General features: G+C 37.3%; 47 protein-coding genes (2 of these 47 cut by a window edge). 33 read left to right on the top strand and 14 right to left on the bottom strand.

Annotation, left to right across the window (positions count from 1 at the left end):
• The 15 genes from AC4IF5_RS06020 to AC4IF5_RS05950 form a co-directional block, all read left to right on the top strand.
• A protein-coding gene (locus AC4IF5_RS06020) for a hypothetical protein (RefSeq protein WP_490732629.1) crosses the window boundary here: on the top strand, nucleotides 1-389 show its 3' portion. It extends 211 nt beyond the left edge of the window; 389 of the gene's 600 nt are visible here — the last part of the coding sequence; its start codon lies off the left edge, out of view; the stop codon is at nucleotides 387-389.
• A 181-nt stretch (nucleotides 390-570) separates the two neighbouring features.
• Nucleotides 571-2,643: a T9SS type B sorting domain-containing protein gene (locus AC4IF5_RS06015; protein ID WP_490732627.1), complete on the top strand. Its 2,073-nt coding sequence runs from the start codon at nucleotides 571-573 to the stop codon at nucleotides 2,641-2,643.
• A 107-nt stretch (nucleotides 2,644-2,750) separates the two neighbouring features.
• On the top strand, nucleotides 2,751-4,862 hold the full coding sequence (locus tag AC4IF5_RS06010; RefSeq protein WP_490732625.1) for a T9SS type B sorting domain-containing protein: 2,112 nt from the start codon (nucleotides 2,751-2,753) through the stop codon (nucleotides 4,860-4,862).
• Nucleotides 4,863-5,017: 155 nt separating this feature from the next.
• Complete coding sequence (gene dnaB / locus AC4IF5_RS06005; protein ID WP_490732623.1) at nucleotides 5,018-6,604, top strand: replicative DNA helicase; 1,587 nt, start codon at nucleotides 5,018-5,020, stop codon at nucleotides 6,602-6,604.
• A 55-nt stretch (nucleotides 6,605-6,659) separates the two neighbouring features.
• Nucleotides 6,660-7,136, top strand: a complete 477-nt coding sequence (gene rnhA, locus AC4IF5_RS06000) for a ribonuclease HI (RefSeq protein ID WP_490732622.1) — start codon at nucleotides 6,660-6,662, stop codon at nucleotides 7,134-7,136.
• 164 nt (nucleotides 7,137-7,300) lie between these two features.
• Complete coding sequence (locus AC4IF5_RS05995) at nucleotides 7,301-9,562, top strand: T9SS type B sorting domain-containing protein (protein ID WP_490732620.1); 2,262 nt, start codon at nucleotides 7,301-7,303, stop codon at nucleotides 9,560-9,562.
• Between the two features lie 156 nt (nucleotides 9,563-9,718).
• Nucleotides 9,719-11,977, top strand: coding sequence for a T9SS type B sorting domain-containing protein (locus AC4IF5_RS05990; RefSeq protein ID WP_490732618.1), 2,259 nt, complete (start codon nucleotides 9,719-9,721; stop codon nucleotides 11,975-11,977).
• 119 nt (nucleotides 11,978-12,096) lie between these two features.
• Complete coding sequence (locus AC4IF5_RS05985) at nucleotides 12,097-12,723, top strand: NAD(P)H-dependent oxidoreductase (protein ID WP_490732616.1); 627 nt, start codon at nucleotides 12,097-12,099, stop codon at nucleotides 12,721-12,723.
• A gap of 30 nt (nucleotides 12,724-12,753) precedes the next feature.
• Nucleotides 12,754-14,325, top strand: a complete 1,572-nt coding sequence (nadB, locus tag AC4IF5_RS05980; protein WP_490732614.1) for an L-aspartate oxidase — start codon at nucleotides 12,754-12,756, stop codon at nucleotides 14,323-14,325.
• An 11-nt stretch (nucleotides 14,326-14,336) separates the two neighbouring features.
• On the top strand, nucleotides 14,337-15,197 hold the full coding sequence (gene nadC, locus AC4IF5_RS05975; protein WP_490732612.1) for a carboxylating nicotinate-nucleotide diphosphorylase: 861 nt from the start codon (nucleotides 14,337-14,339) through the stop codon (nucleotides 15,195-15,197).
• A 208-nt stretch (nucleotides 15,198-15,405) separates the two neighbouring features.
• Complete coding sequence (locus tag AC4IF5_RS05970) at nucleotides 15,406-18,012, top strand: TonB-dependent receptor (RefSeq protein ID WP_490732611.1); 2,607 nt, start codon at nucleotides 15,406-15,408, stop codon at nucleotides 18,010-18,012.
• 86 nt (nucleotides 18,013-18,098) lie between these two features.
• Entirely contained in the window at nucleotides 18,099-18,530 is a 432-nt protein-coding gene (locus AC4IF5_RS05965; RefSeq protein ID WP_490732609.1) for a hypothetical protein, read from the top strand.
• A gap of 73 nt (nucleotides 18,531-18,603) precedes the next feature.
• Nucleotides 18,604-19,596, top strand: coding sequence for an aspartate-semialdehyde dehydrogenase (locus AC4IF5_RS05960; protein WP_490732607.1), 993 nt, complete (start codon nucleotides 18,604-18,606; stop codon nucleotides 19,594-19,596).
• A gap of 55 nt (nucleotides 19,597-19,651) precedes the next feature.
• Nucleotides 19,652-20,650, top strand: a complete 999-nt coding sequence (locus AC4IF5_RS05955) for a cation diffusion facilitator family transporter (protein ID WP_490732605.1) — start codon at nucleotides 19,652-19,654, stop codon at nucleotides 20,648-20,650.
• Nucleotides 20,651-20,799: 149 nt separating this feature from the next.
• A complete protein-coding gene (locus tag AC4IF5_RS05950; RefSeq protein ID WP_490732603.1) occupies nucleotides 20,800-21,144 on the top strand; it encodes a helix-turn-helix domain-containing protein in 345 nt (114 codons plus the stop codon).
• Between the two features lie 81 nt (nucleotides 21,145-21,225).
• Here AC4IF5_RS05950 and AC4IF5_RS05945 read toward each other — a convergent pair whose 3' ends face one another.
• The 4 genes from AC4IF5_RS05945 to xrtF all read right to left on the bottom strand — a co-directional run bounded on the left by AC4IF5_RS05945 (nucleotide 21,226) and on the right by xrtF (nucleotide 23,473).
• Nucleotides 21,226-22,032 carry a GLPGLI family protein gene (locus AC4IF5_RS05945; RefSeq protein ID WP_490732601.1) on the bottom strand — a complete coding sequence of 269 codons (807 nt, stop codon included), beginning with the start codon at nucleotides 22,030-22,032 and terminating at the stop codon, nucleotides 21,226-21,228.
• Nucleotides 22,033-22,103: 71 nt separating this feature from the next.
• Entirely contained in the window at nucleotides 22,104-22,307 is a 204-nt protein-coding gene (locus AC4IF5_RS05940) for a bacteriocin-like protein (protein ID WP_490732599.1), read from the bottom strand.
• 205 nt (nucleotides 22,308-22,512) lie between these two features.
• Nucleotides 22,513-22,956 carry an exosortase F system-associated membrane protein gene (locus AC4IF5_RS05935; RefSeq protein WP_490732597.1) on the bottom strand — a complete coding sequence of 148 codons (444 nt, stop codon included), beginning with the start codon at nucleotides 22,954-22,956 and terminating at the stop codon, nucleotides 22,513-22,515.
• The gene (xrtF, locus tag AC4IF5_RS05930) at nucleotides 22,943-23,473 is read right to left on the bottom strand and encodes an exosortase family protein XrtF (RefSeq protein WP_490732595.1); all 531 of its coding nucleotides are present in this window, start codon (nucleotides 23,471-23,473) and stop codon (nucleotides 22,943-22,945) included. The genes AC4IF5_RS05935 and xrtF overlap by 14 nt, the downstream gene beginning before the upstream one ends.
• Before the next feature lie 264 nt (nucleotides 23,474-23,737).
• Between xrtF and AC4IF5_RS05925 the strand changes: the two genes are divergently transcribed.
• The 11 genes from AC4IF5_RS05925 (at nucleotide 23,738) to AC4IF5_RS05875 (ending at nucleotide 37,609) form a co-directional block, all read left to right on the top strand.
• Entirely contained in the window at nucleotides 23,738-24,763 is a 1,026-nt protein-coding gene (locus AC4IF5_RS05925) for an aminoglycoside phosphotransferase family protein (RefSeq protein ID WP_490732594.1), read from the top strand.
• A 74-nt stretch (nucleotides 24,764-24,837) separates the two neighbouring features.
• The gene (locus AC4IF5_RS05920; protein WP_490732592.1) at nucleotides 24,838-25,254 is read left to right on the top strand and encodes a RapZ C-terminal domain-containing protein; all 417 of its coding nucleotides are present in this window, start codon (nucleotides 24,838-24,840) and stop codon (nucleotides 25,252-25,254) included.
• Between the two features lie 78 nt (nucleotides 25,255-25,332).
• Nucleotides 25,333-26,046 carry a nucleotidyltransferase family protein gene (locus AC4IF5_RS05915; protein ID WP_490732590.1) on the top strand — a complete coding sequence of 238 codons (714 nt, stop codon included), beginning with the start codon at nucleotides 25,333-25,335 and terminating at the stop codon, nucleotides 26,044-26,046.
• An 8-nt stretch (nucleotides 26,047-26,054) separates the two neighbouring features.
• On the top strand, nucleotides 26,055-26,807 hold the full coding sequence (locus tag AC4IF5_RS05910) for an LOG family protein (protein WP_490732588.1): 753 nt from the start codon (nucleotides 26,055-26,057) through the stop codon (nucleotides 26,805-26,807).
• A 58-nt stretch (nucleotides 26,808-26,865) separates the two neighbouring features.
• Nucleotides 26,866-27,336, top strand: a complete 471-nt coding sequence (locus AC4IF5_RS05905; RefSeq protein ID WP_490732586.1) for a DUF6702 family protein — start codon at nucleotides 26,866-26,868, stop codon at nucleotides 27,334-27,336.
• Between the two features lie 280 nt (nucleotides 27,337-27,616).
• Nucleotides 27,617-28,165 (top strand): inclusion body family protein, encoded by a 549-nt coding sequence (locus AC4IF5_RS05900; RefSeq protein WP_490732584.1) that lies wholly within the window; start codon nucleotides 27,617-27,619, stop codon nucleotides 28,163-28,165.
• Nucleotides 28,166-28,360: 195 nt separating this feature from the next.
• A complete protein-coding gene (locus tag AC4IF5_RS05895) occupies nucleotides 28,361-28,603 on the top strand; it encodes a DUF6702 family protein (protein ID WP_490732582.1) in 243 nt (80 codons plus the stop codon).
• Between the two features lie 123 nt (nucleotides 28,604-28,726).
• A complete protein-coding gene (locus AC4IF5_RS05890; RefSeq protein WP_490732580.1) occupies nucleotides 28,727-30,187 on the top strand; it encodes a T9SS type A sorting domain-containing protein in 1,461 nt (486 codons plus the stop codon).
• 59 nt (nucleotides 30,188-30,246) lie between these two features.
• Nucleotides 30,247-33,546 carry a hypothetical protein gene (locus AC4IF5_RS05885; RefSeq protein ID WP_490732578.1) on the top strand — a complete coding sequence of 1,100 codons (3,300 nt, stop codon included), beginning with the start codon at nucleotides 30,247-30,249 and terminating at the stop codon, nucleotides 33,544-33,546.
• A 12-nt stretch (nucleotides 33,547-33,558) separates the two neighbouring features.
• Nucleotides 33,559-37,152: a DUF6443 domain-containing protein gene (locus tag AC4IF5_RS05880; RefSeq protein ID WP_490732576.1), complete on the top strand. Its 3,594-nt coding sequence runs from the start codon at nucleotides 33,559-33,561 to the stop codon at nucleotides 37,150-37,152.
• 4 nt (nucleotides 37,153-37,156) lie between these two features.
• Nucleotides 37,157-37,609, top strand: coding sequence for a hypothetical protein (locus AC4IF5_RS05875; protein ID WP_490732574.1), 453 nt, complete (start codon nucleotides 37,157-37,159; stop codon nucleotides 37,607-37,609).
• Between the two features lie 126 nt (nucleotides 37,610-37,735).
• On the opposite strand, the gene AC4IF5_RS05870 is transcribed toward AC4IF5_RS05875, so the two are convergent.
• Nucleotides 37,736-39,148, bottom strand: coding sequence for a DUF5689 domain-containing protein (locus AC4IF5_RS05870; RefSeq protein ID WP_490732572.1), 1,413 nt, complete (start codon nucleotides 39,146-39,148; stop codon nucleotides 37,736-37,738).
• Nucleotides 39,149-39,173: 25 nt separating this feature from the next.
• The gene (locus AC4IF5_RS05865) at nucleotides 39,174-42,050 is read right to left on the bottom strand and encodes a carboxypeptidase regulatory-like domain-containing protein (protein WP_490732570.1); all 2,877 of its coding nucleotides are present in this window, start codon (nucleotides 42,048-42,050) and stop codon (nucleotides 39,174-39,176) included.
• A gap of 254 nt (nucleotides 42,051-42,304) precedes the next feature.
• On the opposite strand from AC4IF5_RS05865, the gene AC4IF5_RS05860 reads away from it, so the two are divergent.
• Both AC4IF5_RS05860 and AC4IF5_RS05855 read left to right on the top strand, forming a co-directional pair.
• The gene (locus AC4IF5_RS05860) at nucleotides 42,305-43,495 is read left to right on the top strand and encodes an endonuclease/exonuclease/phosphatase family protein (RefSeq protein ID WP_490732568.1); all 1,191 of its coding nucleotides are present in this window, start codon (nucleotides 42,305-42,307) and stop codon (nucleotides 43,493-43,495) included.
• 47 nt (nucleotides 43,496-43,542) lie between these two features.
• The gene (locus AC4IF5_RS05855; RefSeq protein ID WP_490732566.1) at nucleotides 43,543-43,962 is read left to right on the top strand and encodes a DUF6146 family protein; all 420 of its coding nucleotides are present in this window, start codon (nucleotides 43,543-43,545) and stop codon (nucleotides 43,960-43,962) included.
• A gap of 70 nt (nucleotides 43,963-44,032) precedes the next feature.
• On the opposite strand, the gene AC4IF5_RS05850 is transcribed toward AC4IF5_RS05855, so the two are convergent.
• Nucleotides 44,033-44,629, bottom strand: a complete 597-nt coding sequence (locus tag AC4IF5_RS05850) for a superoxide dismutase (protein WP_490732564.1) — start codon at nucleotides 44,627-44,629, stop codon at nucleotides 44,033-44,035.
• A gap of 286 nt (nucleotides 44,630-44,915) precedes the next feature.
• Here AC4IF5_RS05850 and AC4IF5_RS05845 point away from each other — a divergent pair, with 286 nt between their 5' ends.
• Entirely contained in the window at nucleotides 44,916-45,662 is a 747-nt protein-coding gene (locus AC4IF5_RS05845) for a 4-hydroxy-tetrahydrodipicolinate reductase (protein WP_490732562.1), read from the top strand.
• A 27-nt stretch (nucleotides 45,663-45,689) separates the two neighbouring features.
• Here the strand turns inward: AC4IF5_RS05845 and rho are convergent, their stop codons facing one another.
• Nucleotides 45,690-47,507, bottom strand: a complete 1,818-nt coding sequence (gene rho, locus AC4IF5_RS05840; RefSeq protein WP_490732560.1) for a transcription termination factor Rho — start codon at nucleotides 47,505-47,507, stop codon at nucleotides 45,690-45,692.
• A gap of 144 nt (nucleotides 47,508-47,651) precedes the next feature.
• Here rho and AC4IF5_RS05835 point away from each other — a divergent pair, with 144 nt between their 5' ends.
• The 4 genes from AC4IF5_RS05835 (at nucleotide 47,652) to AC4IF5_RS05820 (ending at nucleotide 51,765) form a co-directional block, all read left to right on the top strand.
• Nucleotides 47,652-48,041, top strand: coding sequence for a DUF4293 family protein (locus AC4IF5_RS05835; protein WP_490732558.1), 390 nt, complete (start codon nucleotides 47,652-47,654; stop codon nucleotides 48,039-48,041).
• 335 nt (nucleotides 48,042-48,376) lie between these two features.
• Nucleotides 48,377-49,297: a M28 family metallopeptidase gene (locus AC4IF5_RS05830; RefSeq protein ID WP_490732556.1), complete on the top strand. Its 921-nt coding sequence runs from the start codon at nucleotides 48,377-48,379 to the stop codon at nucleotides 49,295-49,297.
• A gap of 260 nt (nucleotides 49,298-49,557) precedes the next feature.
• Nucleotides 49,558-51,396 (top strand): ABC transporter ATP-binding protein, encoded by a 1,839-nt coding sequence (locus AC4IF5_RS05825; RefSeq protein WP_490732554.1) that lies wholly within the window; start codon nucleotides 49,558-49,560, stop codon nucleotides 51,394-51,396.
• Between the two features lie 21 nt (nucleotides 51,397-51,417).
• On the top strand, nucleotides 51,418-51,765 hold the full coding sequence (locus tag AC4IF5_RS05820; RefSeq protein WP_490732552.1) for a DUF1801 domain-containing protein: 348 nt from the start codon (nucleotides 51,418-51,420) through the stop codon (nucleotides 51,763-51,765).
• Between the two features lie 56 nt (nucleotides 51,766-51,821).
• Here the strand turns inward: AC4IF5_RS05820 and AC4IF5_RS05815 are convergent, their stop codons facing one another.
• The 6 genes from AC4IF5_RS05815 to AC4IF5_RS05790 all read right to left on the bottom strand — a co-directional run.
• Entirely contained in the window at nucleotides 51,822-53,621 is a 1,800-nt protein-coding gene (locus AC4IF5_RS05815) for a phage tail-like protein (RefSeq protein WP_490732550.1), read from the bottom strand.
• A gap of 276 nt (nucleotides 53,622-53,897) precedes the next feature.
• Nucleotides 53,898-54,218 carry a helix-turn-helix domain-containing protein gene (locus AC4IF5_RS05810; protein ID WP_490732548.1) on the bottom strand — a complete coding sequence of 107 codons (321 nt, stop codon included), beginning with the start codon at nucleotides 54,216-54,218 and terminating at the stop codon, nucleotides 53,898-53,900.
• Nucleotide 54,219: 1 nt separating this feature from the next.
• Nucleotides 54,220-54,633, bottom strand: coding sequence for a transposase (locus tag AC4IF5_RS05805; RefSeq protein ID WP_490732546.1), 414 nt, complete (start codon nucleotides 54,631-54,633; stop codon nucleotides 54,220-54,222).
• Nucleotides 54,634-54,733: 100 nt separating this feature from the next.
• Nucleotides 54,734-55,726, bottom strand: a complete 993-nt coding sequence (locus tag AC4IF5_RS05800) for a helix-turn-helix transcriptional regulator (protein ID WP_490732544.1) — start codon at nucleotides 55,724-55,726, stop codon at nucleotides 54,734-54,736.
• Between the two features lie 421 nt (nucleotides 55,727-56,147).
• Nucleotides 56,148-56,804, bottom strand: a complete 657-nt coding sequence (locus AC4IF5_RS05795) for a phosphatidylserine decarboxylase family protein (protein ID WP_490732542.1) — start codon at nucleotides 56,802-56,804, stop codon at nucleotides 56,148-56,150.
• A 4-nt stretch (nucleotides 56,805-56,808) separates the two neighbouring features.
• Nucleotides 56,809-57,671: the 3' portion of a phosphatidate cytidylyltransferase gene (locus AC4IF5_RS05790; protein ID WP_490732540.1), read on the bottom strand. 10 nt of this gene lie beyond the right edge of the window; only the last 863 of its 873 coding nucleotides appear in the window; its start codon lies off the right edge, out of view — the gene reads right to left on this strand; its stop codon occupies nucleotides 56,809-56,811.

Here is a 57,671-nt window from a genome sequence, read left to right as displayed (position 1 = left end):
TTAAAACCCATTTTTTGTTAACACATACACCAGAAAAACCAATGGCTGAATCGAACGAGCTTGCAAGAAAATTGGCAGCACAGGCACTCGCTTCAGAAAAGAACAACGGAGAAATCAATACCCTTCTGGGTCTTATTACCATACAGAAAATCAGAATAGTAGCTTCCACAGACCCTCAAAAAGATCTGAAAGCAGCTATCGGATATATGTCAAAGGCAGATACTCAGCTGAAGAACAGCCCAAGGCTGACCTTCCTGAAAGCTGAAATAGCTGAGCTCTCCAACAACAAAACCGAAGCTATAGAACGACACCAAAAGGCTGTAAAAGAATTTGATACAGACTCTTCAGCTGGTTCTCCAAACTGGGGTAAACAATTAATCAACCAATAAAGCAAGAGAGTATAAGAGCTTTTAATCAGGATAACCTGATCTATTGCTCTGTCAGTTTTAAGGTGTATCGATGAACACCTTTAGAGCGTTAAATATTGATCGTATAATTATAATATCATCTTGAAAATAGCGTTCTTTTAAGTAATAACAGTTTTTAATATTTGTTTTTAAATCTTCTCTTATGAAAAAAACACTACTCATTTTCTTAATAATATTTTCACATATTTTATATGCTCAATCAGACTGTTCGACGGCAATGGCTGTCTGTGGCAACACAGATATTTCATATACTCCCGACGGACACGGTGATACCCTGGAAACCATAGGCGGATGTCTTAGTAATGAAAGGTATTCGGTATGGTATACCTTCACCATTGCCACTCCAGGAACCCTTACCTTTGAAATCATCCCCAATGACCTGGCTAATGATTATGACTTTGCGGTATTTGGTCCTAACAAAACGTGTGCTACCCGAGGTACTCCACTCCGGGGCTCCTATGCCGTAGCAAGCGGCATCACAGGTCTCAATATGACCGCTACAGACTTATGCGACCCTGTAGGAGGAGACAGATGGGCAAAATACATGGACGTGTTACCTGGCGAAACCTATTATCTGATTGTAAACAACCATAGCCAGTCAACGAATGGATTTAAATTGGCATGGGGCGGTACAGCTACCCTATCGTCTCCATTCTCTGATCCTGCCGTACAACCTTATCCGTTCATCCCACCGGGAGTACCGGCTGCAAACCCTGCAGACCCAACGGAGGTTGTTATCTGCTCAAATCCTGCTACTTTTGATTTTTCATCATTAACAACAGGAATTCTGAACGGTAATCCCAATTTTACCGTATCTTATCATACCAGCCAAAATGATGCTTTAACTTCTAATAATCCAATTACACTACCTCAGACCGTAACAACAACAGAGGTTTATTATTACAGCATAAGTTATTCCGATCCGGACAACCCTAGCAACCCTATTAACAAGTGTAAACAAACCGGTAAGTTTAAATTTAAAGACGGAACGATCAATGCAACGGATGTTACACTGACCATGTGTAATAACAACAATGCCGGAACAGCGACTTATGACCTTACCACAGCAAATGTTTATGACGACCCTAACGCTATTAAACAATATTATTACACTTTATATGACCTGAATAACGGAATCAACGAAATTACCAATATCTACCAGTTCGTTTCAGCGGAAGGAAAGATCTATGTAAAGGTAACTTCCCAATTCGGATGTAGTGATACTGCAGAGATCACCCTTAAATTTTATCCACAGATCATTGCAAAAGATGCTGAGATCAAAGCATGTTTCATAGAATCAAACCCTTCTACCGGTCTGTTCAATCTTGAAAATGCCGCTGTTACAACACCAACCGCAACGACTACGAAAAGATACTTCCCGTCATTAACAGACGCTGTAGATGCAACGAACGAGATCTTAAATCCACAGACTTACATTGCTCCAAACGGTATGGTATATGTAAGAGTATCTGACACCAGAGGATGTTATACTGTAGTGAAAATAACTTTAACAGTAATACCACCGGTAAAATCCACTGTTTTAACGGATAAGATTATCTGTATGGAAGATACAACCACATTAGATGCAGGACCGGGATTCAACAGCTATGAATGGAGCACAGGAGCTACCACACAGTCTATCAGAGATGTTGGAGTGGGAACATACTGGGTAAAATTAACAACAGGAGAATGTGTTACCACTCAAAAGGTAACTGTATACCCATCTGAACAACCGGTTGTAACAGGCATAGACGTTTCCAATACCACACTTACCGTAAACGTTATCGGAGGAACACCTGATTACCAGTACTCTATCGATAACATCGTATGGCAGGCCTCTAATGTATTCAACAATATCGCGAGAGGTACCTACAAAGTATATGTAAAAGATGCTTACGACTGTGATCCTATCGAAATCACTGTAGTGGTTCCTAATCTGATCAACATGATCACTCCCAACGGAGATGGGGTAAACGATGTTGTAGATTATTCCGCTATCGCAGACAAACAAAACCTGGTATTGAGCATTTTTGACCGATATGGAACAAAGATCCACCAAGGGGATAAATCAAACGGATACAAATGGGACGGAACAATTGCCGGCAAAAAGATCCCAACCGGAACTTACTGGTACTCCGTAACATGGAATGAGAATGACAAAAAAAATACACCATTCAAATTCTCAGGATGGATCGTTGTAAAAAACAGAGAGTAATTTCTATATTTAAAAGCCGCCCCGGCGGCTTTTTTCCTTTATAACAACATGCTGGTAAAAATTTATTTCCACCCTCAACCTTGTTTTATAAAAAAATTGTTTTAATAATGAAAAAAATACTACTTCTTTTTATTTTATTGATAACACAAGCAGTATATTCACAATCAGACTGTGTCACAGCTATTCCCATCTGTGGAAATTCTGATATTTCCTATAACCCTTCCGGCCATGGAGAAATTGTAGAAATCCTTTCTCAAAACGGAGGATGCCTGAATAGCAATGAAAACTTGTCCGTATGGTATACTTTCACCATTGCAACTTCAGGGACACTTGCATTTACGATCAGCCCCAATGATCAGGATGATGATTATGATTTTGCAGTTTACGGACCAACCACTAACGGATGCACATCTTTACAGAATGCCGATCACGTTTTTGTACAGCCCATCAGATGTAATTACTCAGGAACTGCCGGAGATACGGGACTGGATATTAACCTGGACCCGGCAAGCGGAAACAGCGGCAAATGGAGCCCTTATATGAATGTAGTGGCAGGAGAAACTTATTATCTGATCATTGATAATTATAGCAATTCAGCCCAAGGCTTTTCTATGGTCTGGTCTGGTACCGCAAGTTTAAATTCCGCGTTCAACAACCAGACTCTGGCTCCTAATCCATTCCTTCCTCCCGGCATTCCGGCAGCCAACGATGATGATCCAAGCCAGGTTATGGTTTGCGCCCTGCCTACTCAGTTTGATTTCAGCACCCTGAGTGCCGGAATCATTAATGGCAACAGCCCTGATTTCACTGTAACTTACCATGACAATACCAACGATGCCCTTACTGCAGCAAATCCCCTTACAATAGCAACAGTAAACGGTACAACATCTTATTATTACAGAGTAGTATACAGAGACCCTAACAATCCCGACAACCCTATAAACGGATGTTTTATAACAGGAGAATTTAAATTTGTTAATGCAAGTATTACAGCCAGCTCAGCAACTTTATATTCATGTAATAATAACGGAGAAGGCAAAGCAAAATATGATCTAACAACAGCCAATGTATTTGGAGGAACGAATGCCGTCATCAAATACTATCCTACTACCGCAGATATGAATGCAGGCACCAATGAGATCACTGATCCGACGAACTATGTTTCGCCCGAAACAACAATCTATGTAAAGGTGACCTCTGCTTTCGGATGTATAGCCACAACTACCATCAGATTAATATTCCACCCGGTCGTTGCGCTGCAGGATGCTGTGCTTGAAAGCTGCTATATTGAGAATGATGTTAAGCATTCAATCTTTGATCTTTCAAAAGCTTCAATTGGCGTACCTGTTCCAACACCAACAGGAACAATTATAAAATATTATACAACAGTAGCTGATGCCAAAGCTCAATCCAATCCAATTGCGACACCTTTGAACTATCTTTCAGAAAGTACTACAGTATATGCAAGAGTAGATAACGCTAACCAATGCTATTCTATCGCTACAATTGAATTGAAAGTATTGCCACCCGTACAGTCTGCCGTACTAAAAGATAAAACAATCTGTGCAGAGGACAAAACAACGCTTGACGCAGGACCAGGATTTGACAGCTATGAATGGAGCACAGGCGAAACGACACAATCCATCAGCAATGTTGGCGTTGGCACTTATTGGGTAAAACTTCAGACCGGACAATGCTTCACTCTTCAGGAGGTACGCATACATCCCAGCTTACAGCCTGTTGTTTCAGGAATAGAAATAAGCAACAATAATATAACCGTTACCGTTACAGGCGGGGTTCCTCCATACAAATATTCAATAGATGGCACCAACTGGCAGGACTCCAATACCTTTACCGGACTTCCAAGAGGAGAAAATACAGTCTATGTAAAAGATACTTACAACTGTACCCCGATTCAGGTTACCATTACGGTTCCAAACCTTATCAATGCTATTACTCCAAACGGGGATAACGTAAATGATGTGATTGACTATTCAGCACTTGCTTATAAGAAGAACCTGATATTCATCGTGTATGACAGATATGGAAACAAACTTCATGAGTCCAATAAAATGAATAACTACATATGGGATGGAACAGCCTTTGGCAAAAAGATCCCAACCGGAACTTACTGGTACACGATTTCATGGAATGAAGACAATAAAAACAATACCGAAACCAAATACTCAGGATGGGTATTGGTAAAAAATAAAGAATAAGTTTTTTACTGTATCACTTAAAAAAATCACCTCAGACCGAGGTGATTTTTTTATCAACATATCCAACCTCCTGTTTACAGCATTTTCCTAAAAACTGCTTATAATTTGTTGAATACTATTTTTTGAATATTTTTTAAATAAACTATCTTTGCACCATGGCTCAGAAAGAAACATTATCATCCCTGACACACGGAAACTTTGCAAAAGAATTGTCTATTGCGGATGGAAAAATGCCTCCCAATGCAGTAGATTTCGAAAGACTGGTTATAGGAACTTTTTTGATTGACAAAAAAGGTCTGGATCATTCTATTGACCTTCTTACCCCGGAAGTATTTTATGATCCCAGACATCAGGTCATCTTTTCTACCATCTTAAAGCTGTATGAAGGCAACCACCCGGTAGACTTAATGACGATCATCCAGGATCTGAAAAAGGAAGATAAGCTCAGCCAGGCAGGTGGTGATCATTACATTATCGACCTAACCATGGGAGTAAGTTCATCTGCCCATATTGAATACCATGTACGTGTTATTCTTGAAAAATATATTTTGAGAAGCCTTATCAATGTTTCAGCGAATGTAATTGATTCTTCGTATAAGGAATCAACTGACGTTTTCGAACTATTGGATAAAGCGGAACAATCATTCTTTGAAATCACCAACGGAACAATTAAGAAAGGATTTGACACAGCCAATTCGCTAGTGAAACAGGCTATTGATACCATCAAATCTCTAAAGGATAAGCAGGGACTTTCAGGAGTCCCTTCAGGATTCAGAGATGTCGATAAGGAAACCGGGGGCTGGCAGAATTCCGACCTCATCATTATTGCAGCCCGTCCTGCAATGGGGAAAACAGCCTTCCTTCTTTCAATGGCGAGAAATATTGCAGTAGGCCATAAAATTCCTATGGCACTCTTCTCTCTCGAGATGGCTTCTGTACAGCTTATCACAAGGATGATCGCTTCTGAAACCAGAATTTCTTCTGAAAAACTAAGAAAAGGAACTCTGGATGATGAGGAATGGCAGAGACTTTTCTCCAACGTTTCCGAATTGGAAAATGCTCCTTTGTATATTGACGAAACACCTTCCCTTTCGATATTCGACTTCCGGGCAAAATGCCGGAGACTGGTAATGCAGCACGGAGTAAGGCTTATCATGGTCGACTACCTTCAGCTGATGACTGCAGGTGGTGGCGGTAAAGGAGTCGGAAACCGTGAACAGGAGATTTCCATGATCTCACGTTCATTAAAAGCTATTGCAAAAGAACTTAATGTTCCGGTAATTGCACTTTCCCAGCTTTCAAGAAGTGTGGAAACCCGTCCCGGGAAAAGACCTCAGCTTTCGGATCTTAGGGAATCAGGAGCGATCGAGCAGGATGCCGATATCGTATCTTTCATCTTCAGACCGGAATATTATAAAATTGCCGTTTGGGACAATGATGAAGAAGGGCAGGAAACATCTACAGAAAACCAGGCGGAGCTGATCATCGCAAAGCACAGGAATGGTGCTACAGCGGATGTCAGACTATCTTTCTTAAAACATTTTGCAAAATTCGGAGACATCGAAGCAGCCTTTGATGGTGGCTCAGGAGGAGGATATCCTTCCAACTTCGGTGAACCAAGCGGTTTTGATAAGATCAAGACGACTATCCAGCCAGGAGCAGCATTTGACCTTCCGGACAGTTCAAAACTTTCAGGTTCATCCATGAATGATTTTGATGACGATGACGATTTTCCATTTTAAGGTTTAAAAATTAAGACTCTATTTTACATCAGATAATTCAATTTTACAAACAGATTTGAGAATCGAAATTTACACCGACGGAGCTTGCAGCGGAAATCCAGGAAAAGGAGGATACGGAATTCTTATGCGTGTTCCTGAAAAAAATTATCAGAAAACATTTTCCAAGGGTTTTCGAAAAACCACCAACAACAGAATGGAACTTCTGGCTGTCATCACGGCATTGGAAAAGCTGAAATCAACCGAAAATGATATTCACGTGTACACGGACAGCAAATATGTCTCTGATGCCATCAACCAAAACTGGATTTCAGGATGGGTAAAAAGAGGCTGGAAAAATGTAAAAAACCCGGATCTTTGGAAAAAGTTCGTTGAGCTATATAACAAGCATACTCCTAAGATGCATTGGATAAAGGGCCATGCAGGACATTTCGAGAATGAGCTTTGTGATAAGCTGGCCGTAGCCGCAGCAGCCTCTTCCGACCTTGAGATCGATACTTATTTTGAGGGGCTTGAGAATAGCTCCCTCTTCTAATACCATTAACACAAATATAGATTTTCATGTAATACATTCATTATTTTATCACAAGAAATAATATTTTTTGAATAATAATTGAAATTTTTAACAAAATTAACATTAAATAAACATTTATTGATTGGGATTTAATATCTTTACCTATTAATCTAAGTCCCAAGTAAATGAATAAAAATCTATTATTTTATGTAACGGTTTTTTTAATCTGTATATCGTCGGGAAGATCTTTTTCCCAAACCTATCAGTTAACAGGCAACCCCGTCAATACCGCCGGATGGACTGTAGTCCCCACAGCAAGTGTGAATGGGGATTTTATTCAACTCACTCCGGATACCAACAACCAATCCGGTTCTATCAGGCTGAATGAACCTATCAACCTAAAATACTGTGACAAATGGAGAGTAGAATTCGACTTCAGAATGGATTCTAACCAAACCTCCAACGGAGATGGCATTGCGTTTTGGTACCTTGCCAATCCTCCCGTTGCCAGCGTATTAGGTTCCGGCCTTGGAGTTTCCCAGAATGCAGTTGGCTTTATCGTAGGGTTTGACACTTACAACAATACTACAACTGCAACGATGAGCAAAGTACATGTTGCTTACGGACAAGTTCCCAATACAACGGACACCAACAACGTAGAATTCTTTAATGTTGCAGGCAGCTCTTTCCACTCCCCGGATCTGAATACGACCCAGCCTTTTCAGGGTACTACCTACAAGCACGTTGAAGTAACCGCTGAAGTTGATCCCGCCGTTCCCACCAACTGGATCGTAAAAATAACAATTGATGGCAATTTAATCTGCAACCAGTCTTTCGCTCCTTCAGGCACTGCAGCGGCAATGACGGTAGGCTACTTCGGGTTTTCGGCATCTACAGGGGGCGCAAGGTCAAGACATTCTATTAAAAATGTAAAAATATACACTGATAAGGTTCCTATTTTACAGAACTCCGCTACCCAGTCTTTCTGTCCTAATCCTACTACCGGATACGGAAGTGTGAATCTGACAACTTTCAATTCTCAGTTCGTCAGCAATCCCGGGAATTATACCTTTACTTACTACCCCTTTGGCAGTTCGACACCAATAGCCAATCCCGCCAACTATCAGTTCAATGCCAATACAACCGTAACAGTCGTTATAAAAGATAATGCAGGGATATTGTGTGATAATCCTGACGGAAAAATCCTTCTGGTCCTTGCACCTTTTAAAGCGGAAGACCAAACCCTCACCGCATGTAACAACAATAAGGCAGGAACAGCCACATTCAATCTGAATTCCGCCAACGTAACAAATGTTCCGGGGGTAACAAAAAAATACTATAAAACCCTTGCAGATCTGAATACAGATACAAATGAAATTCTGTACCCTGACAATTACATATCCGCTCCGGGAATTGTTTACGTAAAAGTAACGACCCCCCAGGGATGTACCGGCACAGCAAAAATTACCCTGGCTTTTTACCCCGACACTCCCGTAAAAGAAGCTACTATCAGATCATGCTTCATCGAAAACAATATTTCCAGTGCAATATTTGATCTTACTACCGCTGATGTAACCTCCCTAACCAGCGGAGTCAGCAAAAAATATTACACAACGACAGCCAATGCATTAGAGGGAACCAATGAGATCATGAACCCTCTTCAATATCTGTCAACAAACACTGCTGTATACGCAAAAGTAACGGATGCCAACGGATGCTTTGCCATTGCCAAAATCAATCTTGTTGTTCTTCCTCCTGTTAAATCTGCCATACTGAAAGACAAAACCCTCTGCATCGGTGAGAAAACAGATCTGGATGCAGGTACCGGTTTTGACGGATACGAATGGAGTACCGGAGCGACAACTGCATCTATCACAGATGTTGGTGTAGGCCTTTATTGGGTAAAACTGAAAACAGGCGATTGTATCACAACCCAGACCGTAAAAATAAATCCGTCTCCTAATCCTGTTATCTCGAGCATCGATATTGACAATAATAAAATTACGGTAAATGTATCAGGAGGAACTCCTCCTTATCAGTATTCCCTAGACGGACAAAACTGGCAACCTTCCAATATATTTACAGGTCTGGCAAGAGGAGAGGTGAGAGTCTTTGTAAAAGATTTCTATAACTGTCCCCCTGTTGAAGTTCAGATCACCGTTCCCAATCTGATCAATGCCATCACTCCAAATGGAGACAACGTAAATGATTTCATTGATTATTCTGCTCTGGCATATAAGAAAAATCTGGTATTCATCGTCTATGACAGATATGGAAACAAACTTTATGAGGCAGATAAAATGAGAAATTTCACATGGGACGGCACCTCATCAGGTAAAAAGGTTCTTACAGGTACCTACTGGTATACCATCTCATGGAATGAAGACAATAAAAACAATACCGAAACTAAATATTCAGGGTGGGTATTGGTAAAGAACAGAGAATAAGCTTTTAGCATCGGGACTACCTCTTCATACCGGGGTAGTTCTGATTTTAAATATAGGAACATTAGAAAAATGGCCAGATTAACTTAGCCATCAATTATGATTAACACTTTAAATTTAAGATTATTATAAAACCAACAACATCACAATCCATCCATCATGAAAAAAGATATACTCATTTTTTTACTGGCCACATTACTATACCTTCCCGGAAAACTATCTTCCCAAACCTATCAACTTACCGGGAACCCTGTCAACACTACAGGTTGGGATCTTGTCTCTGACGCCGTAGTAAGCGGAGACTTTGTAAGGCTTACGACCGACCAGACCAGCAGATATGGAGCTGTTAAGCTATCTACACCCATTACCCTCAGCTATTGCGATAAATGGAAAGTGGAATTTGATTTTAGAATCGACGGAAACGGAACCACACAATTCGGAAGAGGGGACGGCTTCACATTCTGGTACCTGGCCAATCCTCCTACAGGATTTGTATCGGGAGGAGGATTAGGTATTCCGGCAAATGCCTCCGGACTGATGGTAGGCTTCGATATATTCAACAATACCACCGAAGGGCAGATGAGTAAAGTACATATCCTGTACGGAACAAACAATACTGCCGGCAACAATATTGAATTCAACAATACAGCAGGAAGTACATTCCATTCTCCTGACCTCAATCCTACCGAGCCATTTGTAGGGGATACCTATAGGCACGTGGAAGTAAACGGAGAAACAGATCTTACCAACCCAACCAACTGGATTATTAAAGTAAGAATAAACGGAACGCTTATTGTTGATCAGTCTTTTGCGCCTTCAGGCGGTGCGGTAGGTATGTCACAAGGATATTTTGGCTTTTCTGCTGCAACCGGAGGAGCAAGTGCAAGGCACTCCATTAAGAATGTGATGGTATTTGTGGACAAAGTTCCTATTTTAAGCAACACCGTTACTCCGTTTGTATGTACAAATCCCGCAACCGGAAATGGCGTAGTAGATCTTACTTCGTATAATGACCAGTTTGTCAATAATCCTGGAAATTATATATTCACCTATTATGTACTGGGAAGCCCTACCCCCATCGCTAATCCTTCAAGCTTCCAATATTCAGGGAATACTACGATCAAGGTAATTGTCAAAGACCCGACTTCCACTCTTTGTGATAATGGAGACGGCGTTATCCAGCTTAATCCAACTCCTTTTGCAGCGACTGATGCAAGCCTTACCGGATGTAATAATAACAATGCCGGAACAGCAACATTTGATCTTAATTCAGCCAACGTCACAACGCTTACTGGAGTCACTAAAGAATTCTACCCTACCCTGTATGATCTGAATAATGGCACCAATCAGATCACCAATCCTTCTGCTTACGCATCCGGAGCCGCTACAATATATGTAAAGGTAACGACTTCTCAAGGCTGTGTAAGTACCGCCAAAATCACATTAAACCTCTATCCTGTCGTAGTTGTTAATGATACCGAATTAAAATCCTGCTTTATTGAAGGCAATACGTCTATGGCTTCTTTTAATCTTTTGGGCGCTATAGTTTCTCAGGGTGGACTTACCAAAAAATATTATCCGTCATTAACCGACGCAATCAATGACACCAATGAGATCACTACACCGGCAGCATACATCGCTCCTACCGGTGTGGCCTATATAAAAGTGTTTAACTCAAACGGATGCTATTCTATCGCTAAAGTTACATTAACAGTAATTCCTCCGGTATTTTCCAGAGTGCTAAAAGATCAAACCATCTGTATGGAAAGCAAAACCACTTTAGATGCAGGAGCCGGTTTCCAAAGCTACGAATGGAGCACAGGAGCAACTACACAAAGCATCAAGGATGTAGGAGTAGGTACATATTGGGTAAAATTAAAAACCGGAGATTGTATTGCCCTGCAGGCCGTAACGGTATATCCTGCTGAAAATCCGGTTGTGACCAGTATTGACATATCAGGAAACACAGTCACCGTGTATGCCAATGGAGGCGCCCCTCCTTATCAGTATTCGATGGATAATATTAGTTGGCAGGATTCCAATACCTTTACCAATGTCGCAAGAGGTGAGGCTAAAATATTTGTAAAAGACAGCTATAACTGTGAGCCTATCGAAATCAACATCACCGTTCCTAACCTTATCAATGTAATCACTCCGAATGATGACGGCATCAACGATTTCGTTGATTATTCCGCACTATCCGGAAAACAGAACCTGGAGATAGGAATCTTCGACAGATACGGTTATAAAATATTCCAGGCCGACAAATCCAACGGTTATAAATGGGCAGGAACCACCAATGGAAGCAAGAAAGTTCCAACAGGAAATTACTGGTATTCTATTTCATGGAAAGAGAATAACAAAAACAGCACTCCAATCAATTTCTCAGGCTGGATTGTTGTAAAAAACAGAGATTAATCACACTTTCCCTTAATATTAAAGAATCACTCCGAAAGCCGGAGTGATTTTTTATTAGCCAACAGGAGATATTTTGTTTTAAGGACACTTTATTCACATTCAATTCTTAAATTTGTGCTATGAATTATTTGGAAGCTTTAAGCAGAAGATATTCTGTAAAAAAATTTAATAATCAAATTATTCCTCAGGAAACCCTTCACAGTATTCTTGAGTCAGGAAAGCTGTCTCCCAGTTCGATGGGCCTTCAGCCTTATAAGATCATCATTGTTGAGAGTGAAGAAATGAAACAGAAGCTGATTCCGGCTTTTTACAATCCTTCTCAGATATCTACCTGTTCCCACCTGATCGTAATTATTTCAAAGAAGATCATTGAAGAGAATTATATCCGGGGGTATTTTAATCATATTTCTGAAGTAAGGGAAACTCCTGTTGAGAAACTTGATCCGTTCAGAGACAGCATTAATCAGCATATCAGCCAAAAAACACAGGATGAAATCTTCAACTGGGCAGAAAAGCAGTCTTATATCGTATTGGCTAATCTGATGTATGCCGCTGCTATTGAAAACATAGACTCATGCCCTATGGAAGGCTTCCGCCAGGATCTGATAGAAGAGATCCTGAAGATCAATCCCGAAACAGAGAAAGTAACCGTTACCCTCGCTTTAGGCTACCGTTCTGAAGAAGACCCTTTCCAGCACATGAAAAAAGTAAGAAAACCAAACGAAAAATTGTTTAAATTTATTTAATATTTAAACGGTTGTACCTAAAGCAAGCCTATGATAAAAGCGGATGTATTAGTAATCGGTTCCGGCATTTCCGGACTTTCCTATGCCATTAAAGTGTCTGAACAGCTCCCTGATGCCAAAATCATCATCGTAACAAAATCAGATGAAGACGAAAGCAACACCAAATATGCACAGGGTGGGCTCGCAGTAGTCACAGACTTTCAAAAAGACAATTTTGAAAAACATATTGAAGATACCATGCGTGCGGGAGACGGCGCTAACAAGCGTGACGTAGTGGAAATGGTTGTGAAAGAAGCTCCTGCAAGATTTAATGAAATTGTAGAATGGGGAGCTCAGTTCGATATGAAAAACGGCAAATTCGCTTTGGGAAGAGAAGGAGGTCATACCGAGAACAGGATCGTCCATCATAAGGACATTACAGGATTTGAAATCGAAAGAGCCTTGCTGGCCACTGCGAACAGCAGCCCAAATATTGAAATCCTTGATCATCATTACGTTATTGATATCATTACGCAGCACCATGTTCCAGGCAAAGAGCTTAACGAAGGGGATATTCATTGCTATGGGGCCTATATTCTGGATGAAAAATCCAAAAAGATCAAGAAGATCACATCCAAAATAACACTGGTTGCTACCGGTGGTGCAGGACATGTTTACAAGAACACAACCAACCCTACCATTGCCACAGGAGACGGAATCGCTTTCGTAGCCCGTGCGAAAGGGAAGGTTTCCAATATGCAGTATTACCAGTTCCACCCTACAGCACTTTACAATAAGATCGATGGAATGCTGTTCCTTATTTCTGAGGCAGTACGCGGAGACGGCGCAAAATTAAGAACAAAAAGAGGCGAAAAGTTCATGCACAAATATGATGAACGTGAAGAGCTGGCCTCAAGAGATATTGTTGCCAGAGCCATTGACAATGAAATGAAAATTTCAGGCGACGAATATGTAGGCCTGGACTGTCATGAGATGAACCAGGAAAGATTTCTGGAACATTTCCCGAATATCTATAAAAAATGTAAAGACGAGGGAATTGATCCCTTTACTCAGCTGATCCCTGTTGTACCGGCTTGCCACTACCTGATGGGTGGCATTGAAGTAGACAGAGATGGCCAGTCTTCCATTAATAACCTTTTTGCCGTGGGAGAATGTACAAATTCAGGACTTCACGGTGCCAACAGACTTGCTTCAAATTCCCTGCTTGAAGGGTTGGTTTTCGGACATAATGCTGCCATGAAAACAGTAGCATTGCTAAAGGAGAACAGCTTCAATTTCGATGATCTGAAAGCCGTTCCGGAATGGAATGAAGAAGGAATGAAGATCATGGATGAGATGGTAATCATAAGCTATCTCAGAAAGCAGCTTCAGGAAATGATGAGTGACCTGGTAGGTATTGTAAGAAGCAACAGGCGTCTGAATATGGCATTACAGAAGCATCAGGAAATTGCAGCAGCCGTTGATGAGATCTACCACTATTCTATTCTTTCTCCACAATTATCAGAGCTAAGAAATCTGACAACCGTTGCCCTTCTTATCATTACCCAGTCTATGGAAATGACAGAAAACAAAGGGGCATTTTATAATAAAGATCTAGTCTAAAAGCATATACAATGAAAAGACCAAGCTACGCAACAGATAAAGTTTTAAAGCAATTCATCAAAAATGCTTTGGAAGAAGACATTCAGGATGGAGATCATTCTACCCTTTCCACCATTCCGGAGGATTTGAAGCAGAGCGCAAAGCTTTTAGTGAAGCAAGACTGCATTCTGGCAGGTGTTGAGCTGGCAGAAATTATTTTTAAGACGTTTGACAAAACCCTGAAAATAGAAACCTTCCTTAAGGATGGAGATCCGGCAAAAGTGGGAGACATCGCTCTTATCGTAACCGGAAGCGCCAGGTCTATTCTTTCCACAGAAAGACTTATCCTCAACTGTATGCAGAGGATGAGTGGTATTGCAACGCTTACCCATGACTGGGATTCAAGGTTAGTAGGTACCAAAACTAAACTTTTAGATACAAGAAAAACCACCCCTAATTTCAGAGTTTGTGAAAAATGGGCGGTTGCCATAGGTGGCGGGACCAATCACCGGTATGGCCTTTACGACATGATCATGCTCAAAGACAATCATATTGATTATAACGGAAGTATCACCAATGCCGTGAAGATGGCTAAAGATTACGTTAAAAAGAACAAGAAAAAGCTTAAAATAGAGGTTGAAACAAGAAACCTTGAAGAGGTTCAGGAGGCAATCAATGCGAAAGTAGACAGGATCATGCTTGATAATATGGATGTTAAGACAATGAAGCAGGCTGTAAAAATGATCAACGGTTCATGTGAGTCTGAAGCTTCAGGAGGAATTACCCGTGATATGCTTAAAGAAATCGCTTCCACAGGTGTAACATTCATCTCTGCAGGTGCCCTTACCCACTCGGCTGAAAATATAGATTTGAGTCTCAAAGCAGTGAAATAGTTTTGAATTTTTAACAAAAACACCCCCACTTTGTTAAAAATTTAACAACATGACTTTTTTCATATAGAAATTCAATTTTACCCTACAACACTACAAATCAGCACATTAAGACTATTAAGATTAATTAAAAATTAACATTGAGTTAATAATAGTTAAATTTTATTTTGCGAATTTTGCAGAAAATTAAATCTAATTATTACTAACGATTATGAAATTAATCAACAAATCAATACTAACTGCGGTTATTACTTTATCTACAGCTAGTGTTTATTATGCTCAACAAGTTCAGGACACAGTACAAACTAAGTCTAAAGACATTGAAGAGGTAATTTTAAGAGGTGTTACCGATATCGCTAAAGATAGAAAGACACCTGTTGCTGCATCTACAATCAAAGCGGCACAACTTGCAGAAAGATTAGGTAACCAGGAGTTACCTGAGATTTTGAACACTACTCCATCAGTTTACGCTACAAAATCAGGAGGAGGTTTTGGAGATGGAGGTCTTACCATCAGAGGTTTCGAATCAAGAAACATCGCAGTGATGGTAAACGGTATGCCTGTAAATGATATGGAAGGAGGTACCGTATACTTCTCCAACTGGACAGGATTATCTGACGTGACAAGTACCTTACAGGTTCAGAGAGGTTTAGGATCGTCTAAACTGGCAATTGCATCTGTAGGAGGAACAGTAAACTTTCTTACTCGTTCAGCAGATATGAAAAAAGGTGGTACAATTAGATTAGGTGTTGGTAACAACGATTATTTAAAAACATCTTTCGCTTACAATACAGGAAAGTCTAAAGACGGTGTCGCCGCATCATTCTTAATGAGCAGACAAGCCGGAGGTACTTATATCGAAAATACAGATTATGAATCTTATGCATATTTCTTTGCATTAGGTTATGAAATCAATAAAAAGCATAACTTACAGTTTACAATAACATCTGCGCCTCAATGGCACGACCAGAGAACTTTTGCTCCTACTATCCAGAATTACATCAACTATAATCCTGATTACGATGGAAAAACGCCATACAGAAGATATAATTCAGATTTCGGATATTATACAGATGCTACTGGTAGAAAAGTTGCTTTAGCCAATAGAGCCAACTATTATTCTAAGCCTGTAATGATGTTGAACTGGGATTGGACAATGAATGAAAAGTCTAAGCTAAGTACAGTTTTATATATGTCAAACGGTAGAGGTGGTGGAACTGGAGATCTTGGTAGGCTTGGATCTAAAACCATCAATGATGTAAGCTTTACTGATGATGCTGGACATATTAATTATGATGCTATATTTGCAGCTAATGCGGCAGTCGATTTAAATACTGCCGGCGCAGGTAGCACGATCGTTCGTAGATCAAGCATAAATTCTCATAACTGGTATGGTATCTTGGCTAACTTCCAGCACAAAATTAATGATAATTGGAATTTCTCAGTAGGTACTGATGACAGATACTACTACGGTTACCACTATCAAGTCCTTACAGACCTTTACGGAGCTGCAGGATACAAAGATAATGCTAACAAAAATATAGCGACACCAAGAATCGTAAATTCACTTTATGATTATAAAAAACTTACATGGAATCCTTTTGGAGGTAAAATAGCTCCAGCTGAAGATCAGGTAGGATACAGCAATGACGGAGAAGTTCTTTGGTACAGTGGATTCGCACAGGTAGAGTACTCAAAAGATAACTTATCAGCATTCTTACAGGGATCAGTTTCTAACCAGTCTTATCAAAGAATTGATAACTTTGTAGTGGACGGAAGTACTCTAAAGGGCCAAACTATTAATACAAAAACAGGATTTAAGGATATCTTTGGTTATAACATTAAAGGAGGGGCTAACTATAACATCAACGAACATCATAATGTTTTTGCAAACTTAGGTTATTACAGCAAACAGCCTTTCCTGAATACTGTTTACCCAAGTAACCAGCAACTTATAAACCCGTATCTGACAAACGAAAAAATTTCTTCAGCAGAAATTGGATATGGATTCAGATCTTCAAAATTCTCAGCCAATGTTAACCTATATAGAACTCAATGGAAAGACAGATGGTTAAGAAAAACTAACCAGACGTTCACATTACCTGACGCTTCAACAACTACAGGTTATGCTGAAATCAACGGTATTACAGAAGTTCACCAAGGTGTAGAATTTGATGGAGTATACAAACCAACAAGCTTCCTTGAATTTCAGGGGATGTTCTCTTGGGGAGATTACTATTACAAAGGAAATGCTACTGTAGCTGCATTTGATGATAACAATAATCCTCTTACTTTAGCGGGTGCTTCAGGTGATCAATTGTATCTGGATAAAGTAAAAGTTGGAGGATCTGGTAACAACAGTATACCACAGATGACTGCATCATTAGGACTTACTGTAAAACCAGTGAAAGATCTTAATATCTTCGGAACCTGGAGATATGTTGGTAAGCTATATTCTACAGTTGATGCAGGAGCATTTACCAATGTTACCGCTCAGGAAAGAGGAGTATTAAAATTACCTGATTTCAACTTATTTGATGTAGGTTTCTCTTACAAGATCAGATTAAAAGATCAATCTCAGTACTTTACTATCGGTGCTAACGTTTATAACTTGTTTAATACAATCTATATCTCTGACTCTGCGACTAGTATATTTGCTGATGACAAACCAAGATATTTGGCTGATGGAAAAACACTTAATACAGCTAATCAAACTTACGAGCAATTGGGTATGATGTATAAAGGTATTGCAACAGGTAACCGTGCTTACTTCGGTTTCGGAACTACTTGGGCTGCAACCCTATCATTCAACTTCTAATACTATCAGAACATTAGATTTTATAAATATGAATCCCGGCTTTGAGCCGGGATTTTTGCTATCTTTGTGTACAAAAAAATAGGATTATGGATTTTTACAACATTTTACTTAATGCCCATAAAGGATTCGGGTATCTTGAGATTCTTTTGGTGACATTATTTATCATTGCACTTTTGGCTACCATGTTCGGTTTCAGTGGAAAAGTGAACAAATTTTTAAAGAAAACCACACTGTTCACAATGATCTTTTTCCACGTTCAGTTCTTATTGGGAATCATTATGTTAGTCACTACTTTCTCTAAAGGCTTAAACATGGGAGAAGTAATGAAGAATGCGGCTTTAAGGTTCCAATATGTTGAACATCCATTCTCTATGCTTATTGCAGCGGTATTGATGACGATCGTCAACAAAAAAGTAAAATCCAACGATACGATCTCATTAGGGGTTGTTGCTATGGGCTTGATCGCAGTAGGCTTATTTGCATTTGCATTCCCCTGGACAAGAGTTTTCGGGGCTTAAAAATAGAAAAGAAATTATACATGATGCGTTATAATTTATAAATAATTTAATCTTAAAATTTTAATTTAAATCAATGAAAGTAGCTGTAGTAGGTTCAACAGGAATGGTTGGACAAGTTATGCTTAAAGTTTTGGAGGAGAGAAACTTCCCTGTAACAGAATTAATTCCGGTAGCATCCGAAAAATCTGTAGGCAAGAAGGTGAAGTATAAACAGAAGGAATTTACGATTGTAAGCATGAAGGACGCTATAGCTGCCAAACCGGATATCGCCATCTTCTCTGCAGGAGGTTCGACTTCTCTTGAATTCGCTCCCTTATTTGCAGAAGCAGGAACAACAGTGATCGACAATTCTTCAGCCTGGAGAATGGATCCTGATAAAAAATTAGTAGTTCCTGAGATCAACGCTGATGTTTTGACTAAAGAAGACAAAATTATTGCCAATCCGAACTGTTCTACCATTCAGCTAGTAATGGTTTTAGGACCTTTGAACAAAAAATATGATTTAAAAAGAGTGATCGTTTCCACCTACCAATCTGTAACAGGAACAGGTAAAGCGGCTGTTGACCAGCTAAACTCTGAGATCACCGGTGATGATTCCATCGCGAAGGTTTACCCTTACCAGATCTTCAAAAATGCTTTGCCTCACTGCGACGTATTTGCTGATGACGATTATACGAAAGAAGAAATTAAGCTGATGAAAGAACCTAAGAAAATCTTAGGGGATGACACTTTCAATTTAACAGCAACCGCCGTAAGAGTTCCGGTTCAGGGAGGTCACTCAGAGAGTGTAAATATTGAATTCGAAAATGAGTTTGACCTGGAAGAAGTCAGAAAGATTTTGTCCGAAACACCAGGAGTAATTGTAATGGATGATGTGAAAAACAACCACTACCCTATGCCGCTATACTCCGAAGGAAAAGATGAAGTTTTTGTAGGAAGAATAAGACGGGATCTCTCACAGCCGAAGACACTGAACCTCTGGATCGTAGCAGACAACCTGAGGAAAGGAGCCGCAACGAACGCTGTACAAATCGCAGAATATCTTATAGCAAACAACTTAGTATAAACTAACAAAATAAAAAGAGTCTCAGAATTGAGATTCTTTTTTTTATCAAACTCGTATGAATACCCAGAAAAATATCCATAAAGATAAAATAGGATTCCAAAAGATCATCGCTGCCTTTGGAGTCATTCTTTTCATCGGAAAGATCATTGCCTGGAAGCTCACCAATTCCGATGCCGTATTCTCTGATGCTATGGAAAGTATCGTGAATGTCATCAGCGCGTTCATGGGTCTTTATTCTCTTCATCTGGCAGCGAAGCCAAAAGATGAAGACCATCCTTATGGCCACGGAAAGGTAGAATTTGTTACCTCCGGAATTGAGGGAGCATTGATTGCCATTGCAGGGATAATGATCATCTATGAAGGAATTCACAGTCTTATTGTTGGAAAAACCCTTAGTAAGATCGACCTTGGAATATGGATCATTGCAGCGACAGCTATTGTTAATTATTTGCTGGGCTATATTTCCATAAAGAAAGGAGAAAAAGAAAATTCACTGGTACTTATTTCATCCGGAAAGCATCTGCAGTCAGATACCATTACCACCCTTGGCGTTGTTATCAGCTTAGTGATCGTTTACTTCACAAAAATCTACTGGCTGGACTCTGTCGTTGCACTGGGCTTTGGGCTTTATATCATCTTTGTAGGTTATAAGATCGTCCGTAAATCATTAAGCGGTATTATGGATGAACAGGATCCTGAAATATTAAACCAGATCATCAGGATTCTTGAGGAAAACAGAAGAACGGAATGGATCGATATACATAACATGAAAATCCAGCAGTTCGGGGCTTCACTTCATATTGATGCCCATATTACGCTTCCCTGGTATTACAGCCTTCGGGATGCTCATAATGAAATGGAGAAAGTAATCCTCCTCCTCGCTAAAAATATCAAAAGAAATATTGAGTTCAATTTTCATATGGACGACTGCAAACCCATCTCATGTCCAGTCTGCCAGATCAAAGACTGCCCTGTCCGGGAAAAAGATTTCATCAAACGGGTAAAATGGACTCCTGAAAATGTAACAAGTGTGGATAAGCATACAGCATCTTAAGTTTTCCCCAAATATCCGTTTATAATAATCTCTTATACTTTAAGGACTTCTCCTTCGTTGAAATGAATTCTTCAAGTATATCCGAAATTTTTAATACGCTCTTAGATTCTTCCAGACAAAATATTTACATTTGTATAAACATATATATTATGGGGGTTGGAACCAATATAAAAAGATTAAGAAATAAAACAAAACTTTCTCAGCAGGAGATTGCCGATATGCTTGGCTTAGACAGAAGCACCTATATCAATTGGGAAAATGAAATTTCAGATATTAAGTCCCAATATATTCCTAAACTTGCTGAAATTTTTAATGTTGATATAAGAGATTTATTTGAAGATGAATTAAAAAATATCAACATTACAAATAACACTTTTGAAAATAAGGATAATTCAACCTCTGGAAATATTATTGTTTTTAATATATCAGATAAAGAGGTTACCGAAAAATTAAGTTCGCAAATTGAAGAACTTATTAAAAGCTTAAGAAGATAATAATTTAAGTTTTATTTTAACGAAACCTTTAGACTTCCATTCATTTATTTCCGATATTTTATAGCTAAACAGAATAGTTTATTAAAAAAGTAATACCTTATCAAGTTCTATAAGATTATTCCCATTTTCTTTAAAATTAAATTGAAACTTTTTTAAAATTATTTTAGGGCTTAAGGTAGAAACATTTCCCTTATCATCTCCCACCATGTATTTCATACCACTACTTTTCATTTCATAAAAAGGATCGTTATAATAATTTTGCATCATATTTTGAAAATCCTCCCAACTTATTTTCTTTCCCGTTTGAGGAATAAAAAAATCACTATTTTTCACATTTTTTAACTGTATTAAACTAAAATCATAATCTAAATCAGAATCTGATATTTTAACAATCAGACCAGGTAACCCGTTGAAAATATAAGGTCCTTCCCGTAGATTTATAGACTCTGTAAACCAGGCAACCCAATGCCTGCCTCCATAATCTAATTCTGCTTTCTGACAATGCAGATCTCCAATCTTCTGCTTTTCATCTACAATTTTCCAATTCAGCTTATCTATAGTTATGAAAAATCGGCTTCTCATAGTCGGAGTAATAATTACCTTTTGAATTTCTCCTGTATCTAAATTTTTCTTGGCAAATAAATCTGTAATGAAAAATACATTTCTTCCTAATCCTAAGTTCGTTCTTTCTATTAGTGAGTCTGACTTCCTTTCCAATTCTGACCTGAAAATAGATTGCCTTCCATAGATATCCAGATAAAATCTATTGACGACCAAACTATCTTTGAGTGGATTTGGTCTAAATTTTAGCTCATATAAACAAGTTATATTTTGGCTATGCAACAAATTGATTATAAATATGAATGCACTGAAAATAATTTTTCCCATTTTACAAAATTTTGATAAATGTTGTGTTCTAACATAATTAACTTTTATAAAGTATCAGTTATGTTTTGCATTTACAAACATTTTAGACAGGCAGTAGTAATACTTCCATCCGATCCCGTTGTCACCCACATTCCACAGCTAAGTCCATACTGTTCACAAGTGCCATTTCCAGGCGTACAAGCATCTGAACACCCTATTCCTCCATAGTTGGGACGAAGTCTACTTCCTCTAATACTTTTAAGATTTTCTCTGGAAAGCTTTTTTAAATTTTTCATAATTTATGATTTTTCTGTTAAACTTATCACAAACATATGAATTAAACCTCAAAATATCTGTAGAAAAATCACAACAAATTTTGTCGCATTTTCCTGACATTTAACTTATGTAAACCATTTAAAATCAATTTATCAACTGTCAAAAGAAATGTCAAGAAAATAATTATGTAAGACAAGTTTATAACTGAATAAAATTCAGCGTTTTTTACTGAAAATAATCTTTTTGAGATATCTTCTTCCTGTAATAAAACATAGGAACAATCAGCAGGATAATCAAAGGCTGAATGACAAACCTTCTCATATAAAAGGAAAAAAGATATCCTGTTTCAAACTTATCATGGATACAGTACAGATAGATCGGAAAAGCAATAGCAAAAACGATAACCATCATTATAAGTCCCTGTATGGTCCATGACCTTCTTTTAAATAAACCGTATATGATCAGACATGAAAACAAAAGATTTAAAGCAAATCTAAACAGATATCCCGCAATCAGTTTCCCCCATTCAAATGACGGAAAATCAATATTCTGATTAGCTTCATGGAAGTAATTAAGAAAAGGATCATAAAAAAGAGTGTCTTCAAAGATTCTGACACTTACCAGACCACAGATGCCCGCGATCACCAGGAGCCAATTAAGAATTTTCATTTTTTAAAGCAAAGAATTTGATCCAGATCAGCCAAAGTAGCACAACACTTCCATAGATAACGGAAGGAAATACAAAATCGTGGAACATTTTACCATATTCCTTATGATTTGCCATTACAATATTTAAGCCTGCAATTCTGAGAAGATTCATGATGTAAAGCAAAACCAGTCCTGCCCCCACAAAAAGAAACGTCTTAGCTCCTTTATAAAACGCAAACACAAAAGATACGAATAAGATCATCACAGAAACAGCATTACAGCCTTCCACCATTCTGGTCACATATTGGTTCTTGACATAAAACCAAACCTGCCCATTCTCTATATCATCATAGAGTTCAGTTTTATAGCCTATAGCATTTTGCAGACTGTTTACCTGATTGGCGATCACTCTTGAAAAAGGATCCAACCCAAGATTTTTACTACTGTTGAGATAAAACTGGTAGGCAAAAAGCAACACCAGATAGATGATGATGAAACGAAGTAAGATTCCTAAAACCGGCTTAAAATCCTTAAACATATTGCAAAGATAAAAATTAGCAGGTAAACTAAGCTGATTTTGAGCGGAGAAAGCGTATATTTAAATCACAAATTCGGGAAAGGGTCTTCAGAAAGGATATTTTAAATTTTGCTTAAAGCGATATTTAATTCACTATAAAAACAAAAAAACCATCTCCGTCCAACGCTTAAATTCCCTTCTGTTCTGCTGCTGATCATACATTTTACAACTATAATTACTCACTATTTACAACTCATGTTAAATTAGTATATTTGTTTCCATATTATGACTTCTGAAAATGCAAAACGATTTTTTGAAAACCGCTTAGGTAAGAAATCGACCGAATTCATCACATTAGCTCAGAGTGGCTCTGCAAGAGTGAACTTTCTGGCCTCCGCCGGTACCGAAAAGTTTATCATCACTTACAACGAAAATATCCCGGAAAATGAAAGCTTTCTTTATTATTCTAAAGTATTTTCCGGTCTGGATCTTAATACGCCTGCTATTCTCGCTGTTTCAGATGACAGAAAGATGTATGTGCAGGAATTTTTGGGAAGCCATACCCTTTCGGAAGTGATCTCCAAAGAAAGCGTATCACCCTATGTAAGATCGTTGGTAAAGCAGACTCTGGAAAAGCTTTTCCGGTTACAGATACAAACTCAGGGAAAAATAGACTTTTCTAAAACGTTTGAATATGAAAGCTATGACGAGCTTCCGATAATCCATGACCTTTATTATTTCAAAAATTTCGTTGCTGATGTTCTGGAACTTGAGTATAACAAATCTACGCTCCTGAAAGAATTCAAACAGATCGCAGCCCTTATCGAGGGACTGGAGCCTAAAGGAATCATGATCCGGGATTTTCAGGCCAGGAATATCATGGTCAATGAAGAGAATAAGGTTTCATTTATCGATTATCAGTCTGCAATGAAAGGACCCTTAATCTATGATGTCATCTCCTTTTTATTTCAGGCTAAAGCTGATTTCCCGGAAGATTTCAAAAATGAAATGCTGGAATTTTATATCGGGCAATTTACAGATCCTGAAGTACAAGACCAATTGAAAAGCAGTATAAAACCTATCCAGATGATGAGATTTTTACAGGTTTTGGGGGCATATGGGTTCAGAGGACTTATTCAGAGAAAGCAGCACTTCATGGCAAGTCTGGAAAAAGGAATTCGGAATATTACACAATTTGCGGCTTCATGGGAACAAATGAAAAATTATCCGGAACTTGAAAAGGTCATCCAACAATTAGCGACTGATAAAACACAACAAAAAATTCAAGAAATATTAAATGTAAACCATTAAGACACTAAGGTTATAATCAAAAAACTTAACTTACCCCGAAAACACTTTAATGGTTTAAATTAAAAAAAATAAAAATGCTACACATCGACATACACAGTTTTTCGTATAAAAAAGGAGGAATACCTAAAGACCCGTCAGGAAACGGAGGCGGATTCGCTTTTGACTGCAGGGGAATTTTAAATCCGGGAAGAATCGAAGAATATAAGAGCCAGACGGGAAATGATATTGGCGTTCAGGAATATCTCGAAACCAAAACTGAAATGCCTAAATTTCTGGAGCTTGTAAAATCTCTTGTATCAATCAATATTGAAGATTATTTAGCGAGAGGATTTGAACATCTGCAGATCAATTTCGGTTGCACGGGAGGGCAGCATAGATCGGTATATTCTGCCATAAAAATCGCGGAATTCATTAAAGAAAAATACCCGGAGGGAACAGCAGTAAGCCTTCACCATGACGAACAACCTCAACTGAACAGCAGTAATCAGTAATATGCCATAGGTAATACTTCTATTACTTGTTATTCACTTTATATTACTCATTACTTATCACTCATTACGCATCATATTATGAAGGCTCTCATTTTCGCCGCAGGCAAAGGTACCCGACTGAAACCATTTACTGACCACCATCCGAAAGCATTGGCAAAAGTAAATGACATTCCTCTTTTGGAAAGAAATATCCATTATCTGAACAGTTTCGGAATAAAAGATTTTGTCATCAACATCCATCATTTTGGAGGTCAGATTGTTGATTTTTTAAATAAAAATGATAATTTCGGATGTAAGATTGATATTTCTGATGAATCCGATGAATTATTGGAAACCGGCGGCGGCTTGATTTTTGCAAGAAAATTTCTCGATCACGGAGAAGATTTTTTAATCATGAATGCAGATATTTTAACCAACATCAACATCAATGCATTGGTGGAATATCATAAAAAGATAAAAGATTTTGCTACTTTAGCTGTATCGGACCGTGAAAGTTCGAGGAAGCTCCTCTTCAATGACGATATGGTTTTGAGAGGCTGGCTGAATGTACAGACAGGAGAACAGCGGCTGGCTGAGTTCAACAAAGGCTTTAAGGCTCTTGCATTCAGTGGCGTTCATTGTATCAATCCTGCGATCTTCGGAAAAATAAAAAGGACAGGCAAATTTTCTATTATGGAAGAATATCTGGATCTGATGCAGACCGAGCATATCCACGGTTTTGTACACAATGATATTCTTATAGATGTCGGGAGACCTGAATCTGTAATAGAAGCCGAAAAATATTTTAAATAATTTTTGCAATGGAAATTGATGGAACCAGGGATGAAAGTTTAGTAAATCCGGAACTTGACATAAACGAAACAAAGCTGCATAACAGCTTCAGACAAAAAACATGGGATGAAACGATCACCAAAGACAGTTGGATGGTCTTTAAGGTGATGGCTGAATTTGTAGATGGCTATGAAAAGCTGGCTAAGATTGGCCCATGCGTCTCTATATTTGGATCAGCCCGTCTGAAACCGGAGAATAAGTACTATAAAATGGCAGTGGAAATTGCTGAAAAGATCACCAAATTAGGTTTCGGGATCATTACCGGAGGCGGTCCCGGAATTATGGAAGCAGGAAACAAAGGAGCTTTCAATACAAAAGGAAAATCTATTGGTCTTAATATCGACCTTCCTTTTGAACAGCACTTCAATCCTTATATCAACAAATCCTATTCAATGAATTTTGATTACTTTTTCGTGAGAAAGGTAATGTTTGTAAAATATTCCCAGGGATTTGTGGTAATGCCCGGAGGTTTCGGCACTCTGGATGAACTGACTGAAGCTATAACCCTGATCCAGACCAACAAGATCGGCAGATTTCCGATCGTACTGGTAGGAAGTGATTTCTGGGGTGGATTGCTGGATTGGTTCAAAGCAACTTTACTGAAAGAAGGAATGATCGCAGAAGATGATTTGGAACTTTATCGTGTGGTAGATACTGCTGACGAGGCGGTAGCGCATATTAAAGCTTTTTATGATAAATATTCTGTGAATGTAAATTTTTAATTGGCATATTATTTGTGACTTATAACTAGCAAGTATGATTGTAAATCTATTAATTAAGATGAAAAAACTTTTATATATATCAGGAATTTTAACATTTTTTGTGTTAATGAGTTTTATGTATGTAGACTTTTTCTCTTCAATGACCAAAGTGGATTATATTGATGGAAGCAAGACATTGAAGTTTACCACAAAAATGAATACAAGCCATATCTCTGATGCGATTAAGATCAATCCGAATACAGCCGGATTTGAAGCAGAAGTGAAAAAATATGTGAACAGTAATTTTGATGTATTTGTCAATGGTGCTCCCAAAACAATAACCTTCACAGGAAGTCAGGTAAGCGGAGAAACTGTATGGGTGTATTTTGAAACCGGAGGCGTTTCAGATATCAACACCTTAAAAATTAAAAATACAATCCTTTTAAGTGCTTTTCCTAAGCAGATCAACCTGGTCAGTGTCGCTTATAAAGGCAGCCAGAAAATGATGAATTTCCAGCGGGGAAAAGAAGTGAATGAGGTTTCTTTTTAAATAAGAATTAGATGTAACCATTATAAATGGGTACCCTGAAAGACTAACTTTTGGGGTATTTTTTTGTTTACAATCTGAAACAAATCACAAAAAAGGGATTAATTACGTAAAAACACCTAATTTAAAATTTCAGCATTTACACCCTAACCTATTAAACTCCAGGAACGTACATTTGTATTGTAATTACACCTAAAGATGTGAAACCTGTATCACACAAATAACGGGGCGGAATCTGAAAAGCCAAACGAGTAAGAATACACCAAACTAAAAACTTAATATCATGGACGCACAACTCAATGCATCTAGCCAGGAAATAGATGTTCTGGTAGTAATCGACACGGATTATGTAAGATCCCGCTACTCTAACCCAAGCAAGGACCCCAATAATCCCACAGGAATTGACCACAACAGTCAGCATATGATTGTATCCAACGCGAATGCGATTTCCGGACAAGGATCCGCTGATTTAAATTTCAGTGCAAGAGCCGGCGATATAGTATCTTTCAGAGGCACTTCAATTTATCAGAATTCTGATGATGCCGTGATTATCTACAATATTAAATATTGGTCCGGAGATCAGGTATTTAATAATTTTGTATATAATGCCGTAGAAAGAAAACAGGCAGTAGTTCCGAACTATAACTCCTCAAACGGGCTTCCCGCCAACACTGCAGACATCACATTTTCAAGCTTTGATTCAAAAGTAAAAGCCACAGGAACAGAAAACTTCTATGTGCAGTTTGCATTGTATATTTTAGATCCAAATGACAGTAACAAACAGATTCTGTATGGTTACTTTTACTGGGACCCAACGATTACGGTTAAATAAACGGAAATAATTAAACCACTGCATCTGGACATACCCTAAAAAGTGTCTAAACTTTTGGGTACAGTCTAATCAGCAGTGGTTTTTATTTTTAAATAGATTAGAATCGTGTAAACCAGAAAAGTGTTACAAGATCAAGCTCACTGATATCAAAATCAACCTTAATACGGAAAGATTTGAAGCAGAGGTAAAAAATGTGTGAACAATAATTTTGATATATTTGTCAATGGGGCTCCTAAAACGATAACGTTCACACGAAGTCAGGTCAGCGGAGAAACTGTATGGGTGTATTTTGAGACCAGAGGCGTTCCGGATATCAATATCCTGAAGATTAAAAACACGATCCTTTTAAGCACTTTTCCTAAGCAGGTCAATCTGGTATATCGCCTACAAAGGCAGCCAGAAAACAATGAACTTCCAAAGAGGAAAAGAAGTGAATGAGGCTTCTTTTTAAATTTTTTTTCGCCATTCGATGAAATAATGTAAATTTATAAAAATAATTATATTAATACATCGATGCGAAAACTTTACATTAGCACACTGTTCTTGTGCATATTTTTGAGCATGTCAGCTCAAGATGTGCTATGGCAGAAAGATATTCTCTCTTCCTCCCAGAATTTTCTAAGTCAAGTGACTCCAACTTTAGATCTTCAGTATCTGATTACAGGAAGTTCTATTCAGTCACAAAAACTTTCTACAGAAAGCAAACAAAACAACGGTTACGATTTCCATTTGGTTAAGCTCAACCAACAAGGAGAAGAGGTCTGGGAAAAATATTTTTCAGGAATGAACCATGATTATCTTTCAGCATCTCTATCTACTCAAGATGGAGGTTTTTTGTTAGCCGGAACTTCTTTTTCAGGAAAAGGACTGGATAAGAAAGAAGATTCCAGTGGAGGATCGGATATCTGGGTAATTAGAATCAATGAATTGGGAGAAGAACTTTGGCAGAAAACAATAGGAACTTCTTCTGATGAAGAAGCTAAATCCGTGATTCAAACCACTGATTTGGGATTCTTTGTGGCTGGAAATGTTCAGAACTCAGAAAAAGGCTATGGTTCTAAGGATGTTATAATCGTAAAATTAGACAAGAACGGAAAAGAAATCTCTCAAATGATCATAGGAGGAAAGGGGCTGGATGAGGTAGAAAAAATGATTCCTACAAAAGATGGTGGAGTTCTGTTGGGCATTTATTCTAGAAGCAATAAAGGAGGCTCCAAGAAAACTGAAAATTATGGAGAAGGAGATTACTGGATCATTAAGCTGAATAAAGATGGAAAAGTAGAATGGGAAAAGAATTACGGTGGAATTGGAGATGATCATCTAAGAACCATGGCGATGACTGCAACTGGATTTGTAATAGGAGGAGAAAGCCGTTCTGACAGATCCGGGAATAAAAATGTTGGCATAGATGAAGGAACAGATCTATGGTTGATAGCACTTAATGAAAAAGGAGATGAAATCTGGCAAAAATCTTATTCTTTTAAAAACAGAGATATTTTAATGAGTTTGAATGTAGTTTCCAATGCGAAAGATTCTGAATCTAAAGGATTTTTACTGGGAGGCTACACACGGGCTGAAGTAAGAATTACAGAAAATGACGAAACTTTCTGGATGCTGTACCTCAATCAAAATGGTGATGAAGTTTGGAGAAAGTACATCAATGGTAATTCCCGACACAAAGAAGAGCGTTTATCCGATTTAATTATGGGGAGAGATGGTTCCATCATTTTGGCAGGAACAAGTGCTGAAGAGTTTGGAAAAGAGAACTGGAAGATTGTAAAATTAGGAGACAAGCAAGTGGAAGACCTGATTGAACGATTACCAATGAAGATTTATCCTAACCCAGTATCTGATTACTGTTATGCTGAGATAGGCTTTGACTTTAAGGAAGCAGAAATAAGTATTTATGATATGGCAGGAAGACAAATCCAAACCTTAACCACTAAAAATAAGGTGACCAAAATTAATACTTCCAACATTGTTCAGGGAGCTTATATAATGATGGTGAGAGCTCAGACATAGGACAATCAAACTCAAACTGCTAACACTAAATTGATCAAAAAATAATGGACAAAATAATTATGAAAAAATATATTTTATTGAGTTTTATTTTTATCGCAAATTTTCTATTCTCTCAGGAAAATAATGATTTCACATCTTTTAATGGGTCCTTTAGTGTTGCAAAAGCTGAACTCAATGAGGCAGAAGGGAAAGCTAATGTTGAGATTCCTCTTTTTAATATAAAAAGTGGGAATATTAAAATTCCCATTAAGTTACAATATAATACTGGGGGAATAAAGGTGAATCAAAGAGCTGGGAATGTCGGTTTAGGATGGTCTCTTGCTGATATTAACATCACTCGTGATATTCAGGATGCACATGATATGGATGATGGAGGGGCGGTTCCTAAAATAAGAAGGACCGGATATTTTAAGAAAGTGAAAAAGAATATTAAATATTTTTTCTCAAATACAGACAAGGATTCTGCCAATTTAGATTACTTACCGGATCTCTATTTCTTGAATACTATAAATAAAAGACATGTATTCTATTTTGAAAATGAAAACACGCCACGATTATTATCCGATAAGCCAATAAAAATATCCAAATTAAAGGAAACTCGTTATGAAGTGAGTAATATTCCAACTACTGACTTTTTTAATTTTACCATTAATACAGATGATGGGATTCAATATCAGTTCAACGATTATGAAATGGCAAATTATTATAATTCGGAATCTCCAGTTAATTTCTATGGAGGTACAATTGATAGAGTGCCCTATGTTTCTTCCTGGAAGATTTCAACAATAAAAGATCTCTCCACCAATAGGGAAGTGAATTTTGAATATGCTCCATCTGGTGATTATAATATAATATCTACATCACATTCAAGAGAAATACGTTCAGAAACGTATAGCCGTTTTAAAGCAGCCCCTGGTACTTCTTTTATTAGTGATTTTATAGGTAAGTATGTAAATGTTATTAATCCTGACATCATCAACAATGGGGTAACGGGCTTACAGTTGAACGGTTTTCTTTCTTCAAACCCCTTTTTAGATGGAGGGCAAAAAAATAATACAAACTATCAATATAATAGGATTGAAAGTTCTGTAAATTATTTTAAAACAAAAGATTTAAAAAAAATAAAATTTGATGAAGGGTATCTGGTGTATGAATATGATTTTATAAGGCAGGATACGCAGAATCCGGAAAAAGCACTTAGTTCAATCAAATTATATGACTATAATAATAAACTCATTCAACAATATAACTTTAATTATGGATACTTTTTATATCAAAACACTTGGATGGGGATCTCTTCAAAAGATGGAAAAAGTCTTAAGTTATTGAGTATTGAAGAAGTAAATTCTGGAAAAAAATATCAATTTAAATATAAAGACGATGAGTATTTACCAAACATACGTTCAAAAGCATATGATTATGGAGGATATTATAAGGAAACCAATGAATTCATAAGTGGTGACAATTATGGACAAAGCTATGCAGATAATGTATATTATTACCCAGATCAGATGGAATGGTCTCTTTTACCATTTGAAATTCATCATGATGCTTTAGTCAATAATAATGTAACGATGCATCCAATACATTATGGAGACAATTATATAACCAGAGATCCGGATTTAAACTTTACCAAAATAGGAACTCTAACCGAAATTGAATTCCCTAACAAAGGAATCAAGAGTTTTGAATATGAATTGAATGATTTCTTAATACTGGGTGATTATCAAAAAGCACCTGGTTTGAGAATAAAGAAAATCAACAATATCGATGAAAATCAGGTAAAAAGCACAACATCATATTTTTATAAAAATGAAAATGGCTCATCGTCTGGTGTCATGATGACTCCTCCATTTATCGGTTATCCTAGGGCTCAGTTATTTACATCCTATGTTGATTTATCTGCGCAGCCTCCAATGCTAATAACCAATTATAATGGTCTTCCAAACTTTGCTTCAGATGATTTACAGAGACTATTCAAAATATATGATTCTCCTGGAAATATTAATATACAATATTCAAGAGTTGAAAAAATAACTGATAATAAAAAACAGGCGACAGAATATACAACGGTTAAAGATTATCCATTAAATAATACTTTACAGTCTCCTTTTGCAATGCTGCAGTATTCCAAAGATTCATTTGCCACTTTTTTTTCTAAATTTTCGATGGCGGAATTTTTAAATACCAATTCTGCGTATAGATTAAAGTATAACTCATATACCAATCCAGGTTTATATGGAGTGAGGAAGAACATGAAGTTATTTGATAAAAATAATGCCTTAGTTAAAGAATACATCTATGATAATAAGTTAATTACCAAAAGTCAATTTGGATCAAATAAACCTATTTTGGACTTTGTTATTGAGCCTGGATCTCAAACATATAGTAATACTACCATTAGTTCTCAAGGTTCTATAATTGTTAATTATATTCAAAAATTTTTACGCCCTGCCAAAACGACAGTAAAGGATTACTTATTATCAGGAACAAATACAGATCGAATTGAATATAAGTATCTTAATCCATCCAGTTATATATCTGGTGTAGGGAAACTTTTAGCAGTCGATATATATAGCAGTGGTTCTATAGAAAGCGTTTTGGTCAATGATATCTTTTATCCTGAAGATGCAATATTAAGCACTACTCCAACCTTCAATTTAGTTAGTACTGTTAATTTACTTAAATCTATCAATAAAATAAATGTTCCAGTTCTTACCTATGAATATATTGATATAGACCTAGTTAACCCTACTGAAGCTAATAGCAAAGTTCATAAAACGGTATTTGCCCAAGATGCATCTACCAGTAATTTGGTACTTCCTAAATATGAATATAGATGTATAACCAAACCGGGCTGGGCTTATGAAGCTACTAACTCACAAGAAGATGTAAGAATAATGACTTATGATTTATACGATAATAAAGGGAATTTATTACAATACACAGGACAAGATGGTATTCCTACAACTATACTTTATGGTTATTACCAAACCCGTCCTATTGCAAAAATTGAAGGAGCATCTTATGAGATAGTGATGAATGCTTTAGGGTTATCACCAAACTCTAATCCGACAACTTATCTTTCTAGCGAAATAGTAAATAAATCAAACCTTGATAAAGACTCTTCTACTGAGGAAACATTCATAGATTCACTTAATAATTTAAGGAATAATAGTTTGTTGAAGAATTATCAAATAACCACAACGACCTATGACCCACTTATCGGAATAACACATAATATTCCCCCAAGTGGAATAACCCAAAAATACATCTATGATAATGCTGGTAGACTAATAAAGATTAAAGACATGGATGGGAATCTAATAAAGGAGTTTGAATATAATTATAAACAGTAACAATTAATAACAATGAAAAAAATTATAAATATATCCCTTCTTCTATTTATAGGTAATCATTTTTTACTGTCGCAAAGCAACCATGGGACAACGTCTAAAAATTATATTTACCAAAAAACATGCTTAGATGAAGGCTGTGTAAAAAAAATAGAAAATATTCAATACCTAGACGGTTTAAATAGACCACAACAGATTATTAGTATAAAATCAACCCCCCAAGGGAATGATATGGTAATTCCGTTTGAGTATGATAATTATGGAGTTCAGTCAAAGAGTTATTTACCTATTCCCCAAACAAGTACAGGTAACGGAAGTTTTAATACCAGCCCAACGAGTAATGGTACCGGATTTTATGGTACAAGTAATTTCTATTCTGAATTCGTACACGATGGATCATTCCTTACAAAGATATCTGAACAATCTAATCCTGGAGATGAATGGACATTGAGTTCAGGAAAAACACAGAAGTCAAGTATTGAAATTAATAAAAGTTCAGATGCTGTAAAAAAATACATGATTAACGTTTCTTGGGATGATACCAAGAAAGTACTCTTGAACGCCATTTCAAAGATTAACCTATTCAATGAAGGTGAATTATATAAAACCGTAGTAACCGATGAAGATAATAACAGAACGATTACGTTTAATAATAAATTGGGGAAAACGGTTCTTATAAGAAAAGAAAATAATAATGGTGGGAATATAGTAAATCTTGATACATACTATGTTTATAATTTTTATAACCAATTGGTTTATATAATTCCGCCTTTAGCAGCAGTAAAAACTATTATAGACCAATCTACTCTTGATAACCTTTGTTACCAGTATAAGTATGATATTCAAGGTCGTCTTGTAGAAAAAAAGCTTCCAGGCAAAGGACTTGATGCATCAACAGGTGTCTGGCGATGGGATTCCTTCGTTTATGATAAAGCCAATAGATTGATATTAACTCAGGATGCCAACTTGCAGCAGCAGGGAAAGTGGATGATTACCAAATATGATGGGTTCGGTAGAGTTATCTACACCGGAACTATTCCGGGAGGAGATAGAACCAGTATGCAGAATCAAGCAGGTAACTTAACTGTTGTTGAATCAAGGGATGTAACTGGCTTTACCCAAAATGGAATGCAGGTATATTATACCAAGGGATTATTTCCTGGTATGGATACCCTTCTATCCGTAAATTATTATGATACCTATCCACAAGGAACTCCTGTAATTCCTTCATCTATTCTTACTCATCCGGTTTTACCCCAGGATGCTTTAAGTTCAGCAAAAAGTATAAGCACTAAAAGCCTTCCGACTGCTGCGTATGTTAAAAACATTGAAGATGATAGTTGGACAAAAAACTATATTTGGTATGACTTGAAAGGAAGAGCTATTGGTTCTCATTCCGTTAATTATTTAGGCGGCTATACCAAAATCGAATCGGAATTGGGCTTTACAGGAGAAGTAAAAGAGTCTTATACCTATCATAAAAGAACAGAGTATGATGAAGAAACCATCATCAAAGAAAGTTTTGTATATGATAATCAGAACAGGCTTACCATCCGCAAGCATAAGGTAAACTCCAATCCTGAAGAGATTCTGGCAGTAAATAATTACAATGAATTATCCCAGCTAAGAAGCAAACAAATAGGAGGAACAGGAAATAATCCAATTCAGACTGTAGACTATACTTACAACATTCGTGGTTGGTTGACAGGAATTAACAATCCCACCAATTTGAATGATGATTTATTCGGATATTCCATAAAATATAACAATCCTGAATCATCTAGTTTTGGAAAATTTAATGGTAATATTGCGCAGATAGACTGGAAAGCATCTGACGACGGGACTTTTAGAAGATATGATTACAAATATGATAGCTTAGATAGATTGTTGTCTGGAGTATATTCTGAACCTAGCTCTTTTGTTCCAGCTAATAACTTTTATAATGAAAGTTTAACCTATGATTTAAATGGGAATATTATGTCCCTTTTAAGAAAAGCTAAAGGGTTTTCACAAACTGAAATTAAAATAGATGATTTAGCATATACTTATACTGGAAACAGACTGGATTCTGTGACGGATTCTTCTACCAATTATAGTGGTTATCCCGATGTTTCGGGGAATTTAATTTCATATGATTCCAATGGAAACATGAAAGATCATATTGATAAAGGTATTTTACAAATTGATTATAATTTACTGAATTTGCCAAGATCCATAAAATTTGACAAGACTTATAACATTCGAAATCCGATCGGTGGACCACTGCAAACCAAAAATATAACCACTCAATATATTTATCGTGCAGATGGTACAAAACTTAAAAAAGTATATACCTACGGAATAGTAAAAAACAATTCGCAAGCTTATAAAGTGACAGAATATAATGATGGATTTCAGTATGATACTGAGGGAGCCTTATTAATGATTCCGCCCTTATTGACGTTTATACCTACTGCAGAAGGATATTATGATTTTGTACAGGGCAAATATGTATACCAGTACAAAGATCAGGTAGGAAATATAAGGTTAGCCTATTATAGAGATGCTAATAACAATACTAAAATTGATCGCACTGCTAACTTCTATCCTTTTGGAATGGAGTTTAGCAATAGTAACACTGAAAGTATTTCTCCAAATTATAACTATGGATTCCAGGGGCAGGAGAAACAGACGGATACAAATTGGAACTCATTCAAGTGGAGAAATTATGATCCATCTATAGGACGATTTTTTAATATAGATCCTTTGAGTGAAAAATATGCCTACCAATCTCATTACAATTTCTCAGAAAACAGAGTAGTTAACTCAAGAGAATTGGAAGGGCTGGAAGCACAGGATAATAATGATGAAAAATACGCCAGATATGCAAACAGACCAGTAGATGAGGCTGTAGATTACGAACTTAGAGAAGACGGAGAAAAAGAATGGCAGTCTAACCCGGTAGATCCTTCCTACAAGGAGCAAGACAGGTCTTTCCTAGCAGATCTTTCACAGGAAAATAATTTTGACTTAGGAGATGCTATAGATGATGCATTATTTGGATTAGGTTCTCAGGATTCTTGGAATAATTACAGGGATAACTCATCCAGATTTGGTACTGCAGTAGCGGCTTCACCTGAAGCTCAAGCTGCAAATGGATTTTATTATATGTTTGGAGGAATGCTAGCAGCCCCTTTTGCACTGGGAGGATTTGCTACGCTTACTGGAGCATCTTCAGTTTCATCCTATTTAAGTTTATCTGCTTTTAGAGGAGGTGTTGATATAGTGGCACAATATAGTGTAAATGGAAATGTGAATTTTGGGCAAACTGCAATAAATGGTTTTTTTGGAGGTGGTTCTACAGCCTTGAGAGGTTTAGCAGGTGTTGCAGTAAATGTATCTGCAAATACAGCAAATTCTTATTTCAGTGATACAAGTAAAGCAAGCGTATCAAATCTTGTTGCAAGAGGGACTACCTCTTCAATTTTGTTAGGTGTAGCTAGTCTTGGTGGTGCTCAAACACCTGTAGGAAAAATAGTTTATGAAGCATCTACCCAGCTTTTGTTTAATCTGGCAGATAAAAGTATAAACCAACAGGTTCCCGTTCCCACTACTATTGAAAATAAATAAGTTTATGGATGATAATAAAGACAGTATAAAATTACTTATTGCTAGCGCATTATTGTTGGTATTTTTAATTCTATATATTAAGTTTTCAGATACAGCAATACTAAATAAAGAAATGCTTAAAAATCTTAAATATACAACTGGAACTATTTCTACGGATAGATTTTATAGTAAATCAACAGGAGATGGTTATGATTATGAATTTTATACACAAAAAGGGATAAAAGAGACTCATGCTGATGGAAATTTCATTAAGGGAAGAAAATATCTTGTTGTTTATGATTCTGTTAATATTAAAAATGGATTTATGATATTGGAGGGTTATGATATAACTGATAGCTTGAAAAATAAAAACATTAATGAAAGAGAAGGGTGGTCAATAGATAAAATTCCATTTGGATTTGATAAAAAAAGCCTCAATGAAGAAGTGACGGGAAGTATTATTAAAATTACTAAATAATAGTAATATATTTCTCTATTGTTTATCCTTATCAAAACATTTAAAAAAGGCTGTCTTCAAAATTGAAGACAGCCTTTTTATTTATGACCAATCAGTAGTCTTTAATAAAAAAAATACCTAAATGTATTACTCAATCTTGATGTTATCAATCTGAAGGTCATATACTCCGTCTTTTCCTGTTTTAATAGCGAACATATCTTTTCCAGCTGTTGTATTAATATCTGTAAGACCTGTTAGAGTAAGCTCAACCAATCTCCATTGTCCGTTTGTATTGATGGATCCGTTGTATGAGTTAGTACTTTCTACCCCTAAAGTTGCACCTGTACTGAATGTTCCCAGGTTAAATACATAGAAACCTCCTCCGGTTTTATATACGTTGAAAGAAAGTGATTTTCCTGTTGCAGTACCTTTAATATACATAGTGATTCTCTTAGGCGTAGCCGGTATTCCTGATGCAGCAGCTGATGTAAATACATAGTCATTACCGGCAGGTGTACCTTTAATCTGAAGGGAATTTGTGTCGTTATACCCTAAATTAATACCTTGAGATGCATAAGAGATAAGCCCAAAGCTATTTAAACTTGATAGGAAAGATGCCCAGTCTTCAAAATCAGATCCTGCAAAAAGATTTACGGCATCAGCAGCCGGAGCTTCCGGTTCTCCCGGATTAAATCTTTCGTTCGGGAAGTTGATATCATCCAGATTCCTGATGTATGCCTGCTCTGTAAACGTTGGACTTGTAGGGTTACTTGGGGTAGTATAACGGCTTAAAAGAAGAACGATATCACCGCTTTTTTCATATTTAGGAGAGATAGGAGATTTACCAAATGTTGCAAAGTTGCTAAAACGAAGATCTAATCTTGCACCTTTTTTATCTGTAATATAACGGTCTCCTGTCGCTGATTCATCAGCAAAATTCTTTATCAGTTCACTTTCTTCAAACTGAACATTTTTAATTTTTACAAGCTGGTTGATGTGTGCTCCATCTTTAAGAGCATCAGCAATGCTGTTGAATTCCAATGGTTTTATTACAGCTACTATAGGCTTCTGTCCGTCACAAACTCTTGCCATATAGTTTGAAATCTTATTCGGGTTAATTCTTCCCACAGAGTAATTAGGATCATAAGAACCTACTTTGATGTTTCCATTGGAAGCCTGAACGATCAGACCTTTCAGGTTGATTCTAACCAAAGCTCCTGTTGGGAAATCAAGGTACTGGTTACCTCCGTCAATATCAATCTCAATACCCTGTGTTGGATTTTCAGGCTTATCCTGAAGGAACATCATTTTGTAAATGTTACTGGATTCATCACTCGAAGAAACGTAAGCTTCAACGATGAAATCTTCTTTAATGATATCAGCATCCGTAGGTTTAGGCTTTGCAATAGCTGCAAGTTCTGATAATTGGTGATTGGCTGCACTGAACTTGTTAGAACACTGGATTTCCGGCACATCATAATCATCGGACTTTACACAAGACGAAAACGTCAACATGGAAATGGCACTAAAGATCGCCGCCTTAAAATATATATTTTTCATTGCTTTCTATTTTAAATTTAATTTTTTAGAATCTGAATTGAAGGTTAACAAAATAAGATCTACCCTGGTTATACCAATATTTAGGAGCAAAAACCATGTTTCCGCTGTCATAATCGTTAGCATAGTCAGTATAGTTAACGTTTCTTGTCTGCTCAAATCCTCCTGTAATATAATTTCTGTTATTAAGGATATTGTTGACAGATGCAGACAGCAATACATAATATTTACCAATCAGCCAGGATTTACCTGCGTTCACATTGAAGAAGAATGCCGAAGGTAATTTTGTAGGAGTAAGAACTCTTGCCAGCTCTTCTTCAGTTACACTATCATAAGGAACTCCCGGTGTATTAGGGTTGGTATAAAATCTAGCCGTTCTGGTTACCGGAGATGGGTCTAGGAATGAATGCCCAAAGTAATTCCAGGTTGCCCCCAGCCACCAGTACTTAGGACTGCTGTATCGAAGACCTAAAGTATAGGCTTCCTGAGGAGTCCCTCCCTGTCTGTAATTTTTAAGGGTAGCCTCTCCCATGTTGGTATAAGATCTTGATACAATGTTTCCGTTTCCGTCCAGTTCCCTGAATGTTCCAACAGCATCAGATGCAAAATAAACCGTAGGATTATTGGTATAGGTATATTGTCCTACACTTAACAATCCGCTAGCCGTTAACGTAGGAGTAAGTTTCACCTGGGCTCCAAGCTCTACTCCCATATTTCTCTTGTTGGCACCAGCCAATACCTGAGTGATGAAAGCACCATCCTGGATAGGAGCCTGATCACCGCTTTCAGTAAGGGTCGTCAGCTTAATTCCCTGTGCGAAATATCTCTGTACACTTGTTTCATTTTGAGTATTAACAAGATAACCTGTCAATCTAAGCTTAACGATCGGAGTAGATACTACATAGCTCAAATCATTAGCATCAATAACAACATTCTTGATTCCCGGAGTGGTAACTCCACTTACTCTTGTATTAAAATAAATATCATTTAAGAAAGGAGACTGTGAAAAGTAAGCTCCGTTATAAACAAGGAAGTTTCTACCATTGATCTTATAGGTAACCTGACCTTTGATACCCGCATTCCAGAAGTTTTTATCCTCTCCTTTTCCATAAGAGGATTCATACAGATAATGTTGGAACTGCCCTTCTCTGCTGTTATTGGTAAATCCAAAGAATCCGGAAACAAATACATCAAATTTCCCTGTTGCGAATTTAAATGCAGGATTTACTTTCATTTCCTGTCTTTTGAAAATATAGCTATACCCAATTCTGTCACCTTCTCTTTTTGCAACATCAGTATCGCTTTCCCTTTTGTTAAATTTCCCCCATACGCTGCCTGCATCTGTATTTGAAGCAAATGGGTCCATGTTCAGTGCAAAATCAGCTCCTAACAGGTCATTAACCTCTCTGTATTGCTCAGATCTGTAGTTTTGGTAAGATACGTTTAAAATAAAACGGGAAGTATCAGTAAAGTTATAAGTATAATGAGCAGATGCGTTCCATACCTTGTCATCTTTTACATCATCAACCAGATAGTAGGCAGCTCTTCTTCCACCAAGTACAGAATTGTATTCTACGTTTCTGTTGGCATTATAAAGGTTGTCCCAGTTGATCTGTGTATGTGACTGATCATCATTCGTCCACCAGTCTCTGGTGATGTCTATATTAGCAGCCTGCTCCGGAGCAGGATTCGTATAATTTAACCAATAACTTGGCAGATTACGGTAATAGGTTGGTGACGGGTTATTGGCTCTGTACCAGTCCAGTCTTGAACTGTATTCTTTACCAAACTGGTAAGAAACGGATGTCCATAATTGAGAGTTTTTATTGATTTTCCAGAAATCCTGTAATTGAAGCATTGGCTGGAAGCCTCTTTTCACCCTTTCATTTCTTTTTTCTCCGCCTTGCCATCCCCAATAGGAGTTGTAATGTACTCCTCTGAAGTCATATACTTCCTGGGTACTCGGACTTGACGAGCTTCTTGCATATTTAGAACCGATAGCATTGAAGGTCATGGTATGGCTATCACTGAATTTCTTCTCAACCCCAATATATCCACTGTATGCATCATAAGAAGTACCGTCCTGTATTCCTTCCTGTGCCCATCTTCTTGCGATCATCCCTGTGAATGCCCATCCGTTCTTATTCATTCCGGAAGAGAATCTGTAAGATAATCTGTTGTTATAGTTTCTGTTAGTAAGAGAGTATGTCAATTGACTCCCTTTTCTATACTCACTGGCTTTCGTATTTTTATAAAATACACCGGTAATTCCTCCGAAAGCATATTCAGAAGGGGCATGGTTAGCAGCGATTTCCGGATAACGGGTAATTTCATTCAATCCCCCCCATGTACTGAAGTCTACGTCTCCGTTATCTGCCCCAGCCATAGAAATCCCGTTGATCATATTCTCTCCGGTCCTGCTGTCGATACCTCTTGGACGGAACCAGTATGGTCCTAAATCAAAACTAGCAATTCTACTGAATACATCCTGGGAAGACTGAAGCAATCCTACTGTTGCAGTCTGCTGAGCGCCTCCGCCATCGCTTTCTCCTGAATCCTCAACGATAGCCAAGCCCTGATCTGCACCATTTAATGCAGAATAAAGAGTAATTACTCCAAGATCTTTTCTTTTCTCATTACTAGTTACGTCAAATTCAAAAATTTTAGTTTCAAAATTTGATTTTGTAACCATAATCTGATAATGTCCCGGCATCAAATCTGCAAACTGGAAGTAACCGATTTTGTCCGCCTTTACATCATTTCCTGCTCCTTTTAAATCCACATTTGCCTGCTCAACAGGTTTTCCGTCCGCATCCTTAAGATACGCAAACACTGTAGTCTGCGCAAAATAATAGGACGCAGGCAGCAAAGTGAATAAAGAGATTAATGATAGTTTTTTAATCATGAGTATATTTATTTTTTTAAATACTTTTCTTGTTAATTCTCAACAGTTTAAAAGTTGGGGGCACAAATTTAGTCAAATTTTATAATCCACCACTTTTTTAACGTTATTTTTTCTTAACATTGCAAACTTTTAAGAATCATTATATAAAAAATGTTCAGATTAATGCATATAAATTTACAAATATTTAAAATGCAGTAAATTAAAATAAAAGTAAATTTGTAGATTAAATAATATTAATAATAACGCTAAAGAGAATGAAGAGATTTTCGATTCTGTTTGCCATCTTTTTTTCAATCATGGCATTCTCACAACAACAGGGAAAACTGAGAAAAGTAGCCACAGTAGGTTTTTTGAACGTAGAAAACCTTTGGGACACTATTCGCTCAGCAGATTATATTGACGGAACTAAAGATATCAAGAATCCCGCTTTTCACAGAAGCATTCCTATTGATTCTATCAAGTTTCTGGAAGCCGAAAAATATGACGGCCCATGGAGTGACGGTGCTTTAATCGGAAAAAAAGTAGTAAGAGAACAGAGCGGATCTGAAGAATTTACTCCCAAAAGCGCAAAGAACTACGGCACTAAAATCTATAAAGCTAAACTTGCCAACGAAGCGAAAGTAATTTCTGAGCTTGGGGCACAATATACCAAAACCGCTCCTGCTGTGGTAGGTCTGATCGAGGTTGAAAACAGACAGGTGATTGAAGATCTCATCAATGAACCAGCCTTAAAAAAATATGACTACGGAATCATTCACTACAATTCTTATGACTACAGAGGAATTGACGTTGCACTGATCTACCAGAAAAGAAGGTTTACCCCAACCAATTCATTGAAAAAAGAACTGAAAATTTACGGTGATAACGGAAGAAGAGAGTATACCAGAGATATCCTGGTGGTAACAGGGTTTTTAGATAATGAAAAGGTAGCATTTTTCATGAATCACTGGCCTTCAAGAAGAGGAGGAGAAGCAATTTCTTTACCTAAAAGAAATGCCGCAGCTGCCCTATTAAAGCAACAGATGGACAGTGTAAGAGCTGCAGATCCAACGACAAAGCTTTTTGCAATGGGAGACTTTAACGATGATCCTGTAAGCTCAAGCTTGAAAAACCATTTGAAAGCGCAGGCCAGCCCAAAAGACTTAAGCGAAGAAAAGCCTTATCTCAACCTGATGTATCCTTTATACAAAAAAGGAGTGGCTTCTTTAGCCTATCAGGATGCCCCGAATTTATTTGATCAGATCATTGTTTCTAAAAACTTAATTTCTGATCAGGTCACAAAAGAATATTCCGTGTATAAGACCGAAATCTATGCTCCGGCTTATCTGGTCAATAAAGAAGGAAATTACAAAGGATACCCTTTCAGATCCTGGAACGGAGATCAGTTTACAGGCGGCTATAGTGACCACTTCCCCGCATTTGTAGTTCTCCAGAAAGAACCATAAAGATTAAGGCACTCAAATGAGTGCCTTTTTTATGTAACTTTATGAGTATGAAAAACTTAATTTTATTATTATCTGTAATTCTTCTTCCCTTTAGCTGCTCTGCACAGACCCGCCCTAAGAGTGAAAAAGAAAAATCCGAAATGAAGCCCTCTAAAAATGAGGACGGAGAATGGGACCTTATTGTGATCGATACCCAGTTTGATTATTTTTTGAATGCCATTGCCAAACCTATCAGCCAATATTCCGAGGCTTATCTGAAAGCTAAAAATACATTTTTAGTCAATGAATGGAATAGCTATTACAATTCAGGAAAGTACAGGAATATCATAGAATCGCGAATTGACTATGACCCCAAAGAAAATTATGGGATAAAGTTTGAGTATAAATTGTACCAGGTCTTCGCTTATGTAAGCTGGAAATACAAATTAAGAATGAGTGGGCTGTCCGGAAGTGACGCCATAAGATAGATACAATCTCCATCTAATAAAAAAGGTCCAGAATACTCTGAACCTTTTTTATTTTTATAATAGCTGAAAATTATTTGTTGAATAATTCCTCTACTTTATCCCAGTTTACTACATCGAAGAATGCAGAAACATAGTCAGGCCTTCTGTTTTGGTAGTTTAAGTAATAAGCGTGCTCCCAAACGTCTAATCCTAAAACAGGAGTTCCTTTGACGTCTGCTACAGGCATTAACGGGTTATCCTGGTTTGGAGTAGAAGAAACAGATACGGATCCGTCAGCATTCTTTACCAACCAAGCCCATCCTGAACCGAATCTTGTTTTGGCAGCTTCAGAAAAATCAGTTTTGAATTTTTCAAAGCCTCCATAGTTTTCGATAGCAGCTTTTACATTTCCTACAGGCTCTTTGCTTCCTCCCGGAGTTAAAATTTCCCAGAATAAAGAGTGGTTGAAGTGACCTCCTCCGTTATTTCTTACTGCTGGCTTATCAGTTCCTGTCTGGCAGATCTCTTCGATCGTTTTCCCAGCCAATTCAGTTCCCTCGATCGCTTTATTTAAATTGTCAATATACGCCTGGTGGTGTTTCGTATAGTGGATTTCCATAGTTCTTGCATCGATAGTAGGTTCTAATGCATCGTATGCATATCCTAGTTTTGGTAATTCAAATGACATAATCTTTATTTTTAATGTTATACTTCAAAATTAGCCAATATTTAAGGGATTATCAAAGATTGGGGATTACTTTAATAAATCTTTAACATTGATATATTGATTTAGAATGAATTAAATTTTAAATAATTTTACTTCCGTGAAAATTAAATCTATCTTCTAAGCCTTATCTCATTCAACAACTATTCAAAACATACTTTATTTTCAATTTCGTAACTTACCCGAAATGAAGCAAATTTTATAGGAAAACGCTTCTCTCACTGAATGTTTAACTTTAAATATTTTTATTATGAAAATTGGACTTTTTGGATTTGGAAAAGCAGGAAAGGCGGTAGCGTCAGTTATTCTTCAACATAAGGATCACTCACTGCAGTGGATTTACAGAAAATCAAATAGATCAACCGCTAGTGCCGCTGATTTCCTGGGAGTTGAAAGCGATGATCCCGGTCATTTTTATTCAGAGAATAAATTAAGTGTAGAAGAATTACTGGAAGAACATCCTGTAGATGCTATTATTGATTTTTCATCTCAGGAAGGAATTTATACTTACGGAGAGTCTGCTGCTCAAAAGAAAGTAAAAATCATTTCAGCAATATCCCATTATTCTGATAAAGAAGTACGTTTTCTCAATAAACTGGCCAAGAAGGCTACAGTATTCTGGTCTCCAAATATTACTTTGGGCATCAATTATTTGCTGTATGCCGCTCAGTTCTTAAAAAAGATTGCCCCTTCGGTAGATATAGAGATTGTGGAAGAGCATTTTAAAGAAAAACAGGGAGTTTCAGGAACAGCGATCCGCATTGCGGATGTACTGGATGTAAAAGATGAAAAAATAAATACGATCAGAGCCGGCGGAATTGTGGGAAAACATGAAGTTATTTTTGGCTTCCCATTCCAGACAGTAAGGCTCATTCATGAGTCAATCTCAAGGGATGCTTTTGGTAACGGAGCATTGTTTGCCGCAGAGCATCTTATCAATAAAAAGCCGGGCTTCTATAAATTTGAGGATTTGTTACATCCTTATTTCAAAGTATAGAAGCCCGGGTATTAACAATTTAATTTATTATTTATTCATAGACATCAGGAACTCCTCATTGTTTAGGGTTCCTTTGATGTTTTTATCCACAAATTCCATTGCTTCCACAGGATTCATTTCAGAAAGATACTTTCTCAGAATCCACATTCTCTGGGAAGTAACCTCATCAAGAAGAAGATCATCTCTACGGGTACTTGACGACACAAGGTCAATGGCAGGATAAATTCTTCTGTTGGCAATTTTTCTGTCCAGCTGAAGCTCCATATTACCTGTACCTTTGAATTCTTCAAAGATCACTTCGTCCATTTTAGAACCTGTATCGATAAGTGCCGTTGCAATGATCGTCAGAGATCCTCCTCCTTCGATCTTTCTTGCAGCTCCGAAGAATCTTTTCGGTTTGTGAAGCGCATTAGCATCCACCCCACCGGAAAGAACTTTTCCTGAAGCCGGAGTTACAGTATTGTATGCTCTGGCCAGTCTTGTAATCGAATCCAGCAGGATCACTACGTCATGTCCGCATTCTACCATTCTCTGGGCTTTTGCAAGAACAAGATTGGCTACTTTCACATGCTTTTCAGCGGCTTCATCAAATGTAGAGGCAATAACTTCCGCATTCACGCTTCTTTCCATATCGGTAACTTCTTCCGGACGTTCATCGATCAGAAGAACCATCATATATACTTCGGGATGATTGGCTGCAATAGAATTGGCAATATCTTTAAGCAACATGGTTTTACCTGTTTTAGGCTGAGCAACGATCATTGCTCTCTGTCCTTTACCAATCGGAGCAAACAGATCTACAATTCTCGTGGAAACGGTAGAACCGCTTCCTGCAAGATTGAATTTCTCTTCAGGGAAAAGCGGAGTCAGATATTCAAAAGCAACACGGTCCTTGATGAATGCAAGGTCACGTCCGTTAACTTCTGTAGGTTTAAGTAATGAAAAATATTTTTCGCCTTCTTTTGGAAGTCTTACAATTCCTTTAACTGTATCTCCTGTTTTTAAACCAAAATTTCTGATCTGAGCAGTAGAGACATATACATCATCAGGGGAGGAAATGTAGCTGAAGTCTGAAGAACGCAGGAATCCGTAGTTATCCGGTAATATTTCCAATACTCCTTCAATGCTTACCATTCCATCGAAACTGAATTCTTTTTTATGGTCTTGCTGCTGCTCTTCCGCCTTTTCAGAATTTCTGTTCTGATTCTGGTTTTGATGCTGATGCTGGTTTTGATTTTGGTTTTTATGTTGGTTTCCACCGTTCTGTGGATGGTTGTGTCCTTTTTGGGATCTGTTAGCCTGTGGTTGTTGAGGAATACTAGGCTTTTCTTCTGCCTGGGCAGGCTCTTGGGATTCTGTGTTTTTAGGAGTTTCTGCTTTTTCCTGAATTACTTCAGTATTACCTGCATTGGTAGAAACTCTTTTTCTTTTCTTTTTGGCTGAAGCTGCTGCAGAGGCTTCTTCTGTTGCTGCTGCTGTTTCAGCTTGGGGCTCTTCCTGTTTTATTTCTTCAGAATCCGGCACCTTTTCTTCTACTTTTTCCTCTGCTTTGGGTTCTGCCTGTGCTTTTGTATTTACTTTTGGCTTGGCTGCAGGTTTTTTAGGAGCAGTTCTTTTGACCGGGGCTTTAGCAGGGTTTTCTGCTGGAGCCTCTTCGGTATTAGCACTGGTTTCTGTGGCGTTGAAATAATCTTTTGCAACTTTAGGGTTAGAAGCCTGAAAGTCAAGAATAGCAAAGATCTTGTCATTTTCATTGCTGTTTCTTGCAACTTTAACGCCCAAATCTTTTAAGATTTTAGTCAGTTCCGTTACGGATTTTGACCTTAACGTTTCTATGTTAAACATATTTAATGTAAAAATGTAATTAATTGTGAGTAAGAAAAGTAAGTCCGGTGACTTTGGTTTTCAAGTACATTGTATAATGCAAATCTACACTTATTTTTGAATTGTGCAAAATTTATGTTATTTTTGCCAAGAATTTAATATTCAATGCTACAGAGAATACAAACTATATGGACTTTATTAGCAGTTTTAGCTGCTGTCTTTCTATTTATAACAGGACAGGATGTTGTCATTTCCGACAGTATTCCTTTGCTTAATATCGGATGTATAGTGCTTGTAATTGTTGGAGCATTAAGTATTTTCAGTTTCAGGAACAGAAAAAGACAAATTTTGCTGAATACCATCAGCATCATTATAAACGCTTTGTTGATTGGTGTATTGGCGTACTGGTTACTAAACTTATCCGGAGGAATTCAGTTTCCTGAGAAGGGTATTGAGCCAGTTTTCCCATTGATTGCGGTGATCTGTCTGCTTATTGCAAACGTTTACATCCGCAAAGATGAGAGGCTCGTAAAATCTGTAGACAGACTCCGATAGCCTTACAACGATTTTTTGAGTGAGAACAGCTTCTTTTCAGGAGCTGTTTTTTATTGATCAGACACCCTTCTATATTTTCCCAAGTAAATATTGAATGTTTTTATTAAAAGAAAGATCAGCAAGCAACTTAACCTCCTCAAAACATTGCATCATCAGGATGAATATTTGCGCTTACAAAAATATCATTACCTGAAATCAGATTAAAATTCACTTTCCACAACTTTAAGACAGATTCATGTGTACGGTCTTTTCTCACAGATGAATTAATTTATGTAACTTCATGCAACTTTTTAGTAAAAAGCACGACAGATCATAGTAACTTTTAATAAAAGACAATGAAAAAGCTAACTTATCTTACTTTATCCCTTTTCTCAATATTTACATTTGCACAGGAGGTTTCAAAAGAAAGAGTGACAACCGTACTTTCCACACTGGCATCCGATGAAATGAAAGGACGTGAAATCTGGACCCCTGAAAATGAAAATGCAGCCCATTATATAGCAGCGCTCTTCAAGGAAAATAATCTTGAGTACTGTACAGGAAACTCTTATCTGATTCCTTTTGAATATAAAGGTAAAAAAGCCTATAACGTATGCGGTGTCAAAAAAGGAAAATCCGATAAATATTTAGGATTCTCAGGACATTTTGACCACATCGGCACCAGTGATAAAAGCGGAGACAATATCTATAACGGAGCAGATGATGATGCCAGCGGAATTACAACTCTGGTAGGAATTGCCGATTATTTTAAAAATAAAAAACCTGATTTCTCCATGGTTTTCATGGCCTTCAACGGAGAGGAAAAAGGTATGCTGGGCTCAAGAGCGATCTCAGAAGATAAGAATCTGGATAAAATTTACAATAACATGACCGCCCTTTTCAATTTTGAAATGGTCGCTACAGAATCGCAGTGGGGAAAGAATGCCCTATATATGACCGGAGACGGATTTTCAGATCTTGATGAACTTTTCAACACGTATGCGGCAAACGGATTAAAAATAAACGCTGACCCTTATGCGGAACAGCAGCTGTTCTATCGTTCTGATAATGTAAGCTTTGTAAAAAAGAAGATCATCGCCCATTCATTTTCTACCGTTGATATGACGAAAGCGTCACACTACCACCACGAAAATGATGATATCAACATCGTTGATTTTAACAATATGACCCAGATCATCAATAACTTCGGAAAAACTCTGGAAAAACTCAATCCTAAGAATTTTGCCCCGAAATATAATGACCAGGTAAGATTTTAATTAATCTTCACAATAAAAAACCGCTATTTCAGCGGTTTTTTTATATCCTACCTTCAGCTATTCCCGGTCTTCCTTCTTTCAGCCTCCAGCTTCCCTATCCAATTCAAAACAAAATGCCTCATCCCAACCTACGTTAAATTTAATAACAGGTATTTGTAACAAAAACAAATATTTTGAAACATATCCATTAAAGTAAAACGGGATTAAGAACGTCTTATCTTTTAATTTTACGTAATTTTGCTATCCAATTTTATTACTGAATGAACGAGTATAAGAAAATTTTGAGGTTCGCAAGACCTCATCAAAAATATATCTACGGAAGTTTGTTTTTCAACATTCTGTATTCTGTATTCCAGATCGCTTCCCTGGGAACCATTTTACCGGTTTTAGGAATGTTGTTTGGAACCATTAAGCCTGAGAAATATGAAAACCCACCGGTTTATTCGGGTGATATCATTGATTTCTTCTCTTATGTAAAAGAGTATTCCAATTATTATGTACAGACTTTAGTAGGAGAATACGGTGCGCTTACTGTTCTTGCGTGGCTGTGTGTCATTACCGCGTTTATGTTCCTGTTGAGAAATGCATTCAGATATTTTGGATCTTTCCTGTTGATCAATTACCGGGTAGGAGTTACCAAAGACCTTCGTGGTGCGATGTACAGAAAGATCCTTTCTTTACCGGTTTCATTTTTTACAGAAAGCAGGAAAGGAGATCTGATGTCCCGTATGTCTAACGATGTAGGTGAAGTGGAAGGAAATATTTTAGGAAGTTTAATTGAACTGATTAATGCTCCTTTTATGCTGATCAGTACCTTGATCACTTTATTCTTCCTGAGCCCGGAAATGACCCTGTTTTCCCTTCTGGTACTTCCGGTAATGGGAACGATGATCGCTTTGGTAGGAAAAAGCCTTAAAAAAGATTCTCATGAGGCCCAGCACGAAATGGGAACCATCTTTTCTATTGTAGATGAGACCTTAAAGTCTTCAAAAGTTATTAAAATATTCAATGCTGAGAAGATTATGGACAACAGATTCATGAAGTCTATGAACAAATGGATCTCAAGCTCTATCAGTCTGGGAAGAAAGAAAGAACTGGCCTCTCCTATGAGCGAATTTTTAGGTTCTATTACCTTCCTGATCATCGCATGGTATGGAGGAAAACAAATTATCGTTGAGCAGAGTATTTCCCCTGCGGATTTCCTTGTATTCCTGGGAATGTTCTTCCAGATCCTTCCTCCTGCAAAAAGCTTATCCACAGCAATTTCTAATGTTCAGAAAGGAGAAGCTTCTCTGAAAAGAGTTCTGGAGATTCTGGATGCGGATGTGAAGATCGAAGAAGTGCCGGAACCTGTTTCAATTTCTACCCTTCAGAATAATATTGAATTTAAAGACATTGGTTTCTACTATGATAAAGCGAATCTGATCCTTAAAAATTTCAACTTAACAATTCCAAAGGGAAAAACTGTTGCTCTGGTTGGGCAAAGCGGAAGCGGAAAGACAACAATCGCCAACCTTTTGGCAAGGTTCTATGATGTTTCGGAAGGGGAGATCCTGATCGACGGAACAGATATCAAACATTTAAAATTAAAGGAATATCGCCAGCTTCTTGGTATGGTGACCCAGGAATCTGTACTATTCAATGATTCTGTATATAATAACATCCTGATGGGTAAGCCCCATGCGACCAGAGAAGAAGTGGTTGAAGCCGCTAAAATTGCTAATGCGGATGACTTTATTTCCAATCTTTCCGAAGGATATGATACCAATATCGGGGATGATGGAAACAAGCTTTCCGGAGGGCAGAAACAAAGGGTTTCCATTGCCAGGGCCGTATTGAAAAATCCACCGATCATGATTCTGGACGAGGCAACTTCTGCACTCGATACCGAATCTGAAAGATTTGTACAGGATGCTCTGGAAAAAATGATGGAAAACAGAACTTCCCTCGTTATTGCCCACCGGCTTTCAACCATTCAGAAAGCAGACTGGATCGTAGTGATGGAAAAAGGTGACATTGTTGAGCAGGGAACCCATCATGACCTTATTGCTAAAAAAGGCATGTATAACAAACTTGTTGAGCTGCAAAACTTTGACTAAATCTTTTTAATTAATTTTAAAATGAATCCTATACAAGAGTATTTCTACAGAATCGAAGAACCTGAAAGAAGTACTCTTTTGTTTTTACGCGAAAAGATCCTTGCTTCCGATCCGGAAAACATTACGGAAACCTTCAGTTTCGGACTTCCGTTTATCAAGTATAAACAGAAAATGCTGTGCTATTTCTATTACAGCAAGAAATATAAAAAGCATTATCTAAGTTTTTATCACGGTGACAGACTGGATTATCCGGAACTGATCCAGGACGGCAGAAAGAAGTTTAAGATCCTTTTAATTGATGTGGAGGAAGATCTACCTGTGGAGTTTATTCTACGTTTGACAGAAGAGGTTAAAGGATATATCAAATAGAAAAACTCCGGTACGAATAATCGTACCGGAGCCTTCTTTAAAAACTTAAAATTTCATCACTGTGTATTAATTCCGCTGAATTCTGCCTGTTTAATTGCCCAGGCGATCATATTGGCAAAAAGTATCGAATTCTGTACCTGCATTGATCCCGCTGAATATCCGTTTCCTGCGTATCCGTAAGCCGATTTCTGTACTGGGAAGTATCCTCCTGAACTTGGAGCCACAAAAGGTTCAATCGTATTACTGTTGTATTGATTTCCATTAGCGTTTTCATTACTTAAAAAGCCTCCGTCACCAAACCATACAAAGTTTAAGCTGCTGTTTCTAAGCCCTGAAATTCCTGTTCTGGAAGTAGTACTGTTTATAGGCTGCGCATAGCTGTAAGGAATGAAGCCGCTGGTCAGTCCTGAGATATTTACCGTTGTAGAAGCATCTTCACCCCAGTTTTTACCTCTTACATCTCCAAAAGGGCCGTTCAATATCGGGTCATCAGAGTTGGCAAGTGCATAAACAGAACCTGCTCCCGCTCCGTTAGAAGCTGTAATTGTAGGATCAGAAAATATTCCTCTGAACAGGTTCTGAGCAGTTCCGGTATCATCCGTTAAAGCAATGACAACTCCTTTTTTATTAAGGTAAGAGGCTATATAACCTGCTTCCGTAGCATTGGGTGTATAGCTGTAGCCAATCACCACGATATCCGGTTTATTGTTAAGAGCAGTTTGAAGGGCTGCTGATGAAGGTGAGTTCCCTAAAGAGATATGGGTAAAGCCTTCATATTTAACAATACTTGATGCTGTCGTTCCAAAATTCGAAGGAGAATCCATCAGGCTTCTGGAAGGACCTGTATAGGCGCTATATCCGTAAGCCGTTTCTAATCCTATATGAAGTACTGTTTTCTTAGGGATTACCACGATCACATTTACAGAACAGGTTGTAGATACCCCACCCTGGCTGTCAGAAGTAATGGTAATCGTTTTTACTGATGTAGAAGACGGGGTTCCCGTACCGCTTAATGTTATATTCTGATTTCCTGTAGAGGTAAATGTTCCCGAACCTTTGAAAGAAATTCCATCAACAGTATTGGTTGTAACAGTATAGCTACCCAATGCTGAAACATTTACAGGTAAAGTAATGGTATTGGAAGCGGTAAGAGCTGTTCCCACTTTATAGACCCCATTTACGGTCGCACTTCCGCAGCTCATGGTATACGCTCCTGCTGGGCTAAGGACGGTGACAGAAACCGGAGGTGTACAGGTAACATCGGTTCCGTTTGCATTCAGAGCAACATTGTCAGTCTGTACATTCTGAGGGATTCCCTGTCCCGGAATCTGTACGGTTTGTATTCCTGTATTGAGAAACACTCCCGTTCCATAAAAATTATATCCATTCGGCGTTGTACCGGAAATCGTATAGTTACCTAATTTTGTTACATTGACCGTTATGCTCAGGTAGTTGGAATTGGTGAGCTCTTTACCTTTTACATAGCTGCCCATTGCTTTAGCTGCAGAGCAATCTACCGTAAAAACGGCTTTACCCAGCTGTCCGCAGACACTTTTCCATTCGTCATCTGCAAAGCTCCAGTAATTAAAGCAATCTTCTGTGGTATTGTAAATGGTTAAACCGTCATCTGTTGGTTTATTGATTGTGATTGCGTTCCGCTGTGCTTCAGTCAGCCGGGGAATCAGTATTCCTTTGTTATTATTTCCGGAAACAACATCCAGAACGGAATTTAAATTGGGTGAAGAGGTATTAATACCTACAGCACCATTATTCGCTTGTGAATAAATTTTTCCAAAAGCAGAAAGAAGAGCAATAAGTAAAACTCTGATCAGGGGCATTGTTAATTTTGTGTCCATCATTTATAAGTTATATTTGTTGAGTGATTAAATGTTTTACTAAATCATTTAACCGACACAAAATTATCATCCACAGGCGATTACAAATCAATTTGTCCTACGCAATACTACGCATGCGTAGTAAAACTCACAAAACACCAATATCTTATCACTCTTTTAAAATACCTATACAGGACTGACTTAGTAAATAAATTCAATGAGAAGATTAAAAGCATCATTAAATCAAAGCAAAACCCGCCTTATCCTGTTTAGTCAAAAAATAATATGCTTAAGTAATCATACTTTGAAAATAGCTTTCCATTTGGTAATCGTGTTCCTGCTTATCTTGAAATGATTGCTTACCTGGATATTGGAAAGATTATTTTTTTTCTGGTATCTCAGAATTTCTACAATAGATTCTTCATCATATGAACGGAGCCTTTGATTATTAAATTCCACGGCATACTCCGGTTCACCGAAAACAAGTCTATTAAATTTCAAAATACTTATGGCGGAATCCAATGTTTTCAGCTTATCCTTTATTGTACTGTCATCCAGTTTTTCAGGAAACTTTTCCTGAAGTATATCCGTATAAATCTGTTTGTAATCCGGAATCATATTATATCTTTTTCAACCATTTATGTAATGTTGTTTTGGGAATCTTGTATCTGGAAATAACTTCACTGATGGTCATTGTCCTGGTCTCTATTTTCTCAATGATAAAGCCCTTCACTTCCTGCGTATAGATGCTTTTCCTAAAAACCATTGTATTTCCGTTTTGCTTTATCGTATTATCAACCCTTGAGTAGGGCGCATAAAGAATCAGATGACCGGTATAGAATCTGAAGAAATCGAATTTTAAAAGCTTAGACCACTTCAACAGAATATCAGTATCAATACTTTTCTCCTGATACATCTTTTCCACTTCATCTTCTCTCCTGCCTAAAAACTTTGTGATTCTTTCTACTGAAATCTGCTGCTGCTCCACTTTAGTCCTTATCAGACTTCCAATATGGATATTCTTTATATTCATTGCAATATTTTGAAGTAAAAATATTGACAGCAAAATGAATAAACACCATCACCAGCCCCTCAAAACTACGCATAAGTATTAAAACTTGAAATTGTCATATTTAAACTTTGATAAGAAAACTGTTAATGTTTATTTCAGAAGAAATATTCAGCTTTTTCCGTATCCTGTATTTTTTGCTTTCTACAGCACGGATGCTGTTATTGGTACATTGTGCTATTTTCTTTGTATCAAAATCAAGCTTCATCAATGCGCAGAAGTACAGTTCCGAGTGAATAAGATTAGGATTTATCTTTAAAAGCTCCGGGATAAAGTGCGGAAAAAAAACCTGAAATTTTTCAAAAAACATCGGAGAATTATTTTCTGCGAGACTTAAAATTTCCTGGATATTCTCTTCAGAAAGGTGGTTGATAAGCATCTGGTGCTTCATGAGCTCGGCATTCGTTTTCACCAGATCTTTTATTGTAGAATCCTTCATTTTTTTCTCAATAATCAATCCATTGATCAGCTGATCTTTTTGAGTAATAAAAAAAATATCCATCATAAAAGAAGCAATAGAAAATAAAATGTTCAGCAATCTTATGATCTTAAAATCATCTTTTTCTAAAAACCTGCTCTTCGGCAAAAAGTCAAAATCAAAATACAGAAATGCAATAAAATTAATGCTGATAACGAAAACAATAAAAAATATTGAAAAAGAATCCTTTTTATAATTCAGGAAAAACGGTACCGCAAACAAAAGACAGAAATAAAAATACTCTACGCCTGCATTTTTATAAGTATAAACGTTAAAAAATCCCACAATAAAAGTAAGCAGAACAAATACAAAAATAATACCCGTTTTTAGAATCTTTCCGAATCGCTTTGTTTTTCCTTTGACAGCCATTAAAAACAACCAGAAAAAGGTAATCACCGTAAGAAATGTTGAAATCAGCATATCTCCGAAAAAAGCGATGATAAAAATAGAATAAAACAAAAATATAAAGAACAATAAAAGTAAATACCGGTTAATAAGACTCAGATAATTACGGTCAAAATCATCATCCATTTTCTCCGTTTCATCATTGATTACCTTAAAGAAAAACTTATAAATCATCTTGCTGTTTTTTACGTTTTCACAAAACTCAAGTTGGGATTTGCACTACCGGAAGTATAGATTTTCCAATATTAATAGCTTTTAAGTAAGACAAAAACCCACAAAACAAAATGTTTGCATGTAATTTCCAGCGCTAAAAAGAATATGATTTGTGTTTTTCAATTACAATTTACTAAAATTCAAATTAAATTATTAAACAAATTATGATTAATGGTAAAAAAAATTAATATTGAAAATCAAAAAACATATTCAATCATCAATTATATATTTACATAACTTAAAAAGCATGTGTAACCTTCGTTTTTGTAGCTGCAAAATTATTGATCTGAACAAGAAAATCTTAATCCGGCAGTACTCAATATTACGCATGCGTAGTTAAACTCAGACAGCCTTCTCCTCACCGTTTAAATCAAATAAAAGTTTAGTTTTCCTTCAGTTTGGCAATCACATCAAGGCCACCTTTGGTAATATCACCGATCTTACAGATAATTTCGGTATCCAGCGGTAAGAATACGTCCATTCTCGAACCGAATTTGATAAATCCGAACTCATGTCCGGCTTTTGCCTGATCTCCTTCATTACAATAGAAAACGATCCTTCTCGCCACATATCCTGCAATCTGTCTGAAAACAACCTTATGGTTCGTTTGAGTTTCAACAGCTACCGTTGTTCTTTCATTCTCTGTAGAAGACTTTTCATGCCATGCTACAAGATATTTACCAGGGTGATATTTTTTGTAAACAACTTTTCCTGAGACCGGATATCTGCAGATATGCACATTCAGCGGAGACATGAAGATCGAAACCTGGATCGCTTTCTCTTTCAGAAATTCTCCTTCTTCCACTTCTTTGATCATCACCACCTTCCCGTCAACCGGAGCGATCACATTTTCTCTGTGGTCAAGAATAGTACGGTCAGGAACTCTGAAAAACCAGAATATAAGACAGTAAATAATCAGCAATGGTGCAATGATCACCAGGGACCATATTTTAAGGAAATAAATAGCCAGAGCCCCCAATATAATAAAAAGTATCGTTGCTACGGTAATCGTTCCTTTTGATTCTCTATGTAATTTCATGAGACTAAATAAATTTTTCTAAAATAAAGTACAAATATACGACAGGAACACAGATAATAAAACTATCCAGTCTGTCTAAAACACCACCATGTCCGGGAATGATGTTTCCACTGTCTTTCACGCCGAAATTTCTTTTCAGCTGGCTCTCCACCAAATCTCCTAACGGGGCAAAGGCAGCTATTAAAAATCCGACAAATATCCAGTTTCCTCTCAGCTGAGGCTGATAGTGTTCTATAAAATAAGATAAGACCAATGTTAAAATCACTCCTCCTATATAGCCTTCCCAGGTTTTCTTAGGAGAAATCTTAGGGGCCATTTTATGTTTACCAAAGAATTTACCTACCAGATAAGCAAAGGTATCACTGCTCCAGATCAGGATGAACAGGAAAAGAACCTCCAGAGAAAAGGTATCATTATAACTGGAAAACTTGGGCAGACCTAAAGCAAAGCTAAACGGCAGGGCCACATAAATAACGGTAAAAATCAGTTTCCCGCTGTCAAAGTATAATTCGCTGGGGTATTTGAACAAAGTAACCACAGCGATCGCAATAAGGGCAAGAGCAAGAATTTCGCTCAGCCTGAAATCAAAAAAGAAATCGTGGTTAAAATATCTTTTGGAAAAAATATAAAATATAAAAATCACCAACGGATAAACTACCCATTTTTCATATCCTTTCCCGAATTTCATGATCTTTACACACTCCCAGGTACCCACGATCAGCAATAAGCTCATTAACGCATGATAAAGATACTGCTGTTTGATAAGGCCCGGAGCGATATTGTTGATCAGTTGTGCTCCCAGCGGAGTCGAACAAAGAATAATGATAGCAACATAGACTATTCCTGAAATGGTTCTTTGAATGAGAT

This window comes from Chryseobacterium sp. UF-290 (assembly GCF_058245615.1).
The sequence above is the reverse complement of the archived record's forward strand: the minus strand, read 5'-3'. Positions and strand labels throughout refer to the sequence as shown.

Excerpts from the sequence above, each read along its gene's own strand:
- AC4IF5_RS05970 (WP_490732611.1), top strand. The coding sequence starts at position 15,406 with ATGAAATTAATCAACAAATCAATACTAACTGCGGTTATTACTTTATCT.
- AC4IF5_RS05885 (WP_490732578.1), top strand. The coding sequence starts at position 30,247 with ATGAAAAAATATATTTTATTGAGTTTTATTTTTATCGCAAATTTTCTA.
- nadB (WP_490732614.1), top strand. The coding sequence starts at position 12,754 with ATGATAAAAGCGGATGTATTAGTAATCGGTTCCGGCATTTCCGGACTT.
- AC4IF5_RS05905 (WP_490732586.1), top strand. The coding sequence starts at position 26,866 with ATGAAAAAACTTTTATATATATCAGGAATTTTAACATTTTTTGTGTTA.
- AC4IF5_RS05990 (WP_490732618.1), top strand. The coding sequence starts at position 9,719 with ATGAAAAAAGATATACTCATTTTTTTACTGGCCACATTACTATACCTT.
- AC4IF5_RS05950 (WP_490732603.1), top strand. The coding sequence starts at position 20,800 with ATGGGGGTTGGAACCAATATAAAAAGATTAAGAAATAAAACAAAACTT.
- AC4IF5_RS05850 (WP_490732564.1), bottom strand. The coding sequence starts at position 44,629 with ATGTCATTTGAATTACCAAAACTAGGATATGCATACGATGCATTAGAA.
- AC4IF5_RS05960 (WP_490732607.1), top strand. The coding sequence starts at position 18,604 with ATGAAAGTAGCTGTAGTAGGTTCAACAGGAATGGTTGGACAAGTTATG.
- AC4IF5_RS05870 (WP_490732572.1), bottom strand. The coding sequence starts at position 39,148 with ATGAAAAATATATATTTTAAGGCGGCGATCTTTAGTGCCATTTCCATG.
- AC4IF5_RS05830 (WP_490732556.1), top strand. The coding sequence starts at position 48,377 with ATGAAAAAGCTAACTTATCTTACTTTATCCCTTTTCTCAATATTTACA.
- nadC (WP_490732612.1), top strand. The coding sequence starts at position 14,337 with ATGAAAAGACCAAGCTACGCAACAGATAAAGTTTTAAAGCAATTCATC.
- AC4IF5_RS05800 (WP_490732544.1), bottom strand. The coding sequence starts at position 55,726 with ATGATTTATAAGTTTTTCTTTAAGGTAATCAATGATGAAACGGAGAAA.
- AC4IF5_RS05875 (WP_490732574.1), top strand. The coding sequence starts at position 37,157 with ATGGATGATAATAAAGACAGTATAAAATTACTTATTGCTAGCGCATTA.
- AC4IF5_RS05810 (WP_490732548.1), bottom strand. The coding sequence starts at position 54,218 with ATGATTCCGGATTACAAACAGATTTATACGGATATACTTCAGGAAAAG.
- AC4IF5_RS05900 (WP_490732584.1), top strand. The coding sequence starts at position 27,617 with ATGGACGCACAACTCAATGCATCTAGCCAGGAAATAGATGTTCTGGTA.
- AC4IF5_RS05880 (WP_490732576.1), top strand. The coding sequence starts at position 33,559 with ATGAAAAAAATTATAAATATATCCCTTCTTCTATTTATAGGTAATCAT.
- AC4IF5_RS05890 (WP_490732580.1), top strand. The coding sequence starts at position 28,727 with ATGTCAGCTCAAGATGTGCTATGGCAGAAAGATATTCTCTCTTCCTCC.
- AC4IF5_RS05940 (WP_490732599.1), bottom strand. The coding sequence starts at position 22,307 with ATGAAAAATTTAAAAAAGCTTTCCAGAGAAAATCTTAAAAGTATTAGA.
- AC4IF5_RS05795 (WP_490732542.1), bottom strand. The coding sequence starts at position 56,804 with ATGAAATTACATAGAGAATCAAAAGGAACGATTACCGTAGCAACGATA.
- AC4IF5_RS05865 (WP_490732570.1), bottom strand. The coding sequence starts at position 42,050 with ATGATTAAAAAACTATCATTAATCTCTTTATTCACTTTGCTGCCTGCG.
- dnaB (WP_490732623.1), top strand. The coding sequence starts at position 5,018 with ATGGCTCAGAAAGAAACATTATCATCCCTGACACACGGAAACTTTGCA.
- AC4IF5_RS05985 (WP_490732616.1), top strand. The coding sequence starts at position 12,097 with ATGAATTATTTGGAAGCTTTAAGCAGAAGATATTCTGTAAAAAAATTT.
- AC4IF5_RS05965 (WP_490732609.1), top strand. The coding sequence starts at position 18,099 with ATGGATTTTTACAACATTTTACTTAATGCCCATAAAGGATTCGGGTAT.
- AC4IF5_RS05820 (WP_490732552.1), top strand. The coding sequence starts at position 51,418 with ATGAATCCTATACAAGAGTATTTCTACAGAATCGAAGAACCTGAAAGA.
- AC4IF5_RS05815 (WP_490732550.1), bottom strand. The coding sequence starts at position 53,621 with ATGGACACAAAATTAACAATGCCCCTGATCAGAGTTTTACTTATTGCT.
- AC4IF5_RS05945 (WP_490732601.1), bottom strand. The coding sequence starts at position 22,032 with ATGGGAAAAATTATTTTCAGTGCATTCATATTTATAATCAATTTGTTG.
- AC4IF5_RS05995 (WP_490732620.1), top strand. The coding sequence starts at position 7,301 with ATGAATAAAAATCTATTATTTTATGTAACGGTTTTTTTAATCTGTATA.
- rho (WP_490732560.1), bottom strand. The coding sequence starts at position 47,507 with ATGTTTAACATAGAAACGTTAAGGTCAAAATCCGTAACGGAACTGACT.
- AC4IF5_RS05845 (WP_490732562.1), top strand. The coding sequence starts at position 44,916 with ATGAAAATTGGACTTTTTGGATTTGGAAAAGCAGGAAAGGCGGTAGCG.
- AC4IF5_RS05920 (WP_490732592.1), top strand. The coding sequence starts at position 24,838 with ATGCTACACATCGACATACACAGTTTTTCGTATAAAAAAGGAGGAATA.
- AC4IF5_RS05825 (WP_490732554.1), top strand. The coding sequence starts at position 49,558 with ATGAACGAGTATAAGAAAATTTTGAGGTTCGCAAGACCTCATCAAAAA.
- AC4IF5_RS06015 (WP_490732627.1), top strand. The coding sequence starts at position 571 with ATGAAAAAAACACTACTCATTTTCTTAATAATATTTTCACATATTTTA.
- AC4IF5_RS05910 (WP_490732588.1), top strand. The coding sequence starts at position 26,055 with ATGGAAATTGATGGAACCAGGGATGAAAGTTTAGTAAATCCGGAACTT.
- AC4IF5_RS05915 (WP_490732590.1), top strand. The coding sequence starts at position 25,333 with ATGAAGGCTCTCATTTTCGCCGCAGGCAAAGGTACCCGACTGAAACCA.
- AC4IF5_RS05860 (WP_490732568.1), top strand. The coding sequence starts at position 42,305 with ATGAAGAGATTTTCGATTCTGTTTGCCATCTTTTTTTCAATCATGGCA.
- AC4IF5_RS05805 (WP_490732546.1), bottom strand. The coding sequence starts at position 54,633 with ATGAATATAAAGAATATCCATATTGGAAGTCTGATAAGGACTAAAGTG.
- AC4IF5_RS06010 (WP_490732625.1), top strand. The coding sequence starts at position 2,751 with ATGAAAAAAATACTACTTCTTTTTATTTTATTGATAACACAAGCAGTA.
- AC4IF5_RS05955 (WP_490732605.1), top strand. The coding sequence starts at position 19,652 with ATGAATACCCAGAAAAATATCCATAAAGATAAAATAGGATTCCAAAAG.
- AC4IF5_RS05935 (WP_490732597.1), bottom strand. The coding sequence starts at position 22,956 with ATGAAAATTCTTAATTGGCTCCTGGTGATCGCGGGCATCTGTGGTCTG.
- AC4IF5_RS05835 (WP_490732558.1), top strand. The coding sequence starts at position 47,652 with ATGCTACAGAGAATACAAACTATATGGACTTTATTAGCAGTTTTAGCT.
- xrtF (WP_490732595.1), bottom strand. The coding sequence starts at position 23,473 with ATGTTTAAGGATTTTAAGCCGGTTTTAGGAATCTTACTTCGTTTCATC.
- AC4IF5_RS05855 (WP_490732566.1), top strand. The coding sequence starts at position 43,543 with ATGAAAAACTTAATTTTATTATTATCTGTAATTCTTCTTCCCTTTAGC.
- AC4IF5_RS05925 (WP_490732594.1), top strand. The coding sequence starts at position 23,738 with ATGACTTCTGAAAATGCAAAACGATTTTTTGAAAACCGCTTAGGTAAG.